A 51,021-nucleotide genomic window follows, 5' to 3' on the forward strand; every position below is an offset into this window, starting at 1 on the left:
GTGTCAGTCCTGCGACACGCCGAGCGTGACGTACAAACATGCACGCTCGCGGCCAAGAGTGGGTATGTACAGGCAGTAGCACTGTGAGAGGTTTGTCGTTATGGGTCGACTGTTCGGCACCGACGGTGTGCGCGGAGTCGCCAATCGTGAGCTGACCGCCGAGTTGGCCCTGGCACTGGGTGCCGCCGCCGCGCGACACCTGGCCAGTTCGGGCGAACCGGGCCGGCGGGTCGCCGTGATCGGCCGCGACCCGCGGGCCAGCGGCGAAATGCTGGAGGCCGCGGTGATCGCCGGACTCACCAGCGAAGGCGTCGACGCGCTGCGCGTGGGGGTGCTGCCCACCCCCGCCGTGGCCTACCTGACCGGCGCTTATGACGCCGACTTCGGGGTGATGATCTCGGCGTCACACAATCCGATGCCCGACAACGGCATCAAGATCTTCGGGCCGGGTGGCCACAAGCTGGACGACGACACCGAGGACCAGATCGAAAACCTGGTCGCCGCCGGGCCGGGACTGCGACCCGTCGGGGCGGGGATAGGCCGAGTCATCGAGGCCGAGGACGCCGCCGACCGTTACCTGCGCCAAGTCAGCAAGGCCAGCACCACTCCGCTGGACGGGCTGACCGTGGTCGTCGACTGCGCGCACGGCGCCGCGTCGTTGGCGGCACCGCGCGCCTACCGCGCCGCCGGTGCCCGGGTCATCGCGATCAACGCCGAGCCCAACGGACTCAACATCAACGACGGCTGCGGATCGACCCACTTGGATTCGCTGCGGGCGGCGGTCATCGCCCACCGCGCGGACCTGGGACTGGCGCACGACGGAGATGCCGACCGGTGCCTGGCCGTGGACGCCAACGGCGACCTCGTCGATGGCGACGCCATCATGGTGGTGCTCGCGCTGGCGATGAAAGAGGCCGGCGAACTGGCCGCCAATACGTTGGTGACCACGGTGATGAGCAACCTGGGCCTGCATCTGGCGATGCGCTCGGCCGGCGTCGAGGTGCGGACCACCGCCGTCGGCGACCGCTACGTCCTGGAGGAACTGCGCGCGGGTGACTACAGCCTGGGCGGGGAGCAGTCCGGTCACATCGTGATGCCCGCGTTGGGCTCCACCGGCGACGGCATCGTCACCGGCCTGCGCCTCATGGCGCGCATGGTGGAAACCGGCTCGACCCTGGCCGACCTGGCGTCGGCGATGCAGTCGTTGCCGCAGGTGCTGATCAACGTTCACGTTGCCGACAAGGCCACCGCGGCCGTCGCGCCCTCGGTGCAGAGCGCGGTCGACCGCGCCGCCGCCGAGTTAGGCGACAGCGGGCGAATTCTATTGCGCCCCTCTGGAACCGAACCCATGATCCGCGTGATGGTGGAGGCCGCGGACGAGGATGTTGCCCAGCGGCTGGCCACCACCGTGGCGGACGCGGTAAGCAGCGCAAGCTAATTCGCGATCACCTGGAACCATTCGGGCGGGTTCCGGCGTCGAACCAGGCATGAGACTCGATAGTGCCGCGCTGCGTGCGGTAGCGGACCGGTTCAGTGCTGCGGCCGACCTGATCGACGACGCCGTCGTAAACCACTTGGCGCGGTTGATGTTTGACGGCGCTCGCGCCGGCCGCGTGCACGCGGCGCGCGGTGACGCGCTGCGCGTGAACCTCGACCGGCTGGCCGGCGAATTGTCGCATTGGTCGCGTGCTGCGCGCGAGATCGCCGCGGCGCTGCGAGCCGGTGCCGAACGCTACGCCGATGCCGACGGGTACGCCGCGGCGCGGATCACCTGAGCGTGGCGGCATGGCTGGATGTCGCCGGTCGACTGGCCGAGGGCCGTCCCGCGGTGGAGCGCACGCAAAGCTATGTGCAGGCCTGCGAACGTGTCGGTTGCGTGGCCCCTGACCTCGATGTCGCCGACGAATACGGCAGCGAGGAGGGGCTTGACCTGCGCGCACTCGACGATGACTGCGCCCGGCTGCGCGCCGCGGGCGCGGCGGTCATGGAAGCCCTGCGGATGCAACGCGCGCAGGTTGCCGAGTTGGCGGCGGCGTGGAGCGGGCCGGGAGCTGACGCGGCGGTCGCATTTCTGCAGCGCCATTGCGACACCGCGAACGCGATAGCGACCGAAATCCGCGCGGCCGCGCAGCGCTGCGAGTCGCTGCGCGACAACCTTTGGCGGTTAGTCGATGCAAAAGTCGCCGCGGCCATTGAAATCGACGATCGGAGCGCGGCGCAGCGGCCGGACTGGTTGGCCGCCGTCGCCGCCGTGTCGACCGGGGCGGGCGACCACCAGACCGCCGAGGCGGTGGTCCGTCAACAGGTAAATCCCTACGTGCACAACGACATCGGCAACGACTGGTACGACGCGATGCGATCGGCACGGACGGGAGTCGCGGCCTACTACGACATGGTCAACGACCGGTTGGCCGGCGCGCCGGCCGCATCCTTCGAGATTCCCGGCGATCTGGGCCCGGCAGGCGGCCCATCGGTTCGGCCGGCGGTCGGGCGCCCAACTTTCGGCGTCGCAGCGCCTTCAGCGCCCGCAGGATTCGGTGGTCGGCCGGCGGATCCCGGCCCGCCCATCGGCACTGCGATGCAGCCGTCGGCCACCAGCCCCCCAGCGACTACCGATGTTCCGCTACCCCAGCCATTTTCGGGTTTGGGGAGCGCTGGCGGGTTAGGTGGGCTGGGTGCGATCGCCGGACGGATCATCGACACGATGGGTGACGCGGTGGGCGGTGCGCTGGCGCCGAGCGACCCGGGCGATGCCGATTCATTCGACGGCGACGGCGACGGCGACGGCGACGACGCCGAGGACGACCACGACGACGACAACAACGACGACGACCGGCGCCCACGAAGCCACCATGATTTGAAGGAGTCCGACAAGGCCGACCGCGCCCATGCCGCAGCGACGCCGCACGCCGTCACCCAGGCGCCCGGCACCGCCGAACCGTCAGCCGGTCCGACTCAGGTCGTGACGCCGCCCGCGCCGCCGGACGCTGCTACCCCGTGTGAGATCGCGGCGGACGAGCTTCCGAAGGCAGGGCAATGAGACGCGTCACGGCCGCAGCTGCAGCAGCTCTTCGACAAACCGAACCGCTTCGCGGGGGTCGTTTGTCACCGGCCTGACCAGCAGTGTCGTCACCCCGGCCGCGGCACAGGCGGCCAGGCGTTCGGCGACGAATCCGCGCGGGCCGATCAGCGACAGGTCGCGCGCCAAGTCGTTGGGCACCGCGTCGATCGCCTCCGACTTGCGGCCGGCCAGATAGAGCTCCTGGATCCGGTCGGCGGCGGCGCCGAACCCGTAGCGGGTCGCCAGGTTGTGGTAGAAATTGCGGCCCTTGGCGCCCATCCCGCCGATGTACAACGCCAACGTCGGTTTGGTCAAGGCCAGTCGGTCGCCGACGTCGTCGCCGATGGCCAGCGAGGTACCCACCATGACGTCGAGCGCGCCCAGTGCGGGATCGCGCTTCGCGGCCCCGGCCGCCAGGGCGTCACCCCACACCGACTCGGCCCGCTCGGGCAGGAAGAACACGGGCTGCCAGCCATCGGCGATCTCGGCCGTCAGCTCCACATTCTTCGGCCCCAGTGCGGCGATCGAGATCGGAATATGCTCGCGCACGGGATGATTGATGATCTTGAGGGCCTTGCCCAGCCCGGTTCCACGATCCGCGGGCAACGGGATCTGGTAGTGCTTGCCGGCGTATTGCACCCGTTCCCGTCGCCACACCTGCCGGCAGATCTCCACCAGCTCGCGGGTGCGGCCCAGCGGGGCGTCGAACGGGACGCCGTGAAATCCCTCGACCACCTGCGGACCGGAGGTGCCGATGCCGAGGTTGAACCGGCCGTCGGAGACGTAGTCCAGGCCCGCGGCGGTCATTGCCAGCAGCGATGGAGTGCGCGTATAGATGGGAAACACCGCCGAAAGCAAGTCGACACTTGACGTTTTGGCGGCCAAATAACCGAGCTGACTGACACCGTCGAAAGCATAGGCTTCGGCGACCGCTGCAACCTCGATTCCGGATTTCTCGAGTTCGACCACTTGAGCGACGGCCTCTTTGAATCCACCGGCATATCCAAGCGCAACACCAATTCGCATATTAAAACTCTACACACCCGGTATCGTGCAAAACGCAACCACCCAGATGGAGGCGGAATGCGAAGAATTAGTGCGCTCGTGGCGGCGCTGACGGTGGCGGTGACGGCGCTGTCGTCGGTGGGCGGGGCGGCGGCCGAGCCGGTCGGAGGCTTTGCCGCCGTTCCCGACGTCATCGCGGGCACCAGTCCAGATGGTTTGGGCACCTGGTCAGTTCGGTATCAGCGGGTGGAGGGCGGCGATCCGGCGATCGCCAAGGCGATCAACGACGTGATCGACGCGGAGGCCCGGGGCCAGGTCGCCACTTACGAACCCAGCGCGTCCAAGACGCACAAGTGGACGTTTAATTCCACGGGAACGCTGTCTTTTCGCTCGATCACGGCGTCCGAACTATTCGTCGGGGACTACTCCACCGATATGCCAAACATGCCGTTTCACGCTGTCGCGACGCGTGTATTCGACACCCGCAGCGGGATCCTCTTATCCTGGGACAACATTTTCGTGGATAAACAGGCTGGTTTGCTGCGATTATCCGACCAGACCAAGGAGATTCTGCCCACCGTGTATGCGGCCCCGCGCGCGGGCTGGCAATTCGGCGACGAAATAGCGCCGGTCGATGCCAATTTTAAGTACTGGATACCCGCCGCGCGCGGCATCGAGCTGCACTTCCCCGACTACCAGTTCGGCCGCGGCCTACCGGTCATCACCGTGCCGTGGGCGAAGATCATCGACCTCGTCGCACCCGAATTCGTCGCGATTGCAGGGTGACCCCGGCGCCGGGGGTGGGTCAGACCCGCCGGGCGACGCGGGGGGTGAAGCACCCGTGGAAACTCAGCGGCAGGTGATGCCGCAACCGGCCGGTGTAGACGGGTCCGGCGTCCAGCTTCCTGGCGTCCAGCACCAGCAGGTTGGCGGTGTTGTTGATCCCGTCCTGGGTGGGGACCAGCAGCCAGCCGTCGTCTTCGTCGGTGCCGCCGGGCCGCGGGGCGAAGACGCCCTCCTGCGGCAGGTGGCCCGGTGGCAGCCGGTATGTAACCGCGGCGCCGGATACGTTGTCCACCTTGGCGATGGCGTTCGGAAGGACGCTCGCGTCGAGGCCCGTGGCCAGATACGTGTAACGGCTGCGCTGTCCGGTGCGCGACAGGTTGAAGGTGGGGAACTCGCCGGTGGCGTCGGAGAATCGCTCCTGGGTGACTTTGCCCGATCGGGTGATCCGCATCCGCAGCAGATGTCCGCCGTAGGGCACGCTGCCCATCTGGTCCAGGGATTGCACCGCCGAGAGCTGGCCGTTGAGTTGCTCCCACGACGCGTGGTAGTTGACCATTTCCACCACGGTGTCGTTGCGGTCCTCGTAGGCGTTGACCAGGTGCAGGTGCAACGTCGGATCCGTGTGTAACACAAGCGGTTTCCCACCGCTGCGCGGCATCAGGCCGATCATCGTTCCGCGCTTCGCGTCGTATTGGATGGCGTCGATGAAGTTGCGTACCCCCAGACCCGCCCCGATGAACATGTCGATCGGAAAGATCAGCGGCGGCACCACGAACACCATGTTTCGCGCGGTGAGCCCGACGTCGTGGTTGAACATCGGGCCCGGCAACGTGAGGTGCCCCAGCCGGTGTAATTTTCCGGCGCGATCGACCCGGTAACAGATCAGCTTGGGAATCGGGAACATCGCCAGGCCGAAGTTGAACATGTCCCCGGTGGCGCGGTCCCACTTCGGATGCGCCGAGAAGGCGCCGAGCCACCGGAGTTTGCCGCCGAACCTGTCGATGCCGATGGTGTCGAGAGTGTCCGGATCGATCTCGGTCGGCGGACCACCCTCCCAAAGTGCCAGCAGCTTTCCCGCGTGCATGACAACTCCGGTGTTTGCGACGTTGGCCGGGAAGCGTAGCGCGTTGGCCAGCAGCCCTCCGGGCCGCATCGTCCCGAGCGTGCGAAACGGAATTTCCTGTGATTCCAGTGACTTTCGGTAGTGCTCGGTCTGGATGTACCGGTTGCGGTAGTGCACGGCGCCGTCGGCGAAGGCGAACATGGACAGCATGCCGTCGCCGTCGAAAAGGTGGCCAAGGGGGTGGCCACCGGCATCCAGCTTTCCCGGGCCGTTGCGGTACAGCGTGCCGCGCAGCTCGACCGGCAGGGTGCCCTCGTAATCGTCGATGACGTAGTCGTGTTCGTCGTAGAGCGGGGCGTAGACGGTGAGGCTGCTTTCCGGGACGCTCGGACTGACCATTGGTGCTCCTAGTCGATCGGGACGGTCTGAGGGCGGGGTGGGCGCACCCGCAACGTGCAGGACAGCCCGGGCAGGTGCGGATCGAACTCGAGGGGGATCGCCGAGTTTCGGTCGAAGACCCGCTCACACGCGGCCTTGCATGCCATCAGGCACGAATTTTCCTGGGCCGCGGTCAATCCCGTCGACGTGTGCATTGCGCACTCGGGGATTTCGTACACCAGGGTGCCGTCGGGTTCCACCCCGGATCGGTGGATCGGGCCCACCAGGAAGGTGGCGAAGCCGACCCCGGCGTCGAGCACCGCGGGGTACATTCCGGGTGGCACGATCCTGACCGCGTTGAACGCCGGCAGCAGGAAACGCAGCCAGCGCTGCAGCCGATGGGCGACCGCCGAGGAGACCAGCTCGTTGACGTCGTCGCGTGGTAGCTCGCGAACGAGTAGTCCGGTCGCCCATTCCAATTCGCGGACAAACTGCCCGTACCGCCGGCGCCACGACTCCCGGGGGGATTCCGGTCGCCTCGTCCGGCGACCACGCGGCGCGGTCACCGCCGCCCAGCCGGCCTCGACGGCGGCCCGATCGTCGACGACCAGCCGCAGGATGGGGAGCAACAATGATTCGGGTATGTCCCCGACGGCGCGCAGCATCGAACGCATGATCAGGTCGTCGCGGACCGCCGTGAGCGATTTCAGGAGATTTTCCTGCGTCAACGTGGTCACGGGATCTCGACCTTTCCGGCCTTCCAGCGACCGTCGATCTTCTGCATCGTCATGACGATGCGGCTGCGGTCGACGCGCGGGTTCGGGACGTCGGTGTTGGTGACGGTCTGGTCGACGAACAGCAGGACTACGACCTGAGTCTCGGTGGCGGACTTGATCGCCGAGTCGACGACGACACCGTGGCCGGTGGCCTTGTGGTCGATCAGTAGCTGCCGCAGCTTGGAGCTGGATTGGCTGTAGAGATCCCGGAATTCGCCCGTTGCGCCGTCCAGGACGGCGTTGAAATTCGCGTCGAGATTGTTGCTGTCGACTGACGTCAGGGTGACCGCGTAGCTGGTGGCCACCTTCAGCGCCGCCTCGCCGGCGGCTTGGACGTTGCGGGCGTGGTAGTACTGCCACATGAAGTAGCCGGTCGCCGCCGCGAGTGTGACGATCAGCAACGCCAGGGCGGCGGTCATGGTGCGCCGGAATCGATTTCGTGGTGGTGCGCCGGGCTCCGCGCTCGCGGCAACCGCTGTGGCGGCCTGGACCTCTTCGCGTTCATCGCACAGGCTGGTGGTCATCGGCAATCTCCTCGCTCCGGCGTTACCATTGGCCGCCCCGGCGTTGCGGCTCGGACTCCGGGGGCAGCACCGGGCCCCCGTAAGGCAGTGGAATCGTGTGCGGCCCGACGGGCGTGGGATCGGTGCGGCGAAGCGGGTCCCAGCCCGGCGGCGGGTTGGCCGTGTCGTCGCCGGGGGGCCGTGGGGCGTTACGCGCGCCGCGGACCAGCACACCCGGATCGTCATTGAGGCAGTAGGTGTTCACATAGGGCTCGGGATAGTTCGGGATGAACGGCACGTCGCGCGGATGCGGGTAGTCGCACAGGTAGCGGGGGTAGATTCCGGCGATCGCCCAGATGGCACCGCCATGCATCAGCGTGGTGATGCCATCCAGCAGCGGTGGCCGGTTGTCGCCGAACAACTGGCCCAACGCCGGAACTCGGACGTAGGCGAGTTGGGCGACGGTGGTCAGGTTGCCCAGCAGTGCCGCCATGACGGGGGAGTTTTCGGCGATCACCTGATCAACCGTGGACAGCAGGCGCGGGGTCTCGTCCAGCATGCGCCGCACACCGCCGTCCCTGGCCTCGACGCCGGCCAGCGTGGCGCGCAGGTTGTCGGACAGGGCGTCCAGTCCCGCGGTGGACTCGTTGATGATCCGGAACACCGAACGGCTGCTGCGCAGCAGCGTCATCGTCTGCGGCAGCACTCCGTCGAGCGTGGAGATGAGCAGCGCGCCGCCGGTGAGCAGATCGCGCAGCCGCTGTGGCCCCTCTTCGCTGACGCCCAGCTCGTCGATGACCGCTTTCAGCTTGGGCGGATCGATCTGCGCCAACAGCCCGTCGACGTTCTGCAGCAGCCGCGAGATGGGAATCGGTGTGGTGGTTTGGCTTTCGGCGATCACGGCACCGTTGGTGAGCATTGGTCCACCGGTGCGCGCCGGCTCGAAGTCCAGGTACTGCTCACCGGCGGGGGACAGCCCCGACACGCGGACGGTCGTGCCGTCGCGCGGAATCCGGACGTGCCCATCGATGCGCGCGGTGACCCGAACCCCATGGTCGGCCAGGTCGACCGATTGCACTCGGCCGATCGGCACGCCACGCAGGGTCACGTCCTGGTTGGCAAGCAGGCCGCCGGATTCGGCGAGCTGAACCTCGACCACAATCTGACTCGCGAGTGGATTGTCGCGCAGCGCACCGAAAGTGAGGTAGGCGACACCGACGACGACCAGCGCGACCTGAGCCAGCACCGAAAGAAGAAGCCGAGACGCAACGGCGGAACGCACCACTCTGACGGTGAATGCGGCGACGGGTTCGACCAGATTCATCGGCGCGGGCCCCATATCCGGTCGCGGTCCGGGCCCCACACCCGGTCGCCCAGCTGGGTGAGGACGAACCTCAGCGACCCGACCAGGTTTTCCCAATCGGCCCACTTCGGCCCGTGGAAACCTGGGTCACCCAGATGGTTCTTGTCCGGGATGTGGCCGAGCGCGATTTGCTGCAGGTCGACATCCGAGTGAGTTGCATTGGCACTGAACAGTTTCAGCGTCGGAGGCAGTACCCGCAGCAGGTTGGACATGGTGACGCGTGGATCGACGGCGACGTCGTTGAACGAACGGGACAGCTCGTTCAGATCGTGGATGAGGCTGCGGGTGTCGGTGCCGGCGATGGACGGGAACCGCTGTAGCTGGCGGGTGACCGAGGACAATCGGTCAACCAGATCCACGATCGTGGCGGTGTTGTCGGCGATCACCATCAGCGCGGGTGCCGACGACGTCAGCAGATCGTCGATCGAATCGCGCCTGGTGTTCAGCTCGTCGGCGAGCGCCGCGGTCTGCTTCATCACCGCGCGGATATCTTCGGCGCGCGCCGACATGGTGGTCACCAGGGCCCGTGATTCGCGGATCATCGCGGCCAGCCCTTCGCCCTGGTGTCCGACCGCGGAGCCCACCCCGTTGAGTGCTTTGGTGAGGTTGCGAATCACCCCGCCGTTGACCAGCATCGAACTCGAGGCCAGGACCTGTTCGACGGTGGTTGCCGCCACCGTCGACGCGAGCGGGATGGTGTCGCCGTCGTGTAGGACGGCGCCCGTGGCCCCGGCGGTTTCCGGCTCGCGCAGCGCCACGAAGATGTCCCCGAGTGGTGTAGCCGAACGCAATTCGGCGGTAGTGCCTACCGGTAGTCGCACGCTGTCGAGGATTCGCATGCCGACCACGGCGGTGTAGTGCTCGGCGGACATCGACACCACCTCGCCGACGTCGGCTCCGCCGAGCCGCACCTTGGCCCGATCGGGCAGGTTGAGCGCGTTGGAGAATACGGCCGTGAGGTGGTAGCCGGCACCGCCGATTCCGGGGGCGGGCAGCGGCAGCTTCTCCACGCCGACCGAACATCCGGCGACCAGCACCGCGCACAGCGCCGCCGGCGCAACGGTGTGCGCGACTCGGCGGGTCAGTACGCGGCGGGCGATCACTTGCCGAGCCTCGTCATCGCTTCCAGCACCGAGGTCAAGCCGAAATCGGGCCCGAGATCACGGATTGTCCCCGTGCGGCAGCCGAGTTGGCGCAGTCCCAGGATGTTGCAGACTTCCTTGGTCATCGAGCTGTCGAAGAACACCGAGTCGAAATGGGCACCGACCCGCAGCATGCCGTTGTCCGGATCGATCGCCGCGGCGACGTTGTCGATTGCCAGCGGCGCGACGTCGAAGACCTCGGCCAGCTCGCGGCGATAGTCGACCAACGCCTTGGTGAAGTCGTTGCTGCTCTGCAGCGTGGCCGCCAGGTTCTCGCCGTTGTCGCCGAGCAGGCGGTTCAACTGTTCGAGCACCTGGTTGAGTCGGCGTCCGGTCTGCCCCCGGCCGACGTTCTCCTCGGCCAGGATGTCGCTGAGTTGGCGGATGTTGGAACCGAACTCGCGTACCAAGGCCTCGTTCTGCGCCGCGGAATCGGTGAGTCTGCTCAAGTTGGTCACCACGGTGGTGAGGTTCTGCCGGGTTGCCTGGCCACCGTCGTCGCCGGTACGCAACGCCGCCGAGAGCGCGCCGAGCGCAGATTTGATCCGTTCGCCACTGGTGGACGTGATATCCGAGGTTGCGTTGAGGATGTCGGCCATCGGTCCGCCGCCGGCACCGTCGCCGTGCATCGCGGTGCCGAGCTTGTCGAGCATCTTCAGCACTCGGTCGAACTCGATGGGCGTCCTGGTCCGGCGCAGGCTCAACACGGCGCCGTCGGCCAGCGTCGGGCCCCCCCGATAGGGCGGGGTCAGTTCCACGTGGCGGTCGGTGAGGATCGAGGTGCCGACCGTCACCGCCGTGACATCGCTGGGGATCTGCACCTTGGCGTCCACGTCGAGGACGACTTCGACGTAGTCGTTCTTCGGGCTGATCGAGCCGACGCGTCCGACCGGCATACCCAGCACCGCAACGATATTCCCGGTGTAGAGGCCGATCGTGTTGTCGAACTGTGCGGTGATCGTCAGGTGCCTGGGCGCCACGCTGGGCCACAGTGAGTAGCCGGCGCCGAGCACAGTTGCCGCCAGCACGGCGAGTAAGGCGATCCGGCGTATGAGTCTCTTGCTCATTCGCAGTCCTTGAAGTACTGGTAACGCTCCGGCCAATTCCATTGCTGCGCCCGACCGCTGATCGCGCACATCCAGGAATCCACCATCAGGCCACCGGGAAGCGCGAAATCCAGAAACGGCCCCGTTCCACTGGCGTTGGCCACGTTTCGCATCGCGATCGGCATGGTTTGAAACAGGTTGCGCAACAACGGATCGTGGTTTCCGATCAGCGCGGTGACCTGACGGATCTCGGTGAGCAGCGTGTCGATCTGGGCGCTGTTACCGACGGTGAGCTCGTGCGTGGTGTTCACCAGGTTTGTCGCGGCCTGCAGCAGTCGCATGACCGCGTCGCGCCGGGCGACGATCTCACCGAACAGGTCATGGCCCTGCTTGATCAGCGCCTTGAGGTCGTCCTGCTGCCGTCCCAGGATGTCGGCCACCGTCGCGGTGCTGCGTAGCAACTCCGCGATCTGGCCTCGGCGGGAAGTGATTACCTGCGAGAGCATTTCGATGTTGGTCATCGCGTCGGGCAGGATCGACGGTAGGCCCCTCAACTGCTTGGATACGGTCTGCATCGAGTCGGCGAACTGCTCGGCGTTCACCGGCTCGAAGGTGTTGGTCGAATCCTGTAGCACCTGCTGCAAGTCGTAGGGAACCATGGTGTGTGCCAAGGTGATTCGTCGGTCGGCCAGCGGTCCGTCGCCGGCCGGCTTCAATTCCACATAGCGGGCGCCGAGCACCGTGCTCAACTTGATCGCCGCCCTGGTCTGCGATCGAAGCGACACGTCAGGCCGGATTTTCATCGTCACCACGACGTGGTCGCCGGCCAGCGAGGTGTCGTCGACCGTGCCCACCGGCACCCCGGCGATGCTCACGTCGTCGCCCGGCCGGATGCCCGCCGCCTGCACGAATTCGGCCACATACGTCGTCTTGCCGAGGTGCAACGAGGTCAGCATGGTGCTGGCCGCCACCAGCGCGGCGAGCGTGAGCACCGCACCGAGGCCCAGCCACGCGGTGTTGAGGTCCTCGAGGACCCGCTTGCGTCGCCGTGTTGCCATCTCGTTCACCTGCACTGCGCCGAATATTTGCGCTGGCCACCGGGAGTGGCCGCGTTGACGATGCTGGGCACGATCGGCTTGAGGAAGTTGAGCAGCGTGAAGTTGAAGTCGCAGGCCTGTGCGCTCATGGCGGTGCTGTCGCCGGTGATGCGGGCCACGCCCTTGAGGACGGCCGGCAGGTTGGCGCCCAGGGTGGCGAATTGCTCCTGGTCGGCAATGATGGTCCGCAGCAGCCCCGGCTGACGGTTGAGGGTGTCTTCCAGATCCGGGCGCGTTGCGGTCATGATCGTCGAAATATGTTCGACCACAGTGGAAATCGACCTCACCGAGGTGACCAGCTCGTCGCGGCGCACGTTCAGCCCCGCCACCACCGCACGGACCTGCGTCAACGTGGTCTCCAGCTGTTTGCCCTGGCTCGCCAGGTTGTGGGTTACCGCGTTGAGGCTGTTGATGAGCTGGCCCAGGAGGTCGTCGGGGCCGGACATCGACTGGGCGAGGTGTGATGTCTCGGCGATCAGCAGCGTCAACGAATTCGAGTCGCCCTGCAGCGCTTTGATCAGCGCGTTGGACAGATTCCCTCGGTTGTCGGGATCGAGCAGCGTGAAGAGCGGTTCGAAGCCGTTGAGCAGTTCGGTCACGTCGAACGAGGGCTCCGTGTGATCGAGGGGGATCGTCGCGTCCGGGGCGAGCAGGTCCGGCTGGCCGAAATCGGCCAGTGACAGGCTGAGATAGCGTTGCCCGATGATGTTCTGGTAGACCACGGCTACTTTGGTGTTGCCGTAAACGGGTTGGCGGCGTTCAATCCGGAAACGCACCCGTGCGAGATCCCCGGAGAGGTCGATGTCGTCGACCCGTCCCACCCGGACACCCGCCATCCGCACGTCGGACCCGGCGCGCAGCCCGGTGACATCGGTGAAGGTCGCGGTGTAGCTGGCCGTCGGTCCAGCGACGTCGCGGCGCAGGGTGACGAAGATGATCCAGGTGAGTGCGAAGCAGGACGTGAGGAATGCGACGAGCCAGGCGAGCTGGCGTCGGTGCGTGCTCATGGCGTCCCCCGAGGGTCCGGCTCGGGCACGAAAGCCGCTGGCGGCGGCGGAGTTTGGGCGGCACCGGTCAGAAGCTGTTCGGCCACGTTCGCCGGCGGCGGCAGGACGGTGCCCGGCGGGGGAACGTACGCGCGGGGATCGGGGAGTCCGTGGGTGTCCACCACCGGCGTCGTCTCGGGTGCGGTGACGCAGCTGGGTCCCCGCAACTCCCCATACACCGGACAGTCGGAGCGCGTGTAGAGCCGCAGTGGAGCCAGCGCCACCACAAGCTTGAAGGTGAAGCCCACCTTCGTGCCGGTGCGGGTCCACAACTCGTCGAAGAACTTGTCGACAACGTTGTTGATTCCCAATGCGATTGCCGGAAACTTGGCGGAGTGATCGGCCAGTACGCCGACGACCGGCGTGAGTTGGGTGGTGATCGCCAGTAACTGGTCGGCGTGGTTGTTCAGCCCGGTGTCGACGGTGCCGACGGTGTGCTGCGCCCCGGTCAGCAGGCCCTCGAGCGCGGTCTGCTTCTCGGCGATGGTTCGCATCGGCACCACGGCGTTGTGCAACGCGTCCACCAGATCGGGCGCCGAACCGCGCAGCGCATCGATCGCGGATTCCCACGTTGCCAGGGTGGGCAACTCGTCGGTTTCGGTGTTCAGCCGGTTCAGCTCGGTGGCGATGCGATTCAGGCCCGCGGCGGCAGAAGTCAGCGCCGGTCCCTTACCCGCGGTCGCGTCGGCGAGCGCGCGCATCAGTCCCAGCGTGTGGTCGCCGCCGGGGCGGCCGACGGCCGCGACCACATCACGCAGCTTGGCCAGCGTGGTCTGGAACAGCTGCGTCGGCAGGGTGTGATCCTCGGCGATGGTGGCCCCGGGTCGGATCGGCGACGCCGGACCGTTGTCGACCAGCTGCACCGACGACACCGCAAAGGCGTTACTCGGCACGATTCGGGCGGTCACACTGTTCGGGATGCCTTGTGCCCGTGCCGGATCGATGTCGATGTGGACCCGGTTGGCGCCACCTCCGGTCGCGGGCGTGACGTCGCGGACGGCACCCACCAGCACACCCCGGAACTTGACGTCCGATTTCGGCGGCAGCCCGTCACCGACGGTGCTCAGCACCGCGGTGACCGCGACGCGCCCGTCCAGCCTGCCCTGAGACTTCGCCAGCAACAGGTAACCCACCAGCACGCACACCAGCAGAAAGGCCGTTCCGGTGACCCGCAGCATCGGCATCGACGGACCGCGCCCGTCGAGGTCGAATTTGTTCGGCATCAGCCCCCCAGCCTTCCGCCCGCGTCGACGCCCCAAAACGCCATGGTGAGAAGCATGTTGACGCTGACCATCACGGTGATGCTGGCGCGCATCGCCCGTCCCGCCGCGATGCCGACGCCACGCGGTCCGCCGCTGGCGTAGTAGCCGTAATAGCACTGCAGCGTGGACATGATGGTGACGAAGACGGCGACCTTGATGACGGCGAACGCCATGTCGCGGGCGCTGAGCATGAGCCCGAAGTAGTGCAGATAGGTGCCCGACCCCTGCCCACTGGCCAGAAAGATGACGAACTGGCAGACCAGGAAGTTCAGGCACAGGCAGACCACGAAAAGCGGGACGACGGCCAGCGCGGACGCCAGCACCCGGGTGGTCACCAGAAAGGGGATGGGCCGGATCGCCACCGACTCGAGGGCGTCGATCTCCTCGGAGATCCGCATCGCGCCCAATTGGGCCGTGAAGCGGCACCCGGCCTGGATCGCGAAGCCGAGTGATGCCATCATCGGCGCGATTTCGCGCACGCTGGCCAGCGCGGTGATCAGCCCGGTCGCCGGTCCCAGTCCGAGCAGGTTGAGCGCGTTGTAGCCCTCGATCGCCACCACGGCTCCGCCGGCCGCCCCGTTGATCAGCACCACGCCGGCAGTGCCTCCGCCGACGACGATCGAACCGTTGCCCCAGGTGACGTCGGAGAGCAACCGGAAGAATTCGCGCGGATACCGGCGCAGCACGAGTGGCACGCTGGCCAGCGTCTGAAAGAAGAATGCCACCATGTGACCGATCCGGGCCACCTGGTCGCCGGCCTCGACGACGGCGGACACGACCGGACGTACGCCGACGGGATAGTAGGTGGCTGCCATGATCAGAAACTGGTCTTGGGGAACAAGATCAAATACATCTGGCTCATCAGCACGTTGACCAGCAGCAGTACCAGAACGGATTGCACGACGGCGGCGTTTACCGAGTTGGCCACCCCGGCCGGGCCGCCACGAGCGTCCAGGCCCTTGTAACACGAGATGATCGCGACGATGGCGCCGAAGACCACCGCCTTGAGCAGGGTCAGGATCAGGTCGTCCACGGTGGCGAACGAGGAAAAGGTCGCGGTGTAGCTGCCCGGGGTGCCGCCTTGCAGCATGACCGTGAACGCGTATCCGGCCAAAAACCCGATGAAGCAGGCGAATCCGGTCAACGCGGTGGCGATCAGCATGCTGGCCGCCAGGCGGGGCACCACCAGGCGCCGGATCACCGACACCCCCATCACCTCCATGGCGTCGGTCTCTTCCCGGATCTTGCGGGAGCCGAGGTCCGCGCCCGTCGCCGACCCGACCGCCGCCGCCATCAGGACGGCGGCGACCAGTGGGGCGCCCTGCCGCAGGACCGCCAGGCCGTTGGCCGCCCCGGCCAGCGATGTGGCGCCGAGTTGCCCTGCCAGCAAGCTGAATTGGATCGCCAGGGTGACGCTGAGCGGCACGGCGATGAACAGCGTCGGTACCGCCGCGGTGCGCGCCATGAAGGTGGCCTGCTCCACGAATTCGCCGAACGGAAAACGGGCCCGGGCCAGGTCGATGAAGAAGTACTGGAAGGCCCGCACCGCGAGCACACACTGTCCGCCGACCGTGCGCAGCGCTGTGATCGGGTGGCGGTCGACGTAGCCGGTGGACCACCCGATGATCTCATGGGTCGACGAATCCAGCCGGTTCTCCTGCGCGGCAACGCCTTCCGTCATTGCGGCGTCCGGGACGGCTCCAGCACTAGGGAAAGCCGCTTGAGTCCGCGCAGCATGAAGCTGGGCTCGTACTCGAAGTCGTTGTCCGCGGTCAACGTCACGGCGGCGAACCGGTGGGCCAGTTCCTGCAACCCGATTGCGGCTTCCAGTCGCGCCAGGGTTGCGCCGAGGCAGGCGTGGATGCCGTGCCCGAAGGCCAAGTGGGTCTTGGCGTTCGGGCGCTCGGGATTGAAGTCGTCGGCGTCGTCGAACTGGGCTTCGTCGCGATTCGCCGACGCGAAGCCCAGCACCACCAGTGAGCCCGCGGGGATGGTCACGCCGCCGAGTTCGGTCTCGGCCTTGGTGATCCGGAACATGGTCTGGACGGGGGACAGGAAGCGCAGCGCCTCTTCGACGAACGCGCCGGCCCGCTCGGCGGGGTTCTCCCGCAGCCAGTCCCACCACTTCGGCGATTGCCCCGCCAGCAGCAGCGACCCCGACAGCAGCTTGGTCGTCGTCTCGTTGCCGGCGATCAACAGTTGCTGGATGATGCTCAGCGCCGCGCCGGTGCTCAGCGGCTCGTCGTCGCTCTCGGCGGTGTGTGCGGTGGTGAGCCCGGTGAGCAGGTCGTCCTTCGGATCGGCGCGGCGGTCGTCGAGTTGGGCGGCGAAGTAGCGCTGGAACTCGAGCAGACTGCGCGCCTGTTCGAGCCGGCCCTCGTCATCGAGTTCGGCGCCGACGGTCAGGGCGAACTGGTCGGACCACTGTTTGAAGTCGTCGATCCGTTCGTCGGGAACGTTGAGGATGTGCGCGATGACGCGCAGCGGCAGCGGCGCCGCGAACGTGGTGATGAACTCGATCGGGCTGCCGGCGGGCAGTTGTTCGGCGACCTCGGCGGCGATCCGGCGGATCGCCGGCTCCTGTTGGGCGATGAAGCGTGGCGTGAAGGTCCGGGCCACCATCCGCCGGTAGTAGTGGTGCTCGGGCGGGTCGGCGGTGAGCAACGTCGGCACCGGGGGCCAGCCCTCGGCCGCGATCTCTTCGACCGCGGCCGCGATCGATTCCGGCGGCGGCAGCTGCGGCACCCCGAAGTTCGACGAGAACACGTCGTGGTTGGTCAGGGCTTCGGTGACCAGCTCGCGCGAGGTGACGAACCACATGCCCCGGGCGGGCACGAAATGCACCGGCGCCTGCTCCCGCAACGCCCGATAGTGCGGGAACGGGCATTGCAGCGTCTGCGGGTCGAGCGGGTCGAAGTTGTCGGGCGAGGGGGGACCGGCGGCGATGTCCGGATCGGTGGTCGTCTCGGTCACGGTTTCTCCCATACGTCGCTCTTGGCTGGTAGTTAATTGGTGAGCTAATATAATAGTGATCTGAGTCATAGGCAAGATCATGAGGTGATGACATGAAGCGGGTATCTGCGTGCCGACGGCGGTAGTGACCGGCGCGGGAAACGGCATCGGACGTGCGATTTCGCGGCGCCTCGCCGCCTCCGGCGCCCACGTCGTGGTGGTGGACCGGGATGCCGACGCGGCGCGCCGGACCGCCGAGAGCGTCGGCGGGACCGCCGTGGCGTGCGACGTATCCGACGAACGGTCGGTCGCCGGGCTGGCGGAGGTCGTCGAGTCGGTGGATGTGCTGGTGAACAATGCCGGCATCTGGCGATCGCAGACGCTCGACGACAGCACCGTGGCCGACGTGGACGACGTGTTGGGCGTCAACGTGCGGGGCACCTGGCTGGTCACCCGCGCGCTGCTGCCGAAGTTCGGGTCGGCCGGGGGCGCGGTGGTGAACCTGACGTCGGTGCTTGCCGAACTCGGCGGTGTCGGCCGTGGCATCTACCCGGCGTCCAAGGCCGCGCTGGTCGCACTGACCAAGCAGATGGCATCGGAATACGCGGGCCGGCGGATCCGGGTCAATGCGGTCGGTCCCGGCCTGGTGTTGACGGAGGGCACGGCCGCGGAGTTCGGCGACCCCGGCCTTCGGGACGCGGTCGCCGCCGCGATGCCGCTGGGCCGGATCGGTGACCCCGAGGACGTCGCCGCCGCGGTGGCGTTCCTGGCGTCGGACGCCGCCGGGTACGTCACCGGGCAGGTGCTGTACGTGGACGGGGGATGGTCGGTGAACGGTTCGGCGTTCATCGGCACCGCGATCCAGGCTTATCTGGCGGGGCTCGGTGGTGAACCAGTTGGAGGACCCAGTGGTGGGAGGACAACGTGACTGATGTGAGCGTGCGGCGCGAGCCGGCACCGGGCGAGGCTCGTTCGCCGGGGCCGACGGTGCAGGAACTGCTGGCCAAGGACACCCGCGACGTCCCGGCACCGCTGTTGGAGGAGTCCTACGAGTTCCTCGGGTCCGCCGACATCGACAAGGAGCGCTACCTCAGCCGGGACTTCCACCAGCGCGAGGTCGACCGGATGTGGAGCAGGGTGTGGCAGTTCGCCTGCCGCGAGGAGGACATTCCCGAGCCCGGCGATTACATCGTCTACGACGTCGCCGACATCTCGCTGATCGTGGTGCGCACCGGTCCCGGCGAAATCAAGGCTTATCGCAACGCGTGCCTGCACCGCGGCCGGCGGTTGTGCGACGACTCCGGCCACGCCACCCGCTTCCGGTGCCCGTTCCACGGTTTCACCTGGGACCTGCACGGCACCCTGGCCGAGGTGCCGTGCCGCTGGGACTTCCCGCACGTCGACGACCAGGCGTTCGGGTTGCCGCAAGCGCGCACCGGGACGTGGGCCGGCTTCGTGTTCGTCAACCCCGACCCCGACGCCGCGCCGCTGGCCGATTACCTGGGCGATGTGCAGCGGCATCTGGCGCCGTTCAACCTGGAATCCCGATTCAAGGCGGCCCACGTCGCCAAGGTCATCGCCTGCAACTGGAAGGTCGGCCTGGAAGCCTTCATCGAGTCCTACCACGTCATCGCCACGCATCCGCAGTTGCTGGAGTACCTGGGGGACTGCAATACCCAGTACGACATCTACCGCCGCGGCGACGGGCTGCCCGGGTTCAACCGGATGATCACCCCGCAGGCGACCAGCAGCCCACACCTGGGTGAGCCGCTGGACCCCCAGGAGGTGCTCGACGCGATGTTCCGGGATTTCTTCCCCGACGCGGCCGGCAACATCATCGTGCCTGAAGGTCAAGAAGCGCGGCCGGTGGTGGCCGAGGCGATGCGGGCCCGGTTGGCCGAGGCAACCGGCGCCGACCTGTCGGCCGTCAGCGACAGCGAGATCGTGGACGCCATCGAGTATTTCGTGTTCCCGAACCTGGTGCCCTGGGCCGGGGTCGGCGCCCCGTTGACATACCGTTTCCGGCCGTACGGCAACGACCCCGATCAGTGCATCTTCGAGATCATGCTGCTGGCGCCGTTCCCGCCGGGGGTGCCCAAGCCGAAGGCCGCCCCGGCGCACTGGCTGGGGCCGGACGAGGACTACGACGCGGCGCCGGAGTTGGGTGCGTTGTGCGCCGTCTACAACCAGGACCTGGTCAACCTCGCGCAGGTGCAGCGTGGGTTGAAGACCATGACCAAGCCCGGCGTGACGCTGGCCAACTACCAGGAAATTCGGATCCGCCAGTTCCATCAGGACCTCGACGATTATCTGCGGGGCTAGGGCGTGCTGAGCCGGGCGTCGTCGCGATGAGCGATGATGAGTCAGTGACGAGTCCGAACGCCAAGCCACGCCCCGGGCCCGGGCGTCGGGCCGGAATCGACAGCGGCGACACCCGGCAACAAGTCATCGACGCCGCGTGCCGGTGCTTTGCACAGTTCGGCTACGGGCCGGCGACCAACAGCGTGATCGCCGAGATGGCGGGTGTGACGGCGGGTTCGGTGCACTACCACTTCGGCAGCAAGCGGAACCTGTTCGAGGCGGTCTGCGACGACGTCTACGGCAAGATCATCGGGCGGTCGACGGTGGCGATGGCCGGTCCCCGTTCGGTGAGCGGACTGTTGCGGGCGGTGCTCGAGGAATCGATGCGGATCAACCACGAATCGCCGGAGTTGGCCGGTTTCGTCGCCACCGCGCCGATCGACGCGCGGCGCCACCGCGAGCTCACCGATGCGTTTGCCAGGCAGGCGGTGCGGATGACCGAGACGCTGGCCATGGCGGTGCGACAGGGCCAGGAAGGCGGTCTGATTCCGGCCGATCGGGATCCGGTCGAGATCGCACAGATGATCAGCGCCGTCGTCGACGGCTTCGCGCACGCGGCAGCGTCACTGGACCCGCCCGCGATGGACTCGATGACCGAGTTGTTCGAGTCGTTGGTGCTGGACAACGACGTTTCCACGCCGTCCCGGCCCACTCCCGACTAGCGCGCGTCGCTCACCTGCGGCGTTGACACTCCATGGTGACGGCTGTTACAAATTAATTGTTGGACCAACTAATAGATAGATAGGGGCGCCGTGGCCAGTCCCGTTGCCGACATTGGCGTGCAAGCCGCCGTCCTGACGCGGATCTTCACCACCGCCACCCGGATCAAGGTGTGCGACGAGAAGTTCCGCTCCCTGGTGTTGGCCGGCCAGGTCAGCGCGCAGTATTACTCGCCGCGTGGCCAGGAGATCGTCTCGGCCTCGGTCGGGGCGTTGCTGGAGACCACGGACTACGTCGTGACGACCTACCGCGGACTGCACGACCAGCTGGCCAAGGGCGTGCCGATGCCGCAGTTGTGGGCCGAATTCCTGGGCAAGGCGACGGGCACCTGCAAAGGCAAGGGCGGCCCGATGCACATCACCCACCCGGCGTCGGGCCTGATGGTGACCACCGGCATCGTCGGGGGCGGCCTGCCGATCGCGGCGGGTCTGGCGCTGGCCTCCCAGCTGCGGGACGACAAGCGGGTCACCGTGGTCAACTTCGGTGACGGCGCCAGCAACATCGGCGCGTTCCACGAGGCGTGCAACCTCGCGGGCCTGTGGAAGCTGCCCGTGGTGTTCTGCTGCCAGAACAACCGATACGCCGAGCACACCGCGTTCGAGGACGGCACCAGCGCCGAACGGATCGTCGATCGCGCCGTCGGCTACGGCATGCCGGGGGTCCGGGTGGACGGTAACGACCCGGTGGCGATGTACACCGCGGCCAAAGAGGCGGTCGAGCGGGCGCGCCGCGGGGACGGCCCCACCCTGCTCGAGGCGATGACCTTCCGCTTCTACGGCCATCAGATGTCCGACGGCAACGAGTACATGAAGCCCGGCGAACTAGACGCGGCGCGTGCCGCCGATCCGGTCGTGCGGTTCCGGGAGTGGCTGATCGACAACGGCATTCTGACCGCGGCCGAGGTCGAGTCCATCGAGGCCGAGGCCAAGGCCGAGGTCGAGGCCGGGGTGAAATTCGCCTTGGAAAGCCCACCGCCGGACGTGTCCGAACTCTTGACCGACGTATACGAGGAGCAGCTGCCATGACCGCTGCCGCCGTCGACACGGTGCCGATGCTGGGGTTCCAGGCCGTGTGCAGCGCGCTGGACGATGCGCTGACCCGCGACCCCTCCGTGCTGCTGTTGGGCGAGGATATCGCCGATCCCAGCGGGGGCGTGTTCAAGACCTCGGTCGGGCTGTCCACCAAGCACGGCGCGCACCGGGTGCGGGCCACGCCGATCAGTGAGCAGGCGATCGTCGGGGCCGCGATCGGGGCGGCCATCGCGGGAATGCGACCGGTCGCCGAGATCATGCTGATGGACTTCCTCGCGGTCTGCATGGACCAGTTGTCCAACCACGCCGCCAAACTGCGTTACATGTCCGGCGGCCAGACGACGGTGCCGCTGACCATCCGATGCGCGGCCGGCGCCGGAATGCAGTTTGGCGCACAGCATTCGGAGATGCTCGAGGCGTGGCTGACCCACATCCCGGGTATCAAGGTGGTGGTACCCAGCAATCCGGCCGACGCCAAGGGATTGCTGACTGCCGCCATTTTCGACCCGGATCCGTGCGTGGTCATCGAACAGAGCCTGCTGTATTTCGGTCCGCCGCAACCGGTTCCGGCCGGGCACCACGTGGTGCCGCTGGGCAGCGCGGCGACCGTGCGCCCAGGCGCTGACATCACGCTGATCAGTTATGGCCGGCAGGTGCACCAGGCGCTGGCCGCCGCCGAGACCCTGGCCGCGGAGTCCGTTGACGCCGAGGTCATCGACCTGCGGTCGCTGGTGCCGCTGGATGAGAAGACGGTGCTGGAGTCGGTGGCGCGCACCCGGCACGCCGTGGTGATCCACGAGGCGGTGCGCCGCGGCGGGTTCGGCGCCGAAATCGCCGGCCTGATCAACGAGCGTCTGTTCGACGAGTTGGGGGCCCCGGTGCAGCGGGTCGCGGGACCGAACACCCCCATCCCGTACGCCAAGCAACTCGAGGACGCATTCGTCCCCGACGCCGGTGCCATCGTCGCCGCCGCCAGGTCCGCGCTGTCGCGGTCACGCGCGCCGCAGCGAGCGAAGGGGTAACCGGTTGGTCTACGGCATCGCGCAGTCGGCACAGCGGCATCCCGAGGGCATCGCCATAGTCGACGGGTCCGCGGAATGGACCTGGGCACAACTGAATTCGACCCTGAATCGCACGGTCAACTGGCTGGTTTCGGTTAGGCTCCAGCCGGGTGAGCGCATCGCGGTGATGGCCGGCAACAGCGCACACACCGCGATGGCGCACCTGGCGATCACCTACGCGGGGTACTCGGCCGTGCCGGTCAACTACCACCTGACATCCGCCGAGGTCGGGTACATCCTGCGCGATGCGCGCGTGCACACCGTGTTGTGCAGCGATCAGACCGCCGCCACGGTGCGTGCGGCCGACCCCGACGTGCGGGTGGTGGCGTGGGGGCGGCCCGACGTCGCCGGTGTCGACGACTTCGACACCACCGTGTGCGGCGCACACTCCGACGCCGAGCCGTCGGCTGACATCGCGCCGGTCAAGCCGCTGTACTACACCTCGGGTACCACCGGTTTCCCGAAAGGCGTTGAGCTGCCTGACCAGATGTTCCCCGGCGGGGCCTCGATCACCGAGCACGTCGCGCTGGTGGCGGCCTCCCGATTCCGCCCGCCCGGTAAGCACCTGATCGTCGCGCCGTTGCACCACACCGCCCCGATCACGGGCGTCCGAGGCCTGCTCGCGGGCACGCCGGTGGTGATCCTGCCCAAGTTCGACGCGGAGGCGACGCTGGCCGCCATCGAGACGCACCGCATCGAGAGCTCGATGATGGTGCCCACCCACTTTTCCCGAATGTTGGCTCTTCCCGAGGATGTTCGAAATCGATACGACGTGAGCAGCGTGCGCAGCATCGTGCACACCGGGGCCGCGTGCCCGGTGCACGTGAAGCGGGCGATGATCGACTGGTTCGGGCCGGTGCTCCTCGAGGCGTACGGCTCGACCGAGGCGGGCACGATCAGCACCATCACCTCCACCGAGTGGCTGGCCCACCCGGGATCCGTCGGCAAGGCTTCGCCCGGTTACCGCGTCTCCATCCGCACCGAGGACGGCGCGGAGCTGCCCCCGGGTGAGCACGGGCTGGTCTGCGTGGAATCGACCACCGGTCACCGGCCCAGTTACCACGGCGATCGTGAAAAGACCCGGCGCAGCTACGTCGCCGACGGCGTCTTCGCGCTGGGCGAGATCGGCTATCTCGACGACGACGGCTACCTGTACCTCACCGATCGAGCCTCCGACATGGTGGTCAGCGGTGGTGTGAACGTCTACCCGGCCGAGTCCGAGGCGGTGCTGCGCACCCATCCCGCGGTGCGCGACGTCGCCGTGATCGGCATCCCGCACGACGACCTCGGCGAGCAACTGTGTGCGCTGGTGGTCGCCGAGCCCGGCGCCGATGTCGACGCCGCGGAGCTGGTCCAGTGGTGCCGCGATCGGCTGTCGCACTACAAGTGCCCCACACTGCTGGAACTGACCGACGTCGAGCTGCGAACGGCGATGGGCAAGGTCAACAAACGCAAGCTGCGTGACGACTACCTGGCCGCCCGGTGCGCTGGGTCCCGGTTGGGTGACTGATGTCGGTAGCCGAGACTGCTGAGACCACGGGGACATCCGAGACGCCGAAGATGTTCGAGTTCACCGCCGAACAGGATGCTCTGCGGGAGGTGCTGCGCGAATACTTCGCCGCCACCGCGACGCTGGACGGCCGGCTACGTTGGCGGCGGCTACTCACCGAGGTGGGTGCCGACGACATCCTGCTCGGAGGCGACGAATCGGATTCCACCGCAACCGAACTGAGCATCCTGGCCGAGGAAGCCGGGGCCGCGCTGTCGGGCGCTGCGGTGGTCTCGGCGGCCGCGCTGGCCCCGCTGCTCGACGACGACGACTGGGCCTCGGTGGCCGCACCGGTGCGCCCCGGACAGCACGGTGTGTCCGCGGCGATTTCACTGACCGGCTTCGGCGAGCCCCAACACCCTGCGGATGGAACCGCCCAGCCGCTTTGGGATTTCGATGACGACGCGCTGGTCGTGCTCGACGATCATCTCGACGGCGAACCGGTGATCATCGCGTTCGCCGGCGCCACCCTCGGGTTGCAGCGGCTGTCCGGGCTGGACCCGTCGCGGTCGTTGGGCCGCATCACCCGTCGCGACAGCCCGCCGCTGCTGATGCGTGCCGGGGCGGCGGCGGTAGACGCGCTGAGGGCGATCCGGCGGCGCGCTGATCTGGTGATCTCGGCCGAGTTGCTGGGGGTGTCCCAATGGGCGCTGGACGCCACCGTCGAATACGTCGGACAGCGAGTCCAATTCGGCCGGACCGTCGGTTCCTTCCAGGCGATCAAGCATCGGCTGGCCGATCTGCTGGCGCAGGTCGAGCTGGCCCGGTCGGCGGTTTACGGCGCGGCCTGGCAGCTCGAGTACCGGCCGTCGGCGGCCCAGACGGACGTGGATCTGGCGGTTGCCGCGGTGCTGGCGCGGGAGGCCGCCCTCGACGTCACCAAGGCCGCGGTGCAACTGCACGGCGGAATCGGGATCACCTGGGAGCACTGGGCGCATCGGTACCTACGGCGGGCGCATTCGGTGATCGCCCTGACGGGTGCGCCCGGCTTGCACCGCCGCCGGCTGGCGGCGCTGGTGGACGCCCGGGACGGTATCGATGACTGACCGAACCGGCCTCGACGCGCTGCGCGCCGACGCGGACGCATGGGTGCGGGCCAACCTCCCCGAAAACTGGCCGCAGGTAACCGAATCGGACCCGGATGCGGCGCGGCGCTGGTACCAGGCGCTGGCGGGGCGCGGCTGGACGGTGCCCGGCTGGGCGCCCGAGCACGGCGGGGCGGGCCTGGACCCCGCCGCCGCCGCGGTGATCCGCGACGTGCTGGCGAGTCACGACGCCGACCTGCCGGTGCACCATTTCGTGCCGTTGACGCTGATCGGACCGGCCATCATCGCGTGGGGCACCGACGAGCAACGCCGGCGCTACCTGCCGGGCATCGTCAATGGCGCCGACATGTGGTGCCAGTTGTTCAGCGAGCCCGGCGCCGGTTCGGATCTGGCGAGCCTGGCGACCCGGGCGGTACCCACCGACAGCGGGACGTGGATCGTCGACGGCCAGAAGGTCTGGAGTTCGTTCGCCAACCTCTGCCAATACGGGATGCTGCTCGCCCGCACCGACCCCGATCTGCCGAAAAATGCGGGCATCACCTGTTTCCTGGTCGACATGCGGGCGCCCGGCGTGACGGGGCGCCCGCTGCGGCAGATGACCGGCAGCGAACACTTCTGCGAGGTGTTCCTGGAGCGGGTCGAATTGCCCGCCGACAGCATGCTGGGGCCGCTCAATGGCGGCTGGCGAGTGGCGCTTTCGACGTTGACCGCGGAGCGCTCCGGCCTTTCCGAGACCTCCAGCGCCAGCGGCGTGGAGCTGGAGCCCACCCTGGAATTGGCGCGCCGCACCGGCGCGTGGCGCGACGACACGATGCGCGACCGGCTGGCCACGCTGATCGCCAAGGAACGGGCGCTGGGCCTGACCAACCAGCGCCTGCGCGCTCGTCCGGACGCGAAGGGCTCCATCACCAAGTTGCTGCTTTCCGAACTGTCCCAGCGCATCAGCGAGTTGCGGTTCGAGCTGGCCGGCCCCGGTGCCGCGTATTGGGAGGGCGACGCGGGGTCTCCCGAGGCGATGGGCCTGCTGGACAGCCGGCGGCTTACGGTGGCCGGCGGGACCTCGGAGATTCAGCGCAACATCATCGCCGAGCGCGTGCTGGGCTTGGACCGCGAGCCCGACCCCGACCGCGGACGCCCGTGGCGAGAACTACGGCGGGGCTGACATGCCGACGATCACGGTGCGGCCGTCCGGCGTCGAATTCGCCGCTGCCCCGGGCCAGACCATCATGGCCGCCGGCGAGGCGGCCGGCTACCGGTGGCCGACCATCTGCGGCGGCAACGGTGAGTGCCTGGTGTGCCACGTCGAGGTCCTCGAACACCCCGAGCACCTCGCGCAGGCCGACGCGGCCGAGGCGCAGGCGATCCGGGGCCTTTCGGGCGATCGCGGCGGTCGGGGACGACACGTCCGGCTGGCGTGCCAGGCGACCGTCGAGGGCGACGTGGTTGTCCTCAAACGTGGTGTGCGCCCGGGCAAACCACGACGAGGGGAGGAGCGCGGGTGACGGCAGGAAGCGTACAGCTGATCGATCGCGAGATCATGGAGGTCGACGACGGCGACATTCACCTGATCGGCGGGCAGTGCGGGGAGTGCGGCGAAACCGGCTTCCCGCGGCAGAACACCTGCCGGCGTTGCGGTGCGGACCGCATCGCCACGGTCCGGTTGGCCCAGCGGGGCGTGTTGTGGAGCTGGACAATCCAGCGTTTTCCGCCCCCGAGCCCACCGTACGTGCCATCCGGTGACGAGTTCGAGCCGTTCGGTGTCGGCTACGTCGAGCTGCCCGGTCAGGTGATCGTCGAGGCGCGCCTGACCGAATCCAATCCGGACGCGTTGCGCATCGGCATGCCGATGCGCGTGACCGCGCTGCAGGTTCCCACCGAAGAGGGCGGATCTGCAACGACATTCGCGTTCGCTCCGATCGAAGAAGGAGAGCTGGGATGAGCGGCGGTGTCGCGATAGTCGGGATCGGCTGCCGCCCCTTCGGCCGGTATCTGGACACCACGGCCCGCGGCGAGGCGGTGCGCGCGGTGCGCGAAGCCCTCGACGACGCGGGGCTGTCGTGGCCGGAGATCGATTACGCGGTGGGCGGCAGCATGGGCGCCGGTTCGGCGGACACGCTGGTGTCCGAGCTCGGTCTGACCGGTGTGCCGTTCGTCAACGTCCTGAACGGTTGCGCGACCGGTACCAGTTCGCTGGTCTGCGCGGTGCAGGCGATCGCGTCGGGGGCGGCGGAGACCGCGTTGGTCGTGGGGTTCGATTCCCATCCCCGGGGTGCCTTCACGATCCGCCCCGAGGCGATGGGCCTGGGGCATTGGTACGGCGCCACCGGCCTGGCGATGACATCGCAGTTCTTCGCGCTCAAGATCCAGCGGTACCTGCACGAGCACGGTGTGCCGCAGCGGCTGTTGGCGGCCGTGGCCAGCAAGGCTTTTCGCAACGGCTCGATCAACCCCAACGCGTGGCGGCGCAAGCCGCTCTCGGTAGCGGACGTGGAGGCCTCGGCGATGCTCAGCGACCCGCTGCGCCAGTACATGCTGTGCTCGCCCGGAGACGGGGCCGCCGCGTTGGTGCTGTGCAGTTCCGAGCCCGCCCAGCGGCTTCGCGCGGATCCGGTCTACGTCGCGGGCGCGGCCGTGCGCACCCGTCGGCCGGGTTCGTTCGAGGTGCTCAGCCCGTCGCTGTCGGTGCGGCGTGGGGACAGTCCGACCGTCGACGCCGCGCGTGCGGCCATGGAAGCGGCGGGCATCGGGCCCTCCGACGTCGACGTTGCGCAACTGCAGGACACCGATGCCGGCGCGGAGCTCATCCACCTGGCCGAGACCGGCCTGTGCGAACACGGCGAGCAGACCGCGCTGATCGATGCCGGCGACACCGAGATCGGCGGGCGGCTGCCGATCAATACCGACGGCGGTTGCCTGGCCAACGGCGAACCGATCGGCGCCTCGGGGCTGCGCCAGATCCACGAGAACGTGCTGCAGCTACGCGGCCACGCCGGTCCGCGTCAGGTCGCCGAGCGGCCCAGGGTGGCCTTTTCCCATGTCTACGGGGCACCCGGGTTGAGTGCCTGCACGGTGTTGACCCGTTGATCGGAGACTTCGATGAAAGTTGTTGTTGATCAGGATCGTTGCGTCGGCAACGGAGTCTGCGAATCGATCGCCGGGGATCTGTTCGTGGTCGATGACGATGCGATCGCGCGGCCGCGGCACGACGAGATTCCCGCCGATCGTTACGAGTCGGCGCTCGAGGCGGTTGAGTCCTGCCCCAGCCAGGCGCTGCGCATCAGCGAGTAGCGGCCGCACCGAAAGGGAGTCGGATGGAAATCAAGATGCCCAAACTCGACGTCACCATGACCGAGGGCACCTTTTTGGGTTGGCTGGTTCCCGATGGAGCCAGCGTGTCCGCGGGGGAGGACCTCTACACAGTGGGGACCGACAAGGTCCAGGTGGATGTCCCGGCACCGTGCGATGGCGTGCTGCGGCACGGGGACATCGTGGAGGAGGCCGTCTATCCGGTGGGCACCACCCTGGGCGTGGTCTTGACGTGACCCACCGCGGCGAGATCGAGGTCCGCAATCCCGCCGACGGAAAGTTGGTGGGCGCGGTCCCCGACAACGCGGCGGCGGCCGTCTCGGAGGCCATTCGGCGGTTGCGCGCGCGGCAGCCGGAATGGGAGGACCTCGGCGTCCGCGGGCGGGCGAAATGGCTGCTGCGCTATCAGGATTGGCTGATCGACAACGCGGCGCGACTCACCGACGTGGTGCAATCGGAGACCGGGAAATCGCGCTGCGACGCCGAAATCGAGGCGCCGGCCGCGATCGACCTGGTGAAGTACTGGGCCCGGCACGCGGCGGCGTTTCTGGCCGACGAGCGGCCGACTCCGCACAGCCCCATCGGGCTGACGAAGCGGCTGGTCACGAGGTATCGGCCGTACCCGGTGATCGGCATCATCACCCCGTGGAACCTGCCGTTGCTCAATCCCTGCATGGACGCGTTCGCCGCGCTGATGGCCGGCGCCGCGATAGTGGTGAAACCGTCCGAGGTGACCCCGCTCAGCGCCGTCGAGCTGGGCCGCGGCTGGGCTGAAATCGGTGCGCCGCCGGTGTTTTCGGTGCTGACCGGCGGCCCCGACACCGGCCGCGCCGTGGTCGGCGCCGTCGACTACGTGCAGTTCACCGGGTCCACCAGAACCGGTCGGCAGATCGCCGCCGCCTGCGGTGAGGCCCTGATCCCGTACAGCCTGGAGCTGGGCGGCAAGGATCCGGCCATCGTGCTGTCCGGCGCGGACATCGACCGGGCCGCGGCCGGGGTCATATACGGCGGTCTGTTCAACTCGGGCCAGGCGTGCATCTCGGTCGAGCGGATCTACGTCGAGGAGCCCGTATACGACCGCTTCGTGGCCAGCCTCGTTGCGCAGGTGCGGCGGTTGCGCCAGGGCAATGACGGCCGAGGGTTCCGATTCGACATCGGCGCGATGGCGACGTCGGCCCAGCGTGACATCGTGCAGCGGCATGTCGATGATGCCGTCGCGCGTGGCGCGCGAATTCTTCTCGGCGGCAAGGCATCCGGAACCGGTACCTTCTTCGAGCCGACGGTGCTGGTGGATGTCGACCATTCGATGACATGCCTGAGGGAGGAGACCTTCGGCCCACTGCTGCCGGTCATCAAGGTGGCCGACGAGGACGAGGCGGTGCGACTGGCCAACGACTCGGTCTACGGGTTGTCGGCCACCGTCTGGACGGGCGACATACGGCGCGGCGAACGGGTGGCGCGCCGCTTGGAAGTCGGCGCGGTCAACATCAACGATGCGTTCGCGAACATGGTGAACTTTGCTGTCCCGATGGGTGGTTGGAAGCGATCGGGCATCGGCGCGCGGTTCGGCGGCGCGGCCGGCATCCGGAAATACTGCCGGCAGCAGGCGATCGTCAGCCCCCGCGGACCGCTGCTCAAACGCGAGCCGCTGTGGTACCCGGCGTCGAAGGCCCGTTTCCGGGCGGTGACGACGCTGATGCGGGCTTTCGACGGGCGCGGCCGACGCAGGTTCGCCGCCGCATCTGCAGCAGCTCTTCGACAAACCGAACCGCTTCGCGGGGGTCGGCGACCTCGCTGAATCCGTACCGCGTGGCCAGGGTGTGGTAGAAGTTGCGGCCCCTGGCGCGGCCGCCCTAGCCCGCGCCGTGGCGGTCGCTCACTTCAGTAGCGCGACAATCTTGTCTTCCCGTGTCACCGGCGCCGCTTCGGGATCCAGCGCGTCCGTCTTGGGCAGTTGCACATCCGGGTCGGCGAAATCGCGATACTTCTTGTCGCCGGTGAGCGTGAACAGGAGATACCCGGTCAGCAGCGCCCGAACCGCGCGCTGTGTCTTGCGGTGGGCACCCTGCAGTCCCACCACCTTGGTGAGTCGGCGGCCCTCGACCAGGCCACCCTCCTGGGCGTTGCTGACGATGCGCAGCGTGGCCGTGTCCCAGGCGCGCGACAGTTCGTGCGCGTTGGAATTCAGCGACAGCGTGGCGCCGGGGGCGGCCAGGATCAGGCCGGGAAGCTCCAGCGTGGCGGCCGGTTGCTCGGCCGGGGGAGCGGTCGCCCTAGGGAAGAGCGCTACCGCCGACGCGAGCTTGGCAGGCATGCCCGCAGCGGCGAACACGGCCGCTGATCCGCCGAAACCGTGGCCGACGACTCCGAGTTTGGCCGGATGCACGCTGATATCGCCGGGCCCCAGCCGCACCCCCGCCACGATGTCGAGGGCCACGCCGAGGTCGAAGGCGAAATTCAGGACGGACGGCGCGAGCCCGCGCTGGGTGTCGGGGGCCCCCGTGACGATCCCCCAGGACGCCAGATGCTCCAACAGGCCGGCATATTGGGCCGAGCCGGTCAGCCAGTCGTGACCGAAGGCAACTGCAGGCAGGTTCAGCCCGGATTCCGGGGTGTAGACGACCCCGGGAAGTCCGGCAAACGCCAGGTCACCGCGCAGAACGCGGTGCGGACCACGACGGCTCAGGGCGGCGAAAAGCTTGCGGGTGCGGGCCACCCGTCGACGTTAACGGTGACCAGAAGTCGGGGTCCAGTGGGGTCCTTGCATTGTCGCAGCGTCATTCATGGAGAGCCTGCGATCAGATTCCGATGAGAAGGCGCAGAAACTGCAGCCACGCCATTATCGCTGCAGGCGGGCCTGGTGGGGCGCCGCCGTCCTGGCCCCCTTCGGCAGACTCGGTATCTGGGTGTTCATGCAGGTGAGCGGGTAGGCGATACCGTCGGACCCGTTACGAAGTGCACGGCTGCACTACCCTGGTTGGCTATGTGCGGAATTGTCGGCTACGTGGGGCAGCGTTCTGCCTGCGATGTCGTCATGGATGCACTGCGCCGGATGGAGTACCGCGGCTACGACTCGTCGGGCCTGGCACTGGTCGATGGGAAAGGCAAGCTCACCGTGCGTCGCCGCGCCGGACGGCTGGCCAACCTCGAGGCCGCCACGGCGGAAATGTCGCCCGCGGAGCTGGCCGGTTGCACCGGCCTGGGGCATACCCGCTGGGCCACCCACGGCCGTCCCACCGACCGCAATGCGCACCCGCATCGCGATGCCAGCGGCAAGATCGCCGTCGTCCACAACGGCATCATCGAAAACTTCAGCAGCCTGCGCCACGAGCTCGAGGCGGCCGGTGTGGAATTCGCCAGCGACACCGACACCGAGGTCGCGGTGCACCTGGTGGCGCAGGCCTACCGCCACGGGGAGACGGCCGGCGACTTCACCGCGTCCGTGCTATCCGTGCTGCGCCGGCTGGAAGGCCATTTCACCCTGGTGTTCGCCAACGCCGACGAACCCGGCACCATCGTCGCGGCGCGCCGCTCCACTCCGCTGGTGGTCGGGGTCGGCGACGGCGAGATGTTCGTCGGGTCCGACGTCGCCGCGTTCATAGAGCACACCCGCAACGCGGTCGAACTGGGCCAGGACCAGGCGGTGGTGATCACCGCGGACAGTTACCGGATCACCGACTTCTACGGCAACGAGGACCTGGGCCCCGGGTCGTACCGCGAGTTCTACATCGACTGGGACCTGGCCGCGGCCGAAAAGGGCGGCTACGAGTACTTCATGCTCAAGGAGATCGCCGAACAGCCCACCGCGGTGGCCGACACCCTGCTCGGGCACTTCGTCGACAACCGGATCGTCCTCGACGAGCAGCGGTTGAGCGACCAGGAGCTGCGCGAGATCGACAAGGTCTTCGTGGTGGCCTGCGGCACCGCCTATCACTCCGGGCTGCTCGCCAAGTACGCGATCGAGCACTGGACCCGGCTGCCGGTGGAAGTGGAGCTGGCCAGTGAGTTCCGCTACCGCGACCCGGTGCTGGACCGCAGCACGCTGGTGGTGGCCATCTCGCAGTCCGGCGAAACCGCCGACACCCTGGAAGCCGTCCGGCACGCCAAGGAGCAGAAGGCCAAGGTCCTGGCGATCTGCAACACCAATGGCTCGCAGATCCCCCGCGAGTGCGACGCGGTGTTGTACACGCGCGCCGGGCCGGAGATCGGCGTGGCGTCGACCAAAACCTTCCTGGCGCAGATCACCGCCAATTACCTGGTGGGCCTGGCGCTGGCGCAAGCCCGCGGCACCAAATACCCCGACGAGGTCGAGCGCGAATACCGCGAACTGGAAGCGATGCCCGACCTGGTGGCCAGGGTGATCGCCGGGATCGACCCGGTCGCCGAGCTGGCGCACCGGTTCGCGAAGTCGTCGACGGTGCTGTTCTTGGGCCGCCACGTCGGATACCCGGTAGCCCTCGAAGGCGCGCTCAAACTGAAAGAACTGGCCTACATGCACGCCGAGGGGTTCGCGGCAGGCGAGCTCAAGCACGGCCCGATCGCGCTGATCGAAGACGACCTGCCGGTCATCGTCGTCATGCCGTCGCCAAAGGGGTCGGCGATGCTGCATGCGAAGCTGCTGTCCAATATCCGCGAGGTCCAGACACGCGGCGCGGTGACCATTGTGATCGCCGAAGAGGGCGATGATACGGTGCGTCCCTACGCCGATCATTTGATCGAAATCCCTGCGGTATCAACGCTTTTGCAACCACTCCTGTCGACGATCCCGCTGCAGGTGTTCGCCGCCGCGGTGGCTCAAGCACGCGGTTACGACGTCGACAAGCCCCGAAATCTGGCAAAATCCGTCACCGTCGAATAGTCAAGTCGAATAGTCGAACAGCTGTCGTCGGGAGGCACCGTGAAGAAATGGCGCATCGCGGGCATTGTCGCGTTCGTCGTCGCATACATCGGTCTGGCCGCGGTGTACGCCCTTGCCGGTATGGGCCCGGCGCGCCCGCTCATCGAAGCCACGCCAACGGCCGACGGAACGACCGTGAATCTGGACATCGTGTCCATCCAGCCGTATCGCAACTCGCTGCAATGCGATGTGACTGTGACGCCGGGCGCTGAGATATTGGACCCAAAAACCGGCAACCTCACCAAAGACCTCACCGTCGCAATCACTTCAGCGACCACACCCACCAGCCGAACCTGGCAGAAGGGCACCCAGCCGGGCGTTTTCCCGGTGCAGGTGAACATCAGCGGCGACATATCGGACTGGCCGTTCGACACCTATAAGTCCAAGCCCATCTCCGTCAACCTCTTCGTTGGCTCCCTGCAAAATCCCGAGCGCGTCTCGGTGGGCTTCGTCGACCGGCTTCCGGGCTGGAAACCCAGCGTGGAAGGCGGCAAGATCGGCGATGCGGGTCCTTACCGGGTGCACGTGTACCGGTCCCCGAGCACCATGGCGGTGGCGCTCGTCCTGCTCGGAGTGCTGGTCGCACTGGCCGCCTTCGGCCTGTTCGTCGCCGGTCAAACCGTGCGCAACCGGCGGAAATTCCAGCCGCCGATGGCGACGTGGTTCGCGGCCATGCTGTTCGCGGTGGTACCGCTGCGCAACGCGCTGCCCGACTCACCGCCGTTCGGGGCCTGGGTGGATGTGATGATCGTGATCTGGGTGATCGTGGCCCTGGTGACAGCGATGGGGTTGTACGTGTCCTGCTGGTGGCGGCACCTGGCACCGGACTTCGACTTGGACGCGCCCGCCAAACCGGAACCGGCACCAGCGGATTCGGCACCGCCCCAAGCCGAGTCGGTATCGGTACCAGCCGAGTCGGCATCAAAATAAGCCGGCGGCGTGCCAAGTAATCCTGTGGCCAGGATGTCGCTGTCGACGCGCACGATCGTTGGAGTGGTGGTCTTCGTCGCGGCCTACGTCGCGTCGATCCTGTTGTACGTCAACGGCGGATCGGGCCAACTGCACCAGATGTCATCCGGCGCGGGCGACGGCACCAAGGTGACGTTCGACATCGAAGCCATCCAGTCCAACAACGGCATCCTGGCGGCCAACATCACCGTCATGCCGGCGCCCGAACTGCTGGACCCGCAAACCGGCACGCTCAACGACGATCTTCACATCGTCGCCAACTCGCTCGTGCAGTCCAGCAAGCGCACCTGGCCGAAAGGCTCGCTGCCTGACCCATTGCGGGTATCGATCAGCCTCACCGGTGACGTCGCGGACTGGCCCTTCGACCGGTATGAAACCGGACCGCTCAAGGTTCATCTGTTCTCCGGCGCTTCGCAGACTCCCCAGAAGGTGACGGTGACGCTGGTCGATCGGCTGCTGGGCTGGGAAGTCGACGTGGTGCGCCAGCACCAGGGCGAAGGGCACGCTCCCTACGGGCTGCAACTGCACCGCTCCCAAAGCACGATGGCGTTCGCGGTGCTGATCCTCGGTGTCCTCATCGCGTTGGCCGTCCTGGCCTTCTTCGTCGCGATCCAGACGGTGCGCAACCGCAGGAAATTCCAGCCGCCGATGACGACGTGGTATGCGGCCATGCTGTTCGCGGTGATGCCGTTGCGCGATGCGTTGCCCGACTCGCCGCCCTTCGGTAGCTGGGTGGACGTCACCGTCGTGCTGTGGGTGATCGTCGTCTTGACCATTTCCTTGGTGCTCTACATCTCGTGTTGGTGGCGGCACCTGGCGCCCGACCACGAGAAGTAGTGACAAGCAGTCCCGGCGTGCGAAGGTTAGGCCGTGGCAAGAACGTCGGTGAAGGCGCGGTTGCGGAGCTGGGCTCGCGTGGTGTGGATTTACGTCAGCGATGCGCCGTTGACCTACTCCTGGTTGCTCGCGTTGGTGGCCACCACGATCATCCAGAACATACTCACCGGCCGGCAGCTGCATTCGGTGCTGCTGCACCGTTCCACCAACCTTGCGCATCTGGGCCGCGATCCGCTGGAAGTGCTGTTCTCCAGCCTGTTTTGGATCGACGGCCGGAACCTGGAACCCTACCTCGTGCTGTTCACCCTGTTTTTGGCGCCCGCCGAACATTGGCTTGGCCAATTACGTTGGCTGACAGTGGGATTGACTGCGCACGTCGGTGCCACCTACTTCAGCGAAGGGATCCTGTACCTGACGATACAAATGCGCGAGTCGTCCGAGAGATTGGTGCATTCCCGCGATATCGGGGTCAGCTATTTCCTCGCCGGGGTGATGGGGGTGCTGGCCTATCACTTCGTCAAACCGTGGCGGTGGGGCTATCTCGCGGTACTGCTGGTGATCTTCGGCTTTCCGCTGCTCACCATGGACAAAGCCGAGCTGGACTTCACCGCCATCGGCCATTTCACCGCGCTGCTGATCGGCCTGACCTTCTACCCGATGGCGCGCGACCGCGTGGGCATGCCGTTGAACCCGGTCAGACTCAAAGCCATTTTCCGGCGACGTCGGGCTGCTGAGGCCGCTGAGGCCGCTGAGGCTGCTGAAGCCGCGTATACGGCTGATGCCGACGCCCAGCCGCGCGAAGGACGCGAAGGGGATGTGCGATCGGCGGGTACATAACGGTGACGGTTTACGTGATACCCCCGGCTCTAACGTGGGTATCAAGGGTCACTGATCGTCAACCCGTCGTCCGGCGGGGTAGCGCGGTAGAAAGCGGGAGGCATGTGCGGAATCTGCGGTGAGATCCGCTGGGACGGTCGGTCGGCCGATGTCGCCGCGGTCGGCCGAATGGTCGATGCGATGACGTCACGCGGGCCGGACGGCAGCGGTGTCGTTGCGCACGGGGCGGTCGCGTTTGGGCACCGGCGGCTGTCGATCATCGATCTGTCCACCCGCGGCTCGCAGCCGATGGTCGACAGCGACCTCGCCCTGACGCTGGTGTTCAACGGTTGCATCTACAACTACAAACAGCTGCGCGAGGAGCTGCAGGCCGCCGGGTATCGCTTCTTCTCGACCGCCGACAGCGAGGTCGTGATCAAGGCGTTCCACAAATGGGGCCCACGCTGTGTCGACCGGTTCAAGGGCATGTTCGCGTTCGCCATCGTCGACCAGGATTCGGGCGTGGTGACCCTGGCGCGCGACCGGCTGGGCATCAAGCCGCTGTATCTGGCGGCCTCGCCCGGCCGGCTGCGGTTCGCGTCCAGCGTGCGCGCCCTGCTGGACGCCGGCGGGGTGGACACCGAGCTGGACCGTCACGCGTTGCATCACTACATGAGCTTCCACGCGGTGGTGCCTGCGCCGCGGACCATCTACCGCGGCGTGCGCAAGCTGCCGCCCGCCACCGTGCGGGTGATCCAGCCCGACGGTTCGCACACCGACACCGTCTATTGGAATCCGGCGTTCGGCCGCGATCCAGAACGGGCTTCGTGGTCGGCGGGGGACTGGCAGGACGCGTTGCTGGGCGCGCTGCGCGCCTCGGTGTCGCTTCGGATGGTCGCCGACGTGCCCGTCGGTGTCTTGTTGTCGGGCGGCATCGACTCCTCGATCGTGGTGGCGCTGCTGGCCGAGCAGGGCCAGCACGGGCTTGCCACGTTCAGCATCGGCTTTGACTCCGCCGCCGGCGAATCCGGCGACGAGTACGTCTATTCCGACCTGATCGCGAAGACCTTCGACACCGACCACCACAAGATCCACATCGACTCCTCACGCCTGTTGCCCGCGGTGCCGAAAACCATTGCCGCGATGAGTGAACCGATGGTCAGCCACGACTGCGTCGCCTTCTATCTGCTGTCGGAGGAAGTCAGCAAATCGGTCAAGGTGGTGCAGTCCGGGCAGGGCGCCGACGAGATCTTGGCCGGCTACACGTGGTACCCGCCGCTGGCCAACGTGGCCCGGGAGCAAACCACCGAGGCGTACGCCAAGGTGTTCTTCGACCGGGACCACAGCGACGTGTTGGCTATCTTCGCGCCCGAGTACGCCATCGACGTCGACGCCAGCCGCGACTTCGTGGCGGCGCACCAGAGCGCGCCGGGCGCGGACTCCGCCGTCGACGCCGCACTGCGCCTCGACACCCAGGTCATGCTGGTCGACGATCCGGTAAAGCGGGTCGACACGATGACCATGGCGTGGGGACTCGAAGCGCGAGTTCCGTTCCTGGACCACGACTTCGTCGAGCTGGCCGCCACCTGCCCACCGGAGCTCAAGCTGGCCTCCGGCGGCAAAGGCGTGCTCAAGGACGCTGCGCGGGCGTTGCTGCCGTCCGAAGTCATCGACCGGACGAAGGGCTACTTTCCGGTGCCAGGAATCCGCCATCTGGAGGGTGAGCTGCTCGACATGGTGCGCGACGCGCTGACCAACGACGCCGCCCGCAGCCGCGGACTGTACCGGGCCGAGACCGTGGCGGCGCTGCTGGCGGACCCGAACAAGACCCGTACCACGTTGGACGGCAACACATTATGGCAACTGGGCGTGCTGGAGATGTGGCTGCAGAGCATGGCGGGCTGAGTCGATGGCTCACGGGGTCCGCGCGCTGTACGGGGCGTCGTTGTCCCCGGATGCGACGGCGTTTGCCCATCTGGTTGATGACGGTGGTTATCCCCGTGCGGTGCAACGCTTTCTGCGGGGACAACGAGCCAGTTCGTCGCGGGACGTAGAGCTACCGGTAACCGGCCCGGTCACCCGGGTGATCCATTCCGCCGATGGTCACTGGTTGGCCTGCCAGGTGGCCCCCGACGGAGCCAATCGCAGCCAAATCTGGATCGTGACAACCGATCCCGACGACCGCATGGCCAGACGAATCGACGGCGAAGAACACGGGACCGCCGAACTGATCGGTTGGGACGGCACCCGGGTGGCGGCGATCCTGACCGGTGAGGACGGGATCGGGCGGTCGTGCCTGATCGACCCTGGGGACGGGTTCACCAACGTGTTGGACCGCCGCTCGGGCGGTCGATTGGTCGATGCGTGGGCCGGGGCGGCGCTGATTCGCGTCGGGCCGCGCGGTTACCACGAGATGATCATGCTGCACGGTGACAGCGAAGTCGCTTTGCTCCCTTCGGATCCCGGGTCCGTCACGGCGGCCGGAGTGATCCTCGACGACCATCACCCACGCCGCATCCGGTCCGGCCTCACCGGCGAGGAGACCCGGCTGCACTACCCGTCCAAGATGTGCCGGAATGCCGGCCTTGGCTACGTGCGGGCGCTGGTACTCAGCGACAACGGGTGCGAGTACACGCGACTGTTGGAGGTGACGGTCAGCGAGGACGGTGTGAGCTACTTCGTGGTGGCCGAACGCCCCGACTGCGGCATCGACGAGTTTGCCGTCAGCGATGACCTGTCCACCATTGCACTGCTGTGGAACCTGCAGGGGCGCAGTGAATTACAGATCATCGAATACAGTGATTACACGCTGGCCCCGCCCATTCCGTTGCCGGGTCCGGTTGCCGGCGAACTGTCCATCAGTGCCGGCGGCTCGCTGGTCGCCATGACCATCCAGGGCCCCGACCAGCCGCGAACCGTCGAACTGGTCAACCCCCGCACCCGGGAGTGGGAACTCATCGACCGCAAACCCACCCGGGGCCCGGTCATCACCGGATTCACCGCGGAGTCCGAGCCGGAACGGATCACCGCCCGTGACGGGCTGAGCCTCAACGCCTGGCTGTTTCGGCCGCCGGATGTGTCCGAGTCGACGGGCGCGGTGGTGTACCTGCACGGCGGACCGGAAGGGCAGGCCCGTCCCGGGTATGACGAGATCTTCGCGCGGCTGGTGAACGATGGCATCACCGTGCTGGCACCGAACGTCCGCGGTTCCGGCGGCTTCGGGCGCACCTTCGTGCACGCCGACGACAAGGAAAAGCGGTTCGCGGCCATCGACGACGTCGCCGACTGCGTGCGGTTCCTGGTCGACAACAAGCTGGCGGACTCGCGCCGCATCGCGTGCGCGGGCTGGTCCTACGGTGGCTACCTGACGTTGGCGGCCTTGACTTTTCACCCTGACCTGTTTGCCGCGGGAGTCAGCATCTGCGGCATGAGCGACCTCGGCACCTTTTACCGCAACACCGAACCGTGGATCGCCGACGCCGCCTACCCCGAGTACGGGCACCCGGTCAACGACCGGGAGTTGCTCGACCGACTGTCTCCGTTGCAGCGGGTCGACGCGCTCACCGCGCCTTTGCTGGTCGTACACGGGGCGCACGACACCAACGTGCCGGTCGGCGAATCCGAACAGATCGTCGAGGCGCTGCGCCGCGCCGGCCGCGACGTGCGTTACCTGCTGTTCGACGACGACGGCCACGCGATCAGCAAGCGGGAGAACCGGGCGGTGCTCGCCGATGCCATGAGCGATTGGTTGCACAAGGCCTTCGCGGCGGTGACCGTCTAGAGCGTGATCGCGACCGAGTCGGCCGTGTGCAATGCTGGCGTTGATGCGGCATTACTTCTCTGCTGATGAAATCCGCGACGCCGAGGCGCCACTGCTGGCCAGCTTGCCCGACGGTGCCTTGATGCGGCGCGCGGCCTTTGGATTGGCCACCGAAATCCTGCGCGAACTGAAGGCCCGCACCGGCGGCGTGTCTGGGCGTCGAATATGTGCGGTCGTCGGCTCGGGTGACAACGGCGGCGACGCGCTGTGGGCGGCGACGTTCCTGCGCCGTCGCGGCGCGGCCGCCGACGCGGTCCTGCTCAATCCGGAGCGCACGCACCGCAAGGGGTTGGCGGCGTTCCGGGCAGCCGGCGGCCGGGTCGTCGAAAAGGTGTCACCGACAACCGATCTGGTCATCGACGGGGTGGTGGGCATCTCCGGTTCCGGTCCGCTGCGTCCCGCCGCGGCGGAGGTGTTCGACGCCGTGGACAACGCGGGGATTCCGGTGGTGGCCGTCGACATTCCCAGCGGCATCGACGTGTCGACCGGAGCGATCGACGGACCCGCGGTGCGCGCCGCGCTGACCGTCACCTTCGGCGGGCTCAAATACGTGCACGGGCTGGCCGACTGCGGCCGCGTCGTCCTGGTCGACATCGGGCTCGACCTGCCCGAAACTGACGTCCTCGGCTTCGATGCCGCCGACGTGGTAGCGCGCTGGCCGGTGCCCGGCCCCCGCGACGACAAGTACACCCAGGGCGTGACCGGCATCCTCGCCGGGTCGGCGACGTATCCGGGGGCGGCCGTGCTCTGTACCGGCGCTGCCGTCGCCGCCACGTCCGGCATGGTCCGTTACGCCGGGAGCGCGAACCACGAGGTGCTGGCGCACTGGCCCGAGGTCATCGCGTCACCTACCCCGTCGGCGGCCGGAAGGGTGCAGGCCTGGGTCGTGGGGCCTGGGCTCGGGACCGACGAGGCCGGCGCCGCCGCACTGTGGTTCGCGTTGGAAACCGACCTGCCGGTGCTGGTCGACGCCGACGGTCTCACCATGCTGGCCGCGCACCCGGAACTGGTGGCCAACCGCCAAGCCCCGACGGTGCTGACCCCGCACGCCGGCGAGTTCGCGCGACTGGCGGGGGCGCCGCCGGGCGATGACCGGGTCGGCGCGTGCCGCAAGCTTGCCGACGCGTTCGGGGCCACGGTGCTGCTCAAGGGCAACGTCACCGTCATCGCCGAACCGGGCGGTCCGGTCTATCTGAACCCGGCCGGGCAGTCCTGGGCGGCGACGGCCGGGTCCGGTGACGTGCTGTCGGGCATGATCGGCGCGCTGCTGGCGTCCGGGCTGCCGCCCGGTGAGGCCGCGGCGGCCGCGGCCTTTGTGCACGCGCGCGCCGCGGCGCTGTCGGCCGCCGACCCGGGACCCGGCGAAGCGCCCACGTCGGCGTCGCGAATTCTGCACCACATCCGGGCCGCCCTGGCCGCCATCTAGCGGCGTTGAGCCGCGAGTAGTTAGAGAGGATCCGTTGTGGCAACACACCACCCGTCCGTTCCGGGGCACTCGGTCGCGCCTGCTTACACCGGCCGGCTGTTCAACGCTCCGATCCCGGCGTTGCGGATGCCCGAGGAATCGATGGACCCCGAAGCCGCCTACCGCTTCATCCACGACGAACTGATGCTCGACGGCAGTTCGCGGCTGAACCTGGCGACGTTCGTGACCACCTGGATGGATCCCCAGGCCGGACAGCTGATGGCCGAAACGTTCGACAAGAACATGATCGACAAGGACGAGTACCCCGCGACCGCGGCGATCGAGCAGCGCTGCGTGTGCATGGTGGCCGACCTGTTCCACGCCGAGAACCTGCGCGATGATGACCCGTCCAGCGCCATCGGGGTGTCGACCATCGGGTCCAGCGAGGCGGTGATGCTGGGCGGGCTGGCGCTGAAATGGCGATGGCGTCAGCGCGTCGGCAAGGGCTGGGAAGGGCGCACGCCGAATCTGGTGCTGGGGTCCAACGTGCAGGTGGTGTGGGAGAAGTTCTGCCGCTACTTCGACGTCGAGCCGCGCTACCTGCCGATGGAAGAGGGTCGCTACGTCATCACCCCGGAGCAGGTGGTGGACGCCGTCGACGAAAACACCATCGGCGTGGTGGCCATTCTGGGCACCACCTACACCGGTGAGCTCGAACCCATCGCGGAAATCTGCGCGGCATTGGACAAACTGGCCGCAGGCGGCGGGGTCGACGTTCCGGTGCACGTCGACGCCGCCAGCGGCGGCTTCGTGGTGCCGTTCCTGCATCCGGACCTGAAGTGGGATTTCCGGCTGCCGCGGGTGGTGTCCATCAACGTCAGCGGGCACAAGTACGGGCTGACCTACCCGGGCATCGGGTTCGTGGTGTGGCGCAGCGCCGAGCATCTTCCCGAGGAGCTGATCTTCCGGGTCAACTACCTGGGCGGCGACATGCCGACCTTCACCCTCAACTTCTCCCGCCCCGGCAACCAGGTGGTCGGGCAGTATTACAACTTCCTGAGGCTGGGCCGGGAGGGATATACGAAGGTCATGCAGTCCCTGTCGCAGACGGCGCGCTGGCTGGGCGAGCAGCTGCGGACGGGCGAGCACATGGAGCTGATCTCGGACGGTTCTGCGATCCCGGTGGTCGCGTTCCGGCTGGCCCGCGACCGCGGGTACACCGAGTTCGACGTCTCCCACGAGCTGCGCACCTTCGGCTGGCAGGTACCCGCGTACACCATGCCCGACAACGCCACGCACATCTCCGTGCTGCGCATTGTGGTGCGGGAGGGATTCTCCGCTGACCTGGCCCGGGCCCTGCACGACGACGCCGTCACCGCCCTGCACACGCTGGACAAGGTGAAGCCGGGCGGGCAATACGACGGCCAGCATTTCGCGCATTAGCGGGGCCTCGTCCGGGGTCACACACCGTCGCCCGGGTCGCCCGGCTACCCACATCCGCCGGTTCTGGGACAATGGCGGCCGTGCACGCTACGTCGACATCGCTGACACCGGGGGTATTGGCCGAGGCGGTCGTCGACCTGGGCGCCATCCAGCACAACGTGCGGGTGCTGCGCGAACACGCCGGTAACGCGCAGGTGATGGCCGTGGTCAAGGCGGACGGTTACGGCCACGGCGCCACCCGGGTGGCGCACGCCGCGCTCGCGGCGGGAGCCACCGAACTCGGCGTCGCCACCGTGGACGAGGCACTGGCCCTGCGGGCCGACGGCATCACCGCACCCGTGCTGGCCTGGCTGCACCCGCCCGGCATCGACTTCGCGCCCGCATTGCAGGCCAACGTGGAGATCGCCGTGTCCTCGGTGCGCCAGCTCGATGAATTGCTGGACGCGGCCCGGCGCACCGGCGTCCCCGCCACGGTCACCGTCAAGGTCGACACCGGACTGAACCGCAACGGTGTACCCGCCAAGCTGTACCCGGCGATGTTGACCGCGTTGCGCGCGGCCGTCGCCGAGGAAACCATCCGGCTGCGCGGGCTGATGTCGCACATGGTCTACGCCGACGCGCCGGACAAGTCCATCAACGACGTTCAGGCCCAACGGTTTAACGACATGCTGGAGCACGCCCGCGAAAAGGGCGTGAAGTTCGAGGTCGCGCACCTGTCGAACTCGTCGGCCACCCTGGCCCGGCCCGACCTGACGCTGGACCTGGTGCGGCCCGGCATCGCGGTGTACGGGCTGAGTCCGGTGCCCGAACTGGGCGACATGGGTCTGGTGCCCGCGATGACATTGAAATGTGCTGTGGCACTGGTGAAGTCGGTAGAGGCGGGTAGCGGTGTCTCGTACGGGCACGACTGGGTCGCGCCGCACGACACCACCGTTGCGCTGCTGCCCATCGGCTACGCCGACGGGGTGTTCCGCTCCTTGGGCGGGCGGCTCGAGGTGATGATCAACGGTAAGCGGCGACCGGGGGTGGGACGGGTCTGCATGGATCAGTTCGTCGTCGACCTGGGGCCCGGACCCGTCGACGTCAGCGAAGGTGACGAGGCGATCCTGTTCGGGCCAGGCGGCAACGGCGAGCCCACCGCCCAGGACTGGGCCGATCTCGTCGGGACCATCCACTACGAGATCGTCACCAGCCCCCGGGGTCGTATCACCAGGACCTACCGCGAGGCCGAAAAACCTTGAGCGACGAGGATGCCCGCAAGCGCCAGAAGGCGTGGCTTGCGGGTAGCGCAGGGCTGACGGCGGTGGCCACGATCGTGGGCGCCTCGGCGCGGCGATCGCTCGCCGAACGCAGCAGCGTCGTCGAAGACCCGTGGGCCGACGAGGATTTCGACCGACTGGACAGTGACCGCGCCAAAGTGGTGACGACGCCGGACGGGGTGGAGTTGGCGGTTCGCGAGGCCGGCCCGGAGGATGCCCCGCTGACCATCGTCTTCGCGCACGGATTCTGTTTGCACATGGGCGCCTTCCACTTTCAGCGGACCCGGCTCAGCGAGCATTACGGTTCGCGGGTGCGGATGGTCTTCTACGACCAGCGCGGGCATGGCCAGTCCGGGCAAGGCGAGCCCGAGTCCTACACGCTGACCCAGCTCGGGCAGGACCTGGAAACCGTGCTGCAGGCCACCGCACCCCGCGGATTGGTCGTGCTGGTGGGCCACTCCATGGGTGGCATGACGGTGCTGTCACACGCCCGGCAATTCCCCGAGCGGTACGGCAAGCGGATCGTGGGTGCGGCGTTACTGTCGTCGGCGGCCGAGGGCGTGACGCGCTCACCGCTGGGCGAGTTCCTCAAGAACCCGGCACTCAACGCCGTACGGTTCACCGCGAAGTCGGCGCCGAAGCTGATGGACCGCGGCCGCAACGTATCTCGGTCGTTGATCGGTCCCATCCTGCGGGCCGCGTCCTACAGCGACCTGAAGGTCAGCCGGAGCCTGGATGCGTTCTCCCAACGGATGATGACCGGCACCCCGATCGCCACCCTGGTGGGCTTCCTGCGGGCCCTCGAAACCCATGACGAAACCGGGGGATTGTGGACGCTGCTCAAGGTCCCGACGCTGGTGGTGTGCGGCGACCACGACCTGCTCACCCCGGACGAGTACTCCCGGTTGATGGCGGCCTCGCTGCCGCAATCCGAGCTGATCATCGTCGAAGGTGCCAGCCACCTGGCGTTGCTCGACAAGCCCGATCCGATCAACGAGGGCCTGATCCGGCTCGTCGAGCGGGCCGTCCCGAACAAGATGACGTTGCGGTACCGCCGATTCGGCGAGCGGCTCCGGGAACGGTTTAGGCGCCATGGTTAGCACGGCCCGGGCCGGCGGAGGCACCGCAACCTGCGAGCGCGTCGAGGACACCATCGCCCTCGGCTCCCAGCTCGGCGCCGAGCTGCGCGCCGGCGACGTGGTGGTGTTATCCGGTCCGCTCGGCGCAGGAAAAACGGTGTTGGCCAAGGGGATCGCTGCGGCGATGGATGTCGACGGGCCGGTCACCTCGCCAACGTACGTGCTGGCCCGGGTACACCCGGCGCGCCAAGCGGGCAAGCCGGCCATGATCCACGTCGACATGTACCGGCTGCTGGACCATCAGGGTGCGGACCTGCTCGGCGAACTCGACTCCCTGGACCTGGACACCGATCTCGAAGACGCCGTCGTCGTAGTGGAGTGGGGCGAAGGTCTGGCCGAACGACTCTCCGAACGTCACCTCGATGTCCGGCTGGAGCGAGTCAGCCACTCCGACACCAGGATTGCGACGTGGGAGTGGGGATCGTGAAGGTTGTTCTCGCGCTTGACACTTCGACGCCGGCGGTGACGGCGGGCATCGTCCGTCTCGGTCTCGATGATGTGCAGGTACTGGCCGAGCGTGTCACGCTCGACGCCCGCGCGCATGCCGAACGGCTGACTCCCAACGTCCTGGCCGCGCTCGCCGATGCCGGGCTGGTCATGGCCGATCTCGACGCCGTGGTGGTGGGTTGCGGGCCGGGGCCTTTCACCGGCCTGCGGGCCGGCATGGCCACGGCCGCTGCCTACGGGCATGCGCTGGACATCCCGGTGCACGGCGTGTGCAGCCTGGATGCCATTGGGGTGCTGACCACGGGTGACGTGCTGGTGGTGACCGACGCGCGTCGGCGAGAGGTCTACTGGGCGCGCTACCGCGACGGCGTCCGCACCGCGGGTGCGGACGTCAACTCTCCAGCCGATGTGGACCCCGGCTCGGCGCACGCGGTGGCCGGATCGCCCGAGCACGCCGCCCTTTTCGACCTGCCGCGGATAGAGCCCGTCTACCCGACGGCGGCGGGCCTGGTGCGCGCGGTGCCCGACTTTTCGGCGCCGCCGGCACCACTGGTGGCGTTGTACCTGCGCCGACCGGATGCCAAGCCCTTGGCGGCACGGTCATGACACGCGCCGCCGACGTGCCCGTCACCGTAGGCGCGCTGACCCGCGCGGACGCTCGCCGCTGCGCCGAGCTTGAAGCGGTGTTGTTCGACGGCGACGACCCGTGGCCGGCGGTCGCCTTTGAGCGCGAATTGGCAAGTGGGCGTAACCATTACGTGGGTGCGCGGATCGGGGACCTACTGGTCGGGTACGCGGGGATCTCACGGCTGGGCCGCGTCGCCCCGTTCGAATACGAAGTGCACACCATCGGGGTAGACCCGGCCTACCAGGGGCGGGGCATCGGCCGCCGATTGTTGGAAGAGTTACTGCACTTCGCCGACGGCGGCGTCGTCTTCCTGGAGGTCCGAACCGACAACGAGGCCGCCATCGGGTTGTACCGCAGCATGGGATTCGAGCAGATCGGTCTGCGCAAGCGGTACTACCGAGTCAGCGGCGCCGATGCCTACACGATGCGCCGGGAGGCCCAGTGACCACCATTCTTGCCATCGAAACCTCTTGTGACGAAACGGGTGTCGGCATCGCGCGGCTGGCGCCCGACGGCAGTGTGACCTTGTTGGCCGATGAGGTTGCCTCCAGCGTCGACGAGCATGTGCGGTTCGGCGGCGTGGTGCCCGAGATCGCTTCCCGTGCACACCTGGAGGCGCTCGGGCCCGCTATGCGACGCGCGCTGGAAGCCGCCGGCCTGGCCAAGCCCGACATCGTCGCGGCCACCATCGGGCCCGGGTTGGCCGGCGCGCTACTGGTGGGAGTCGCTGCGGCCAAGGCGTATTCGGCCGCCTGGGGGGTGCCGTTCTACGCGGTGAACCACCTCGGCGGGCACCTGGCCGCCGACGTCTACGAACAGGGCCCGCTACCCGAGTGCGTGGCGCTGTTGGTGTCGGGCGGTCACACTCACCTCCTGCACGTGCGGTCGCTCGGCGAGCCGATCGTCGAGTTGGGCAGCACCGTCGACGACGCCGCCGGTGAGGCGTACGACAAGGTGGCGCGGTTACTGGGCCTGGGCTACCCGGGCGGCAAGGTGCTCGACGACCTGGCGCGCACCGGCGACCGGGACGCCATCCCGTTCCCCCGCGGCATGACCGGCCCGAACGACGACCCATACGCGTTCAGCTTCTCCGGACTCAAGACCGCCGTCGCGCGCTACGTGGAGAGCCATCCCGATGCCGTGACGGCCGATGTCGCCGCCGGGTTTCAAGAGGCCGTCGCCGACGTCTTGACCAAGAAGGCGGTGCGCGCTGCGACCGACCTCGGTGTGTCGAACCTGCTGATCGCCGGGGGAGTGGCCGCCAACTCGCGGATCAGGGAACTGGCCACGCAACGCTGCGCCGACGCCGGCCTGACCCTGCGCGTTCCCCGGCCCCGGCTGTGCACCGACAACGGGGCGATGATCGCCGCGTTCGCCGCACAGTTGGTAGCGGCGGGAGCCGAGCCGTCGCCGCTGGATGCGGTGAGCGACCCGGGGCTGCCGGTGGTCATCACCCAGGTCTAGCTCATCGCCGAGCGTCCCACCGCCGAGCGTCACACCGCCGAGCGTCACACCAGAGTGACCGCCGACGTCGAGCGTCACTCTGGCGCGACACGCCAGAGTGACCGCCGACGCCGAGCGTCACGCCAGCGCGACACCGGGCGAGCGAGGCAACTGGCCGCCGAGCGTCCCACCGCCGAGCGTCACACCAGAGTGACCGCCGACGCCGAGCGTCACTCTGGCGCGACACCGGGCGAGCGAGGCAACTGGCCGCCGAGCGTCACACCGCCGAGCGTCCCACCAGAGTGACCGCCGACGTCGAGCGTCACTCTGGTGGGACACCGGGCGAGCGAGGCAACTGGCCGCCGAGCGTCCCACCGCCGAGCGTCACACCAGAGTGACCGCCGACGCCGAGCGTCACGCCAGCGCGACACCGGGCGAGCGAGGCAACTGGCCGCCGAGCGTCACACCGCCGAGCGTCCCACCAGAGTGACCGCCGACGTCGAGCGTCACTCTGGCGCGACACCCGGCGAGCGAGGCAACTGGCCGCCGAGCGTCCCACCGCCGAGCGTCCCACCAGAGTGACCGCCGACGCCGAGCGTCACGCCAGCGCGACACCGGGCGAGCGAGGCAACTGGCCGCCGAGCGTCACACCAGAGTGACCGCCGACGCCGAGCGTCACGCCAGCGCGACACCGGGCGAGCGCGAGGCGTCCGGCCGCAACGTCAGCCGGGGGAACCGCCGGTACCGAAGCCGCCGCCGGCCCCACCGGTGCCGCCATTGACGCCGTCCGGACCAGTGCCGACGCCGCCCGCCGTACCGGCGATGCCGGATTTGCCGCTGGTAGAGCCGCTCTTGCCGCCGGTGCCGCCGCCACCACCGGTGCCGCCGGATCCGCCGGTCCCGCCCACGCCCGCGCCGCTGCCGGTGCCGCCCGCGCCGCCGAGTCCGCCGATGCTGCCGTCACCACCGGTACCGCCGGTAGAGCTGCTCGAGTTACCGCCGACGCCGCCCGTGCCTCCATTGCCGCCGACACCGCCATTGCCGCCGTTGCCGTCGCCGCCGCCGGCATTGCCGCCGACGCCGCCGGTTCCGGCAATACCCCCGACTCCGCCAGTACCGCCCTTGCCGTTGGTGTTGGCCAAGCCGCCGGCGCCACCGGCGCCAGCGGTGCCACCCTGACCGCCGGTGCCGCCGGAACCACCATCGGTTCCATTCCCACCGGCACCGCCGGTACCCGCGACGCCACCGGCGCCCCCCGTTCCGCCGGTCGCGGTGCTGCCGACGGCGTTGCTGCTACCGCCTGTTCCGCCGGTTCCGCCAGTGCCGCCTTGGCCACCGGTGCCGCCGGCACCTCCGCCGACGCCGCCGATGCCGGCCCCGCCGTCACCACCCACGCCGCCCGCGCCCCCGGTGCCACCCGCCTTGCCCTCGGTGGGAGCCGCACCGCCGCTTCCAGCGGTACCCGTGGAACCGGTTCCGCCTTGGCCCCCGGTGCCGCCTGTGCCGCCGGTGCCGATCTTCCCGTTCTGGCCGCCGTCAACCCCGAGTCCGGCCGCTCCGGCGGTGCCGCCGGTGCCACCCTTGCCGCCCTCACCGGCGACGTTTGCGCTGCCGGCGGTGGTGTTGCTACCGCCGGCACCCCCGGTGCCGCCGGTGCCGCCGTTGCCGCCCTGACCGCCCTGGCCGCCGCCCTGACCGTCGATGCCGGCACCGCCGTCACCGCCCTGGCCGCCCGTGCCGGCCTTGCCGCCCAGACCACCATTGGTAGGCGTGCCGCTGCTGGTGCCGGTGGTACCGGTGCCGCCGTTACCACCGTTGCCGCCCTTGCCGCCCGTGCCGCCAACGCCGATGCCGCCGTCATCGCCGCCGTCGGTGCCAAGTCCTGCTGCGCCGGCCGCGCCGCCGGTGCCACCCTTGCCGCCGTCGGCGCCGGTGCCGCCGGTGGTGCCGGTGTTGCTGCCGCCGACGCCGCCGGTGCCGCCGGTGCCGCCGTTGCCGCCCTGACCGCCCTGGCCCCCGCCTTCACCGTTGATACCGGCCCCGCCGGAACCGCCCTGACCGCCCGCGCCGCCCGCGCCGCCCTGCTTCCCGGCGGTTGGTGCACTCGTGGAGTTGCTGCCCGCAGTTCCGGTGCCGCCGCTGCCGCCGTTGCCGCCCGTGCCACCCGTGCCGCCGGTCCCGTTCGCGCCGGTCTCCCCGCCGTCGGTGCCGATACCGCCGGCACCGGCCGTGCCGCCGGTGCCGCCCTTGCCGCCGGCGGCACCGCTATTACCGGCACTTCCGGTGTTGTTGCCGCCGTTTCCGCCGGTACCGCCGGTCCCGCCGATACCTCCGGTGCCGCCCTTGCCGCCGCCCACGCCGTTGATCCCGCTGCCGCCGTCGCCGCCGACGCCTCCCGCGCCGCCCTGGCCACCCTGGCCGCCCTTGCTGGGCCCAGAGCCACTGCCGCCGGTGCTGCCCGTTGCCCCGCTACCGCCTTGACCGCCGGTGCCGCCCTGGCCGCCGGTGCCGTTCGACCCGTCCAGGCCGCCGTCGGTGCCAAGCCCGGCCGCACCGGCTGCGCCGCCGGTGCCGCCTTTCCCGCCTGCCGCGCCGTTAGCACCGTTGGTGCCGGTGTGGGAGCCGCCCTTACCGCCTTCGCCGCCCTGGCCGCCTTGACCGCCGTTGCCGCCGTTGCCGCCGCCTTGGCCGTCGATGCCGGCTCCACCCGCGCCACCTTGGCCGCCGGCGCCGCCCTGAAAGCCCTGCAGGCCCGCGGTCGGTGTGGCGGAGCTAGTCCCCGCGGCGCCCACATCGCCGACTCCGCCGTCGCCTCCGGAGCCGCCGTTACCGCCGGTGCCGTTGCTGCCCGTCTTACCGACGGCACCCAACGGGCCGCCGGCGCCGCCGGCCCCGCCAGCCCCGGCTTTGCCGCCGGTACCGCCGGTGCCGCCAGTGCCGCCGTCGGTGGCAGAGCCCACGCCGGTGCCACCGGTGCCGCCGTCACCGCCCACGCCGCCCGAACCGCCGGCGCCGCCTGCGCCGCCCACTCCGTAAAGGCTCGCGTTGGCGCCGCCTGCGCCACCGGCACCGCCAGCTCCGCCGGCGGTGCCGTCGCCGCCGGTCCCGCCACCCGCGCTGCCCGTTTCACCTGTTGCGCCGTCCCCGCCGGCCCCACCGTCACCGCCAGCACCGGCGGTTCCGCCAAACAGCGCCCTACTCGCGCCGCCGGCCCCGCCGTCCCCGCCGGCACCCCCGGCCACTCCGGTGGCGCCTGCGCCTCCTTGACCCCCGGCTCCGCCATTCCCGCCGCGGCGGGTGCGACGACGCAGATTGCGGCTGCCGGCGCCGACGAGGTGTCTGCGGTGATCGCGACCCTGTTCGG

Annotated in this window: 46 protein-coding genes and 1 pseudogene; 32 read left to right on the forward strand and 15 right to left on the reverse strand. The window is 68.3% G+C overall.

Annotation, left to right across the window (positions count from 1 at the left end; all coding sequences use genetic code 11):
* Nucleotides 1–100: 100 nt before the first annotated feature.
* Genes glmM through BST27_RS32450 form a run of 3 tightly spaced genes read left to right on the forward strand, consistent with a single transcriptional unit; the run spans nucleotide 101 to nucleotide 3,040 of the window.
* Nucleotides 101–1,438, forward strand: a complete 1,338-nt coding sequence (gene glmM, locus BST27_RS16040) for a phosphoglucosamine mutase (RefSeq protein ID WP_069417542.1) — start codon at nucleotides 101–103, stop codon at nucleotides 1,436–1,438.
* Between the two features lie 49 nt (nucleotides 1,439–1,487).
* On the forward strand, nucleotides 1,488–1,775 hold the full coding sequence (locus BST27_RS16045) for a DUF7162 family protein (protein ID WP_069417541.1): 288 nt from the start codon (nucleotides 1,488–1,490) through the stop codon (nucleotides 1,773–1,775).
* A gap of 2 nt (nucleotides 1,776–1,777) precedes the next feature.
* Complete coding sequence (locus BST27_RS32450) at nucleotides 1,778–3,040, forward strand: hypothetical protein (protein WP_069417540.1); 1,263 nt, start codon at nucleotides 1,778–1,780, stop codon at nucleotides 3,038–3,040.
* A gap of 6 nt (nucleotides 3,041–3,046) precedes the next feature.
* On the opposite strand, the gene BST27_RS16055 is transcribed toward BST27_RS32450, so the two are convergent.
* On the reverse strand, nucleotides 3,047–4,087 hold the full coding sequence (locus BST27_RS16055) for an LLM class F420-dependent oxidoreductase (protein WP_069417539.1): 1,041 nt from the start codon (nucleotides 4,085–4,087) through the stop codon (nucleotides 3,047–3,049).
* Here BST27_RS16055 and BST27_RS16060 point away from each other — a divergent pair.
* Entirely contained in the window at nucleotides 4,031–4,852 is an 822-nt protein-coding gene (locus BST27_RS16060) for a DUF3298 domain-containing protein (protein ID WP_232007165.1), read from the forward strand. The two genes, BST27_RS16055 and BST27_RS16060, sit on opposite strands and share 57 nt — an antisense overlap.
* Before the next feature lie 19 nt (nucleotides 4,853–4,871).
* On the opposite strand, the gene BST27_RS16065 is transcribed toward BST27_RS16060, so the two are convergent.
* The 12 genes from BST27_RS16065 to BST27_RS16120 are packed head-to-tail and all read right to left on the reverse strand — an operon-like array spanning nucleotide 4,872 to nucleotide 17,501.
* A complete protein-coding gene (locus BST27_RS16065) occupies nucleotides 4,872–6,314 on the reverse strand; it encodes a carotenoid oxygenase family protein (RefSeq protein WP_069417538.1) in 1,443 nt (480 codons plus the stop codon).
* 8 nt (nucleotides 6,315–6,322) lie between these two features.
* Entirely contained in the window at nucleotides 6,323–7,030 is a 708-nt protein-coding gene (locus tag BST27_RS16070; RefSeq protein ID WP_069417537.1) for a hypothetical protein, read from the reverse strand.
* Nucleotides 7,027–7,593, reverse strand: a complete 567-nt coding sequence (locus BST27_RS16075) for a YfgM family protein (protein WP_069417536.1) — start codon at nucleotides 7,591–7,593, stop codon at nucleotides 7,027–7,029. The genes BST27_RS16070 and BST27_RS16075 overlap by 4 nt, the downstream gene beginning before the upstream one ends.
* 22 nt (nucleotides 7,594–7,615) lie before the next feature.
* Entirely contained in the window at nucleotides 7,616–8,890 is a 1,275-nt protein-coding gene (locus BST27_RS16080) for an MCE family protein (protein WP_069417645.1), read from the reverse strand.
* Nucleotides 8,891–8,892: 2 nt separating this feature from the next.
* Nucleotides 8,893–10,038 carry an MlaD family protein gene (locus BST27_RS16085; protein WP_079219812.1) on the reverse strand — a complete coding sequence of 382 codons (1,146 nt, stop codon included), beginning with the start codon at nucleotides 10,036–10,038 and terminating at the stop codon, nucleotides 8,893–8,895.
* A complete protein-coding gene (locus BST27_RS16090; RefSeq protein ID WP_069417535.1) occupies nucleotides 10,035–11,144 on the reverse strand; it encodes an MCE family protein in 1,110 nt (369 codons plus the stop codon). The genes BST27_RS16085 and BST27_RS16090 overlap by 4 nt, the downstream gene beginning before the upstream one ends.
* Nucleotides 11,141–12,181: an MCE family protein gene (locus BST27_RS16095; RefSeq protein WP_069417643.1), complete on the reverse strand. Its 1,041-nt coding sequence runs from the start codon at nucleotides 12,179–12,181 to the stop codon at nucleotides 11,141–11,143. The genes BST27_RS16090 and BST27_RS16095 overlap by 4 nt, the downstream gene beginning before the upstream one ends.
* Before the next feature lie 5 nt (nucleotides 12,182–12,186).
* Nucleotides 12,187–13,227 (reverse strand): MlaD family protein, encoded by a 1,041-nt coding sequence (locus BST27_RS16100; protein ID WP_069417534.1) that lies wholly within the window; start codon nucleotides 13,225–13,227, stop codon nucleotides 12,187–12,189.
* Nucleotides 13,224–14,489 carry an MlaD family protein gene (locus BST27_RS16105; protein ID WP_069417533.1) on the reverse strand — a complete coding sequence of 422 codons (1,266 nt, stop codon included), beginning with the start codon at nucleotides 14,487–14,489 and terminating at the stop codon, nucleotides 13,224–13,226. Before BST27_RS16105 ends, BST27_RS16100 begins: the two co-directional genes overlap by 4 nt.
* Nucleotides 14,489–15,346 carry an MlaE family ABC transporter permease gene (locus tag BST27_RS16110; protein WP_069417642.1) on the reverse strand — a complete coding sequence of 286 codons (858 nt, stop codon included), beginning with the start codon at nucleotides 15,344–15,346 and terminating at the stop codon, nucleotides 14,489–14,491. Before BST27_RS16110 ends, BST27_RS16105 begins: the two co-directional genes overlap by 1 nt.
* Nucleotides 15,346–16,209, reverse strand: a complete 864-nt coding sequence (locus tag BST27_RS16115) for an MlaE family ABC transporter permease (RefSeq protein WP_069417532.1) — start codon at nucleotides 16,207–16,209, stop codon at nucleotides 15,346–15,348. Before BST27_RS16115 ends, BST27_RS16110 begins: the two co-directional genes overlap by 1 nt.
* Nucleotides 16,206–17,501, reverse strand: coding sequence for a cytochrome P450 (locus BST27_RS16120; protein ID WP_170062329.1), 1,296 nt, complete (start codon nucleotides 17,499–17,501; stop codon nucleotides 16,206–16,208). The genes BST27_RS16115 and BST27_RS16120 overlap by 4 nt, the downstream gene beginning before the upstream one ends.
* A 109-nt stretch (nucleotides 17,502–17,610) precedes the next feature.
* Here BST27_RS16120 and BST27_RS16125 point away from each other — a divergent pair, with 109 nt between their 5' ends.
* The 14 genes from BST27_RS16125 to BST27_RS16190 all read left to right on the forward strand — a co-directional run bounded on the left by BST27_RS16125 (nucleotide 17,611) and on the right by BST27_RS16190 (nucleotide 30,352).
* Nucleotides 17,611–18,408 carry an SDR family NAD(P)-dependent oxidoreductase gene (locus tag BST27_RS16125; RefSeq protein WP_079219815.1) on the forward strand — a complete coding sequence of 266 codons (798 nt, stop codon included), beginning with the start codon at nucleotides 17,611–17,613 and terminating at the stop codon, nucleotides 18,406–18,408.
* Nucleotides 18,405–19,802: an aromatic ring-hydroxylating oxygenase subunit alpha gene (locus BST27_RS16130; RefSeq protein WP_197518062.1), complete on the forward strand. Its 1,398-nt coding sequence runs from the start codon at nucleotides 18,405–18,407 to the stop codon at nucleotides 19,800–19,802. Before BST27_RS16125 ends, BST27_RS16130 begins: the two co-directional genes overlap by 4 nt.
* 44 nt (nucleotides 19,803–19,846) lie before the next feature.
* Nucleotides 19,847–20,503 (forward strand): TetR/AcrR family transcriptional regulator, encoded by a 657-nt coding sequence (locus BST27_RS16135; protein ID WP_232007163.1) that lies wholly within the window; start codon nucleotides 19,847–19,849, stop codon nucleotides 20,501–20,503.
* Nucleotides 20,504–20,593: 90 nt separating this feature from the next.
* Nucleotides 20,594–21,586: a thiamine pyrophosphate-dependent dehydrogenase E1 component subunit alpha gene (locus BST27_RS16140; RefSeq protein WP_232007161.1), complete on the forward strand. Its 993-nt coding sequence runs from the start codon at nucleotides 20,594–20,596 to the stop codon at nucleotides 21,584–21,586.
* Nucleotides 21,583–22,614, forward strand: coding sequence for an alpha-ketoacid dehydrogenase subunit beta (locus BST27_RS16145; protein ID WP_069417529.1), 1,032 nt, complete (start codon nucleotides 21,583–21,585; stop codon nucleotides 22,612–22,614). Before BST27_RS16140 ends, BST27_RS16145 begins: the two co-directional genes overlap by 4 nt.
* Nucleotides 22,615–22,618: 4 nt before the next feature.
* Entirely contained in the window at nucleotides 22,619–24,163 is a 1,545-nt protein-coding gene (locus tag BST27_RS16150) for an AMP-binding protein (protein ID WP_069417528.1), read from the forward strand.
* Nucleotides 24,163–25,248 carry an acyl-CoA dehydrogenase family protein gene (locus tag BST27_RS33785; protein WP_249025702.1) on the forward strand — a complete coding sequence of 362 codons (1,086 nt, stop codon included), beginning with the start codon at nucleotides 24,163–24,165 and terminating at the stop codon, nucleotides 25,246–25,248. The genes BST27_RS16150 and BST27_RS33785 overlap by 1 nt, the downstream gene beginning before the upstream one ends.
* The gene (locus BST27_RS16160; RefSeq protein WP_083148543.1) at nucleotides 25,241–26,410 is read left to right on the forward strand and encodes an acyl-CoA dehydrogenase family protein; all 1,170 of its coding nucleotides are present in this window, start codon (nucleotides 25,241–25,243) and stop codon (nucleotides 26,408–26,410) included. The genes BST27_RS33785 and BST27_RS16160 overlap by 8 nt, the downstream gene beginning before the upstream one ends.
* 1 nt (nucleotide 26,411) lies before the next feature.
* The gene (locus BST27_RS16165) at nucleotides 26,412–26,750 is read left to right on the forward strand and encodes a 2Fe-2S iron-sulfur cluster-binding protein (protein ID WP_232007159.1); all 339 of its coding nucleotides are present in this window, start codon (nucleotides 26,412–26,414) and stop codon (nucleotides 26,748–26,750) included.
* Nucleotides 26,747–27,187, forward strand: coding sequence for a Zn-ribbon domain-containing OB-fold protein (locus BST27_RS16170; protein WP_232007158.1), 441 nt, complete (start codon nucleotides 26,747–26,749; stop codon nucleotides 27,185–27,187). The genes BST27_RS16165 and BST27_RS16170 overlap by 4 nt, the downstream gene beginning before the upstream one ends.
* Complete coding sequence (locus BST27_RS16175; RefSeq protein WP_069417526.1) at nucleotides 27,184–28,332, forward strand: thiolase family protein; 1,149 nt, start codon at nucleotides 27,184–27,186, stop codon at nucleotides 28,330–28,332. Before BST27_RS16170 ends, BST27_RS16175 begins: the two co-directional genes overlap by 4 nt.
* Before the next feature lie 12 nt (nucleotides 28,333–28,344).
* Entirely contained in the window at nucleotides 28,345–28,536 is a 192-nt protein-coding gene (locus BST27_RS16180) for a ferredoxin (protein WP_069417525.1), read from the forward strand.
* Between the two features lie 23 nt (nucleotides 28,537–28,559).
* Nucleotides 28,560–28,790, forward strand: coding sequence for a biotin/lipoyl-containing protein (locus BST27_RS16185; RefSeq protein WP_069417524.1), 231 nt, complete (start codon nucleotides 28,560–28,562; stop codon nucleotides 28,788–28,790).
* On the forward strand, nucleotides 28,787–30,352 hold the full coding sequence (locus tag BST27_RS16190; RefSeq protein WP_069417523.1) for an aldehyde dehydrogenase family protein: 1,566 nt from the start codon (nucleotides 28,787–28,789) through the stop codon (nucleotides 30,350–30,352). Before BST27_RS16185 ends, BST27_RS16190 begins: the two co-directional genes overlap by 4 nt.
* 78 nt (nucleotides 30,353–30,430) lie before the next feature.
* On the opposite strand, the gene BST27_RS16195 is transcribed toward BST27_RS16190, so the two are convergent.
* Nucleotides 30,431–31,270, reverse strand: coding sequence for a dienelactone hydrolase family protein (locus tag BST27_RS16195; protein ID WP_069417522.1), 840 nt, complete (start codon nucleotides 31,268–31,270; stop codon nucleotides 30,431–30,433).
* A gap of 267 nt (nucleotides 31,271–31,537) precedes the next feature.
* Here BST27_RS16195 and glmS point away from each other — a divergent pair, with 267 nt between their 5' ends.
* From glmS to tsaD, 14 genes and pseudogenes are all read left to right on the forward strand, one after another.
* Nucleotides 31,538–33,412, forward strand: a complete 1,875-nt coding sequence (glmS, locus tag BST27_RS16200; protein ID WP_069417521.1) for a glutamine--fructose-6-phosphate transaminase (isomerizing) — start codon at nucleotides 31,538–31,540, stop codon at nucleotides 33,410–33,412.
* Nucleotides 33,413–33,451: 39 nt separating this feature from the next.
* Nucleotides 33,452–34,381: a DUF4436 domain-containing protein gene (locus BST27_RS16205; RefSeq protein ID WP_069417520.1), complete on the forward strand. Its 930-nt coding sequence runs from the start codon at nucleotides 33,452–33,454 to the stop codon at nucleotides 34,379–34,381.
* Nucleotides 34,382–34,414: 33 nt separating this feature from the next.
* A complete protein-coding gene (locus BST27_RS16210) occupies nucleotides 34,415–35,257 on the forward strand; it encodes a DUF4436 domain-containing protein (protein ID WP_069417635.1) in 843 nt (280 codons plus the stop codon).
* A gap of 33 nt (nucleotides 35,258–35,290) precedes the next feature.
* Nucleotides 35,291–35,980, forward strand: a pseudogene (locus BST27_RS16215) (rhomboid-like protein); the annotation flags it as partial.
* 216 nt (nucleotides 35,981–36,196) lie between these two features.
* Nucleotides 36,197–37,978 carry an N-acetylglutaminylglutamine amidotransferase gene (locus BST27_RS16220; RefSeq protein ID WP_069417519.1) on the forward strand — a complete coding sequence of 594 codons (1,782 nt, stop codon included), beginning with the start codon at nucleotides 36,197–36,199 and terminating at the stop codon, nucleotides 37,976–37,978.
* A gap of 4 nt (nucleotides 37,979–37,982) precedes the next feature.
* Complete coding sequence (locus BST27_RS16225) at nucleotides 37,983–39,854, forward strand: alpha/beta hydrolase family protein (protein WP_069417518.1); 1,872 nt, start codon at nucleotides 37,983–37,985, stop codon at nucleotides 39,852–39,854.
* Nucleotides 39,855–39,897: 43 nt separating this feature from the next.
* Nucleotides 39,898–41,319 carry a bifunctional ADP-dependent NAD(P)H-hydrate dehydratase/NAD(P)H-hydrate epimerase gene (locus BST27_RS16230; RefSeq protein WP_069417634.1) on the forward strand — a complete coding sequence of 474 codons (1,422 nt, stop codon included), beginning with the start codon at nucleotides 39,898–39,900 and terminating at the stop codon, nucleotides 41,317–41,319.
* 36 nt (nucleotides 41,320–41,355) lie between these two features.
* On the forward strand, nucleotides 41,356–42,741 hold the full coding sequence (gene gad / locus BST27_RS16235) for a glutamate decarboxylase (RefSeq protein WP_069417517.1): 1,386 nt from the start codon (nucleotides 41,356–41,358) through the stop codon (nucleotides 42,739–42,741).
* A gap of 71 nt (nucleotides 42,742–42,812) precedes the next feature.
* Nucleotides 42,813–43,982 carry an alanine racemase gene (gene alr / locus BST27_RS16240; RefSeq protein ID WP_069417516.1) on the forward strand — a complete coding sequence of 390 codons (1,170 nt, stop codon included), beginning with the start codon at nucleotides 42,813–42,815 and terminating at the stop codon, nucleotides 43,980–43,982.
* Nucleotides 43,983–44,035: 53 nt separating this feature from the next.
* Nucleotides 44,036–45,100 carry an alpha/beta fold hydrolase gene (locus tag BST27_RS16245; protein ID WP_197518065.1) on the forward strand — a complete coding sequence of 355 codons (1,065 nt, stop codon included), beginning with the start codon at nucleotides 44,036–44,038 and terminating at the stop codon, nucleotides 45,098–45,100.
* Entirely contained in the window at nucleotides 45,093–45,566 is a 474-nt protein-coding gene (tsaE, locus tag BST27_RS16250; RefSeq protein ID WP_069417514.1) for a tRNA (adenosine(37)-N6)-threonylcarbamoyltransferase complex ATPase subunit type 1 TsaE, read from the forward strand. The genes BST27_RS16245 and tsaE overlap by 8 nt, the downstream gene beginning before the upstream one ends.
* Nucleotides 45,560–46,192 carry a tRNA (adenosine(37)-N6)-threonylcarbamoyltransferase complex dimerization subunit type 1 TsaB gene (gene tsaB / locus BST27_RS16255; protein ID WP_197518064.1) on the forward strand — a complete coding sequence of 211 codons (633 nt, stop codon included), beginning with the start codon at nucleotides 45,560–45,562 and terminating at the stop codon, nucleotides 46,190–46,192. The genes tsaE and tsaB overlap by 7 nt, the downstream gene beginning before the upstream one ends.
* Nucleotides 46,189–46,659, forward strand: coding sequence for a ribosomal protein S18-alanine N-acetyltransferase (gene rimI, locus BST27_RS16260; protein ID WP_069417513.1), 471 nt, complete (start codon nucleotides 46,189–46,191; stop codon nucleotides 46,657–46,659). The genes tsaB and rimI overlap by 4 nt, the downstream gene beginning before the upstream one ends.
* On the forward strand, nucleotides 46,656–47,678 hold the full coding sequence (gene tsaD, locus BST27_RS16265) for a tRNA (adenosine(37)-N6)-threonylcarbamoyltransferase complex transferase subunit TsaD (RefSeq protein ID WP_069417512.1): 1,023 nt from the start codon (nucleotides 46,656–46,658) through the stop codon (nucleotides 47,676–47,678). Before rimI ends, tsaD begins: the two co-directional genes overlap by 4 nt.
* A 701-nt stretch (nucleotides 47,679–48,379) precedes the next feature.
* Here the strand turns inward: tsaD and BST27_RS32455 are convergent.
* Nucleotides 48,380–51,021, reverse strand: a 2,642-nt coding sequence (locus tag BST27_RS32455; protein ID WP_170062330.1) for a PE family protein, incomplete at its 5' end; no start/stop codon positions are given.

Origin of the sequence: Mycobacterium intermedium, assembly GCF_002086275.1 — a bacterium.
Classification (GTDB): domain Bacteria; phylum Actinomycetota; class Actinomycetes; order Mycobacteriales; family Mycobacteriaceae; genus Mycobacterium; species Mycobacterium intermedium.

Bases quoted from the DNA above. Each gene is read 5' to 3' on its own strand.
- BST27_RS16225 (WP_069417518.1), top strand. From the start codon at position 37,983: ATGGCTCACGGGGTCCGCGCGCTGTACGGGGCGTCGTTGTCCCCGGAT.
- BST27_RS16210 (WP_069417635.1), top strand. From the start codon at position 34,415: ATGTCGCTGTCGACGCGCACGATCGTTGGAGTGGTGGTCTTCGTCGCG.
- BST27_RS16075 (WP_069417536.1), bottom strand. From the start codon at position 7,593: ATGACCACCAGCCTGTGCGATGAACGCGAAGAGGTCCAGGCCGCCACA.
- BST27_RS16095 (WP_069417643.1), bottom strand. From the start codon at position 12,181: ATGGCAACACGGCGACGCAAGCGGGTCCTCGAGGACCTCAACACCGCG.
- tsaE (WP_069417514.1), top strand. From the start codon at position 45,093: ATGGTTAGCACGGCCCGGGCCGGCGGAGGCACCGCAACCTGCGAGCGC.
- BST27_RS16180 (WP_069417525.1), top strand. From the start codon at position 28,345: ATGAAAGTTGTTGTTGATCAGGATCGTTGCGTCGGCAACGGAGTCTGC.
- BST27_RS16160 (WP_083148543.1), top strand. From the start codon at position 25,241: ATGACTGACCGAACCGGCCTCGACGCGCTGCGCGCCGACGCGGACGCA.
- BST27_RS16105 (WP_069417533.1), bottom strand. From the start codon at position 14,489: ATGCCGAACAAATTCGACCTCGACGGGCGCGGTCCGTCGATGCCGATG.
- BST27_RS16090 (WP_069417535.1), bottom strand. From the start codon at position 11,144: ATGAGCAAGAGACTCATACGCCGGATCGCCTTACTCGCCGTGCTGGCG.
- BST27_RS16185 (WP_069417524.1), top strand. From the start codon at position 28,560: ATGGAAATCAAGATGCCCAAACTCGACGTCACCATGACCGAGGGCACC.
- BST27_RS16145 (WP_069417529.1), top strand. From the start codon at position 21,583: ATGACCGCTGCCGCCGTCGACACGGTGCCGATGCTGGGGTTCCAGGCC.
- BST27_RS16175 (WP_069417526.1), top strand. From the start codon at position 27,184: ATGAGCGGCGGTGTCGCGATAGTCGGGATCGGCTGCCGCCCCTTCGGC.
- glmM (WP_069417542.1), top strand. From the start codon at position 101: ATGGGTCGACTGTTCGGCACCGACGGTGTGCGCGGAGTCGCCAATCGT.
- BST27_RS16100 (WP_069417534.1), bottom strand. From the start codon at position 13,227: ATGAGCACGCACCGACGCCAGCTCGCCTGGCTCGTCGCATTCCTCACG.
- BST27_RS33785 (WP_249025702.1), top strand. From the start codon at position 24,163: ATGTCGGTAGCCGAGACTGCTGAGACCACGGGGACATCCGAGACGCCG.
- BST27_RS16220 (WP_069417519.1), top strand. From the start codon at position 36,197: ATGTGCGGAATCTGCGGTGAGATCCGCTGGGACGGTCGGTCGGCCGAT.
- rimI (WP_069417513.1), top strand. From the start codon at position 46,189: ATGACACGCGCCGCCGACGTGCCCGTCACCGTAGGCGCGCTGACCCGC.
- BST27_RS16065 (WP_069417538.1), bottom strand. From the start codon at position 6,314: ATGGTCAGTCCGAGCGTCCCGGAAAGCAGCCTCACCGTCTACGCCCCG.
- BST27_RS16045 (WP_069417541.1), top strand. From the start codon at position 1,488: ATGAGACTCGATAGTGCCGCGCTGCGTGCGGTAGCGGACCGGTTCAGT.
- glmS (WP_069417521.1), top strand. From the start codon at position 31,538: ATGTGCGGAATTGTCGGCTACGTGGGGCAGCGTTCTGCCTGCGATGTC.
- BST27_RS16230 (WP_069417634.1), top strand. From the start codon at position 39,898: ATGCGGCATTACTTCTCTGCTGATGAAATCCGCGACGCCGAGGCGCCA.
- alr (WP_069417516.1), top strand. From the start codon at position 42,813: ATGGCGGCCGTGCACGCTACGTCGACATCGCTGACACCGGGGGTATTG.
- BST27_RS16165 (WP_232007159.1), top strand. From the start codon at position 26,412: ATGCCGACGATCACGGTGCGGCCGTCCGGCGTCGAATTCGCCGCTGCC.
- BST27_RS16115 (WP_069417532.1), bottom strand. From the start codon at position 16,209: ATGACGGAAGGCGTTGCCGCGCAGGAGAACCGGCTGGATTCGTCGACC.
- BST27_RS16055 (WP_069417539.1), bottom strand. From the start codon at position 4,087: ATGCGAATTGGTGTTGCGCTTGGATATGCCGGTGGATTCAAAGAGGCC.